A 52,538-nucleotide genomic window follows, 5' to 3' on the forward strand; every position below is an offset into this window, starting at 1 on the left:
CCGATGGCGGAAGGTCAAGATTTTGCTTGGCTGCCTGTTCATAGACGATGACCGGCTTGCAAGAAAGTGCCGTTTTTGGCACGTCTGTCACTTGCGAGGCAGTCTTTGCTGGCTGCCACTGTCCAACGGGTGCGGGCTTCGGTGTAGCGACCCACCAGATGATCGCGCAGAAGATCAGCGACGCGGCAATCTCGAGCTTCGCGCGCAGCGATAGCCCGCTGGCAGCCGCGACGACTTCTTGTTCGGTTGTCATGGCTTCACGCCCTCGCATGTGTAGGTTCCCCAGCCCTCGTAATGCGGCTGGCGGTCAAATATGATCTTTCGCGGGTAGAGCCTAGATGCGGCGAAGTTGGCCGCGCTCTGCCGTGTCTTAACGGTTTCTGCGCCTTGAAACCACTGGCCGCGAATAGTCGCCCGACTTTGCGAATCCTGAACGTAGCCGAGGCCGCCGTTGTAGGCAGTCAGTGCGGCTGCACGCCGGTTGCAGTCATCGACGGCTTGGACACGCTGGCCAAGCCATATGTTGTAGCGGACAAGCGCGCGGATCGCCCATGTCGGGTTCATGGGTGCCGGCTTCCCTAATTCGGGATAAGTGCGCACGATGTCGCCGGCCGTGGCATCCATGAACTGCGCCAATCCCTTGCCACCGTCCCATGCTGTGATGCCAGCTTTCCACCCGGATTCTTGCTCGATCTGTGCGGCGTACATCGGCACAGGTGCAGACAGCCCGTTCACGAAATGTGCCTCGCGCGTCAGGATGCCGCGGTATTGCTTGGCGGCTGCGGGCTGGCCAGCGAAGGCCGGAAACATGCAACTTGCGCAAAATAGCAAACTGCACAGTGCTTGAGCGATGGCCCTGTTCATTTGATTTCGCCGTTGGTGATGAAGCCGTGCCAATTTCCGCTTGCGCTTGCATCAATCGACGGCGTGACCGTCAGCGTGTTGAAGTCATTACCTTCGAATCGCCATGCGCAATCTGGCGTTGTCAGCACGACGCTCTTGCCAACCCATTCGGTTTTTGTTCTTGGGTCCATGTGATCGCCCCACACCAGCCGTTGCTGGTCGCGTGTCGACATCGCTACGCGCTTGCATGTCAGCCAATCCTTGCCACCCGTGGGGTTGCGGAATATGAATACGTCTGGCGTCAACCAGTGCGGCTCAAGATCGACCAGCCTCATAGCCCGAACGCCATACCAATAATCGCAGCTGCAACGATGATTGCCCGAGCCAGTACGCGCGGGACGTATTTGTCGTCGTGGTTGTACCGCCCGAACAGGTGCCGGTCGATCCAGTAGCCCAAGAACGCGCCACTGGTGATGTGGCCCGCTTTCCACAGACCGGTTTCGATCTGTGGTTGTTGGACATACAGCGCACCAGCGTAGAAGCAGGCGGCCAGCAGAAACCACTGGAACATGCGGGAGTAGTCTTTATCGTTCATGGTTTAAGTCCCTAGTTTTTTGCCAACGCCGCCACCGATCAGCAACGACCCAACGCCAAGGCCGTAGGCTTTCAGGTCGAATGCTTTCCCTGTCAGCGTGCAGTAAATCTCCAAGCCAAGCCCAACGATGACGGCGATACACCACCAAACGTATGCAGGCTCCAAGGTGATGTTGTCGTCGCCTGTGATGAGTTCGAGTAGTTTTTTCAGCATGGCTAAACCTGTTCGTGGTGGATGATCTCGACGTCGGAAAACTTGTAGCCTTCCTTGCCGTAGCGCTGCGCCAGCCAAACAGGCTCCGGCAATGCGTGCACACCCTCATCCTTGCCGATGTGGTGCGCCTTACAGAGCAACCGGCCGTTCACGTTCATGTCGTCCACGAAGGTGTAAGGATCCTTCTCATCGAAGCTGCCCCATCCGAAGTTCGGAAAGTCCTTGCGAATCTGCGAACCCTCCGACCAGTCCACCATTTCGGCGAATGAACGTTCGATGGGGTAATGATGTGCCTCGATGGGATGGCCGGTCTCTTCGGCTGTGCAGCCACAGATGTAACAGCGACCACCATCGCGCTCGATCAGGTGCTTGCGGGTCTTTTCGAATAGTGCGGTGGCTTTGCGCGGATCGTGGCCAGGGATGAACACATCGACCGAGAGCGTGTTCTTCTCTTCGTGGGTTTGGGTTACGTCACTCATGGTGCCGCCTTTCCACGCCGACAGCCTGCTCAAGCCTGTCGAATCGCTCATTCAGGTAAAGTTTGAAGTTGTCGAACAGACCCGTTATTTCATGCTTCGGGTTGTAGTTTCGGGCGATGTCTATTTCCAGTGCCGCGAGCTTTTTTGCATCCTCATCGTGCTTGAGGAAGAGTTCCTTGATCATCTCTTCCTGCTTGGCATCCTTGTTCGCCAGAAGCCATCCGATAGCGCCTGTGAGTAGGCCCAGCACAAAAAGCCCAACGATTGTCCATTCTGCAAAGCCCATGCTTTCCCTTTCAGCAATAAAAAACCCGCTCAAGGCGGGTGGATGGTTGGTGATGTTGTTATTGGTTAAGTGTTTGCCGGATAAGGCGGCTTCGTCGGCAGTGATGTCGGGATCGTCTTAGGCTGTGCCTGCGTCAAAATGGCACGCAAATCCTTGCGATACTGCATGAACGCCACAACATCGGCAGTGGTCGCCGTAGTCGCCCCGAGCGAGATGGCCTCGGAGATACGAGCGACAGTTGTGTCGGTGGCAAGCAATGCACCCTTTGCGCCTGCCTGATAGGCAGACCACGCTTGGGCAGATATTTGTGCAGATGTGGGTGCAGGAGCAGCCACCAGCGCGCCATTCTGCACATAAGGCGTATTCAGCCGGTTGTCCCATTGTGCCTGAGTGAGTTGCAGCAGATTTGCTGCTGGAACCAGTTTGCAGGCTGGCGTCATGTCGTCATACCAGCCAGTGACAGGCGTTGGCTGTGTTGCTGTCGAATCAAATGATGCGTACATTTCTTCTCCTTATTTTCCGATAGCAAACCAGTAATAGTTGCCACTAGTCGCCGCTTGCGTACTCGAATTGTATGAGCTACCGGTGTAGGAAGCTGCCGATATTGCCGATACGCCCCCGATGATCGTTCCTGCCTGCCCGGTCAGGTATACGCCATAGCATGCCGTCGGGAATGCTACGGGGAATGTGATAACCGTCGACGTAATTAAGTTAGCCACGCCCCATTTAAGGATTAAGCCACCCGGTAACGTCATTGATCCCGCTGTGCCCAATACAAGATTCGTTGTGAACTGCCCCAGATTGACCGCATGCGCTGCCGCTGTTGCTGCTGCGACGCTGAATAACTGAGTCGACAGACCAGCAAGGGCGGCATAGCGGGCATCTCCCTGTGCCTGCGTCAACAAAGCGCTGACCTGACTAAGTACATTCGTGCCATCGCAGAAAAGCGGCAGACAATACCCCTGCGGAACGACGACGCCAGTTCCTGCGGCGGTCTTGACCGTTACCTGAAATGCGCCGCTGGTCACGTTATTGATGATGCGCTGGCGCGAACTTGCAGGCACGATCAGGTTGATGTTGCCGGTCAGTGCGCCGTTGATCGTGATGATCGGGAACGCTGCCTCTTGTGCCGTCAGCGTTACGTCAGTATTGCCCGCCACGCTCTTGGTGTAGATCGCATGCGCCACGTTACTGGCAAGACCATCGGACGGAACAAGGGAAGCCCCGGTGTATTGGACGATGTTTGCAGCAGTGATGGTTGCCTGACCATTGGCCACGGTGACTACGGCGAGGCCGATATTGCCCGCATCCGGTGCTGGCGTGGTTTGCGATCCTGTAGTGGCAGCAGCGCCAGCCTTGACCGTAACAACGCACGCATCGGTGCGCTGGGTAGCCTGCGGCGTACCGCTGTTGGCTGGGCCAGACCATGCAACGGACGGGTTGCTGCTGTTGTAGTAAGGCAGCGCGACGGCGCCTGTGTCGGTTTCGCTGAATGCCGCCTGAATCAGATAGTTGATCGACTGGCCGACCGTTCCCGGTGCGGGGCAGCTTAACAATGCCACATCGAGCAGAATGCCCTGCTTCAGCACCTGGTGCGTGGTGTCGGCAGCGATCGAACCGTAAGAAGTCGGGTCGATATATTGCAGTTGGTAGATTTCGCCTGGGTTGACGTTCACGTTCAGCGACGCGGGGCCGGTCGGGACGACACCCAGGCCATTGACCACACCATTGACGCCCAACGCAGCAGCGGCCAGCTTGCAGATCGCCACCATCGCGTTCTTGTTGGTGTTCAGCAGGTCAGTGTCTTGCGGAATCTGTCCTGGGTAAACTATCTGTCTGTTCAAAATTGCCCCCAAAATAAAAAGCCACCCGAAGGTGGCTTGTTGAAAAATAGAATCTGTCGGCTGATCTTATGGGCTTGTGCCCACCCATACCGTCGTACCTGCGGGTCTGACGGCTTCTACGGCGTTGTAGATCGCCTGCTGCGCGACGCTTTCCTGTGCATTGGCTAGGCTGGTGTATTCAGCGCGCGACGCCGTGTTGTACGCGCCTGTCGGTATGCCATAGCCTGCCACCAGCGGAATGCCTGCAGTCGATGGCAGGTACGCCTGCACCAACGCTTGATATGGCATCTGCAGCGATCCGTAACCGCCGGCCGTGTTGTAGGCCAGCCCCATCGCCCCAACGCCTGCGCCACCGTATGCGCCCGTGTCGGCCGGTCTGGCCGGTTCGAAAATGACCGGCGCGCGACCTGTCAGTCGCAGCAGCGTGTAATAAATGGCGTTCCGAGTGCCGTGTTCGACAAACAGCGACGACCGGATGCGGGCGCGGTATTGGTCGTCGAATTCATTGGCCAGCCGTGGCAGTCCGGTACCGAAGAAGTCGGAAGCCGCGATGTCCAACCATACCCCGGATGCCGTCGCGATTCGCATCTGCAACTGGACGTACTGATACATCGAATACAGCCACGAAAGCATCGCAGCGAAACCAGACATGACCGCGCCAATCGTTGACGACGTGCCGAACCAACGGGAAGGCAGCGCAGCGTTCAGCCTGCCCAGCATGTCATTTGTATCGCCTGTTGCCATGTTCTTAGCTCACTGTGATGGTGCCAGCGATGATTCGCTGCTTTGCACTTGCCGCAAGGTCAGCCGTTCCGCTGTTCAAGGTGACCGATGTCACGTTGGTAATGGTCGGCGATGCGTCGTAGGCCAATTGGGCAAGTTTGGTATAGGGCAGCGACGCGCCGATGCCCAGCGTGGCGATGTAAGCCGCGATGGCTGCCTGTACCAGCACCGCGTCGGCTGCGTGGTTGGTACTGGTGACAGTCAGCGCGATCGTGGCCGTTTCCAGCACAGGGCCATAGACACCGAACGTCACCGTGAAGGCGCGCACGGCATCGATCGCGTTGTTGATCGAGGTCAGCAGGGCAGAAGGCGGATTGCCGCTGCCGTCATCCACCACGGTGTAAAAGTAGCCAGGCTGCGCGGCGCCGGCATAGTTGAAGTTCTCGGTCAGCGTAAAGGTCAGCCCTTGCTGCACACTGGAAATGGCGTTGGCAATCGCGTTCCGTGTCGCTTTTGACAGGCTACCGATGTAGGAAACAAAGCGCGCCCGGAAGGCAGTGTCAGTTTCGGCATCCAGACCATTCACGAACGGGTTGGCATTCGTCACCGTGTCGATACCGGGAATCGATCCGGTCAGCTGTTTGCACAGACCGGCCAGTACGTTGCCTACTGAACCCAGCGTGGTGCACTGTACTGGCACAGATATTGAAACCGTAAGCGCCGGCACGTTGTAGCCATTTAGCGTGGCGCTGTAATTCGGGTTTGTGGTGTCCACCGTCACGGCGAACACTTCGGGCGATGAATCGCTGGTCTGGATCTGTGTGCCGACCGGGATAAAGGCGGCAAATGTTGAATTGAAGCGCGAGAACGTGACTTGTCCGGTCGCATAGGTCGCGGCCAGCCGGTAGAAGGCATAGTCAGCCGCCCAGCTGTCGAGGTCTGTGCCCGTTGACGTCGCAGCCCGCGTGATAGCCAGAATCTGCAACAGCAGCCCCTGAAACCACAGCGACACCGTGGCGTTGCTTTCCACGATAGACCGCAGAATCGAACCGATGGCGAAGTCAATCAGCTGCTGCACGCGGCTTTGGATTGCCGCTACCTGGTCGCTGACTAGCTGATTGAATGTCTTGGTATTAAGTGTCGCCATGTTATTGGGTCACGTTGAAGGATAGGACTTGCGGGGTATTGGTCGTCGAGTCGACATACTGAATGTTGCAACTGATGCCCTGATCGACCTGCTGCACGTCGATTTGCGGTTCAGGTGTTCTGGCAACGCAGGATTCCATCAACATCTGTCCGCGAATCCGCGCCCGAATCTTGGACGGGTCGTACAGGTCACCGACGTACTGCGGCAAGCCAGCGCCATAGTCGGGGTGCTGGGCATAATCGCCGGGCGTGATTGAACCGTCTGCATTGATCGCCTGCGGGTTCGTCAGCAGCCTGCGCAGGATCCGTTGCTGGTTGCGCACGGTGCCATCGACGGTCGCAAGGTCGCCCGACGATCCGGCGCCGATGTCGTTACCCCAAAGGTGGAAGATGTCCATTATTCAGCCTGTACGATTGAGGTTTGCGTGTTGGCCGCTGGCGTTGATGTTGGAACGCCCGTATTTGCGCCGCCGTTTCCATTCGAGTGCACATGGTTTTGCGCCCAGGTTGAAAAGGCTGAGTTCAGCAGTTTCAACAATGCAGTTCCGGCGTTCTGTAGGTTGATGCCGGGCGCTTTCACGGTCAGCGTGCCATTGCTGGTCAGTTCCGTCGTACCGTCATTGTGGAATTTCAGCAGCGACCCGCTTTTGTGCACCAGCCAGAATTCGCCGGCCGGAACAGACAACGGCCGCGATGCGTCCGTGAACTGGCGCAGCCCGACGATGCCTGCGTTGATGTCGTCCTCTTGAAAATTAACCTGCACCAAGTCGCCAGGCGTGGGCGGCATGAACATCCCCCATCCGTTACCGACCCAAGGCGATGCAACCGGAAGCCATCCGGATTCGTAGCCCTCGGGTTGCAGCATCACCTTGGCGCAGTAGTTGGTCTGGTCATAGCTGCTGACAACCGCAAGCAGCATCGAAACCTTGCTGCCGCTTTCCATCATGGCCTGCAGGCGCATGGCGTTCAACAGCGGCTGCATCATATTGTCACCTGCGTTTGGGGCGATTGATTCTTGGCCGTCACTTCCATGCTGTAGCCGCCATCGAATGACATGCTGCGCCGCACATGGTCGGGGTAATACGTCTGGTCGTATGCGGTGTTGGTTCCGTTAACTTTGATGATATTGCGCGTTGTCAATAAGTTGTCAGCTGGCATTGATGCCGATAGATTGACTTCGTGCCTGACGATTTCGTGATACAGCGCCTGTGCCTTCTGCAGCGCTTTTTCTGGCGTCAGATTGGCGAACCGATAACTGAACTTCTGCGCGTTTGCGCCCGCGGTTTTCGGATAAATCGCCGTGATTGGCTTTCCGTGCTGGTTTAACGATTGCACGGTGACCTGTATTCCCTTGGCCAGCGTCAGCCCGCGTCTGAAACGCAGCGTAGACCCATTAAAGTTCAAAGGCGCATCGCCCCATTGGAATACATAGGGGTCTGAATTCAGATCAGGCATCGGCTCGAAGTGCAATTCGCGCCCCAGCATGTAGACCACGAACTGTTCCTGCTGTGCCAGAAAAGTCAGCAAGTCCCATTCGCTGCGCGCCACATGTAGATGGGCGTGCGCCAGTTCATAGTATTTGCCTGCCTTCATGATTGTTTTCGTCACTACCGGCGTCAGGCCGTATTTTGTGGCCAGCATGATGGCGATGTCAGACGCTGTGCGGTTGACGTACACATTGGTCGTCTTGGCATCGATCATCTTGGCGGTCAGATCGCGGCCGTGCAGATGTATGGTTCTCCCATCCTTTGATTCTTCCACTTCGTCGGCGAAGCCATATATCCAGCTTTGCAATTCCGATGCGTAGAAGTTGTCCGGATCAGCAGGGAAACCACCGAATATCTCGACGCTGATTTCCTGCTGCAGCGCAAACCAATCAATGCCGCGGTCCGCTGGCAATGCGCTGACGGCAAAGCTGACCTCGAAGCGGTCGGCCTGATAAAAGTTGTTGTTGTCGACGTGCCATTCGACCCAACCATCCACGCGCATGGGCGAACTGCCAACATTCACCGAACTGTCGCTATTGAACGTGCTGCCGCCGATCTTGACGACGCCGCGCGGCTGGCGAACTGCCGACGCTTGCCCGGGATCGTTCAGCATTACTTACCCATCCCCAAGTTGCGCCACATGCGGCCAGTGACCGACTGCAAGTTCAGCAGCTGCGATAGCTGGTTGGCTGCGATGGCTGAATTGGTGATTTTTGCCGCCTGCAGGGTGACGTTCGAACCGGGCAGCAAACCGCCCAGCGTGCCGATGTTTCCGGCTGTGCTACCTACCGAACCGATAAGCGTGTTTACGCGGCCCTGCACGGCCAGCACGGGGCCGGTGACGCTGTTGATCGCAGCGGTGCTGGCACTGGCGAAGCTGCTAACCGCCTTGATTGCCGTGTCCAGCGTGGTCAACAGGCCCGTCAGCGGACCGTCGCCAATCTTCTGGCCAGCGGCCAGCGCCTTGGTGATGTCGTCGCGCATCACGTCGTCAAGGCTTGGGGATGGTGTCGCCATGATCGGCTGCGATAAGTCCTGCACCACTAGGCAGCTGATGGTGTAGGGCATCTTGTAGAAGCGTTCAAAGTCGGCGTCGAAGCTCTCGACCACGACCAGATAGGCCAATTCCGACCAGGTAAGCACGCATTGCTTACCCGATTTGCGCAGCCAATCCAGATAGCGGGCGCGTGGCAGCGCACTTTGGCCCAACAGCATCCCCGACCACTGCAGCGGCTTGTCGTCCGGTCCCATCGCATCGACTGAACGACGGCCGCCGACCAGTTTGTGCACGGTCAGCGCCTGTTTTCCGCCGAATGGGATTTTCTGCGGCACTTCGGCGTAAGTGAAATAGAAGTCGTCGCCGCCCTGGACAGCAAGATGAACAACGGTATCGACCATCCTTAACCTCTAAATCCTGCACCGACCGGGCGCTGCATCATGCTGCCGTCAAAGCCAGATGTGCCGCCTGTCGGGCGACCAGCTGCGCGGGCCTGATGGCCTGACACGATTTCCCCGACCTTTTTGCCGTCCATGTAGACGGCGCTGTTGCCGGCGCTTGAAAATGACCTGCCCGACCGGACAGTTTTCGATTCCTGATCGAGCGCGTCCTGTGCTTCCTTGTTGCCAAGCAACGCCAGCAACCACGCGATGTTGTGTCCGCCACGGTCTTTGTGGGCATCCGACAGGTTGTCGTGGATCACTGAACCGACTGCGTATCCTGCCCCCAGCGCAGCGGCAGCCCCGCCCAAATATCGAAGGGCTGCCGCGCTTCTGCCTAGCGATGCGGCAACGCCACCGGCACCGCCAAATTCCAATGCCACACCCAGCAGTTTGATGCCGCTGCCCAAGACCATCAGCGGGCCGCTGACCATCATGGCAACGGACAGGCCGGCGATGCTGTAAACCAGATTCTTCAAGCCGTCCGGATGCTTTCCTATCCATTCGCCCATCTGCTTTACCAGCGGGATGGCTTGCTCGAGTGCGGCCTTCAATAACGGCAGCGCTGCCGTGCCGAATTCCAGTTCCAGCTGGTTGACCTTCGCCTGCAGGTCGATCTGTTGGCCGACCGTCGAACCCTTACCCTGCGCATACAGGGCATTCATGCCCATAGCGTTCTGCGCCTGCGCCATGTAGTTGCCGATCTGGCCGCGCTCAAGGTAAAGCTGCGCCAGAAAGTCGGCGGCGTTCCGGTTGCTGGCCATCTGGTTGATGATCGGCAGCACCTTGTTGGTGTTGTTGATGTCCACGCCCTTGGCTGCCAGCTTCGGCAGCAGCACGGTATTCAGCCACGCCAGCGGGTTGTCGATCATCAGCTGCGACTGCGCCAGCGCGCCAGGTGCCACCTTGGTGATGTGGCCGGTCGTGCCGTATTTGATCTGATGCGGATCCAGCAGGCCATATTTGGCCATCTGTTCGGCGACCTGCTGCGTCGTTCTGCCGGCGACCAAGTTCTGATAAGCCGACATCATCTGTTGGCCGGATCGCTGGCCGCCCTTTTCCTGCATGATGTGGCCCAGCGCGAACATGAAGTCGTCGTTCACGCTCTTGCCGGCGACACCACCTGTTTTCATCATGGCCAGAAAGTCGGACGGCTTGACCATGCCACCGGATGCCGCATAGTTCTTCACGAACAGGTCGGCCATGCGATCTAGCTTTTCGCTGGTGAAGTTGCGCATCAGGCCGCGCATTTCCATCACCTTCACGATGTCGGCGAACTGCTTCTCTGCACCCGCGCCGTGGCCTTCGCCCTTTCCCTGCCCCGACATATAGGCTTCCATGCCGAAGCGCATGCGCGCCAGCACAGGGGCCAATTCTGCCGTGTGTTTCATGTCGCCGGTAATGGCCTGCGTTTCAGTCACCAAGCGCAGCGCTTCCAGCTGGGTCGTGCCGGCCGTGCTTTTGGCGATGGCTTGCGCTTGCGCTGCCAGTGATGCCGTCGAACCGCCCCCGAACTTGTTGTCCAGGTTCAACGCTTTCAGACGGTTCATCTGCTGTTCGTAGCGCACAGCCTCATTCGTGGCCGCTTTCAGCGTCATCGCCAGCCCGAAACCTGCGCCGGTTGTCAGCGCGCCAGCCTTGAAAAGACGGCCGATACGGTCCAGTTTGTTCTGTAATTCGCCTGCCTGGGTGTTGGCTTTGACCAGATGCCTTGTCAAAATGCCCATGACACCGCTAAACTCGTCCTTAATCCTGAGTTTTACGGCTACTTCGTAGGCATCAAACATGGCTCGGTTCTCTTTCTCTTTTAGGCTGCGTGACTGGCTGGCAGATCGTGTCCGCGGTATTCAATATCCGCGCCAACAATACATGCCGCAAAGCACCCAACGGCCGTTTTTCCGCTATCAGATGCCACTGTGGCAGCGCATTGCGGCGTTGCAGCTTGGCCTATTCACCACTTTGGCCGGACTGCTTCTGTCGGCTGCCGGCCTATTTGTGGCTTACGTTTTCGTTAAAGCGCTTTTTTCCATTTCATAGAACGCCTCGATGCTGGGCTGTCCGCCGATCGATGCGGCTGCCGTCTTTCCGATGATCCTGTGCACCTTGTCGCGGCTGTCATAAGCTGCTGGGCCTAAGAATGGCCGCGGCGGGATGTGTTCTGTGCCGAATTCCTGATACTTGGCCACCGGGTCTTTGCTTCCGATGATGGCTTCCAATGCGTTGTGTTCGGTCACGATGGTGTCGCGCATGTCGCCAGTGCGTAGCAAGGGTGCATCCAGCGGGAAGCCTTTGCGCGCCTTGTCTGCTTCGGTGCTGTCGGCAAGTGGTTCCCATGCCGGAAAGGGTCCGGTTTCTGCCTGGTATTCGCCGATCCGGTCTTGTGCGTCTTTCTGCACCACCTTGGCGGCAAAACCCATCGCGGTTTCCAGATTGACAACCAGCCGAACGTTGTCAGCGACCAGCATTTCAGCAAGTCCGCCGAAGCTATCCAGCACCTTATTCATCTTTTTCCCATTTCAGGCGGTCGATGTTGAACTTGTTACCTTCGAAGCGGCTGAAGTTGATAGCCATCGCCTCGCGGAAAATGTCGTCCATTTCAAAGGCCGCATCGAACGGAACGCCATTTTTAACGAGCCAGCAAACTTCGAAAAAAACGTCGTTCCTTAGGATTTTTTTAAGTCTGCCTCGGCCTTTTTCTCGTCCTCGGAGTTTTCGCCGAATTTCTCATCGATGCCGGTCATTATGGCCGCGTAGCCGTGGGCATCCAGGCGCGTCAGTAGTGCATCGACTTCGCGCGGGGTCGTTGGTGTGGTCACTGCGTCATCGTCGATAGCCGCAACAAACAGAAGCGGGCTGACCATTGAAATGTAGGCGGACGGCACGTTGCCCAGCATCTTGACCATGTTGAATTGCGCCAGAAAATGCGGTTTTTTCAGCTTGATCTTGCGGCCTTTGGCATCTTCCACCGTATGTTCAGCGGCTGCCGTCGCTTTCATGGCATCGGATGGTTTGTTAAGTGTGAGGTTTGCCATGTGTTAAACCACCGTCTTTTTGCGGGATGCCTCAAAGCTGACTTTGATTTTCACCGAAGCATCGCCCTTCCAGTCGCCCGCATCATCCAGCGACATAATCACATGCTCGTATCGGTACTGCGACGTGCTGCCATCCGGATTACTGATGGTTTCCAGAATCGTCGCCGGGATCTCGCTGATGCCCGCGAAGTAGTTGGCCTCGAGTTGTACGAAATAATCCTCGACCAAGCTGTCCGCCCGTTCCACTTCGAAGCTGCCAGACCAGCCATCGAAGAAGCGCAGCGTGTCGGTCACGCCGTCCAGGCGTTTGACCTTCTGCTTGCTGGTTTCCTGCTTTGTGTTAAAGCCGGTGATTTTGTTGATCGTGAGCGGCCCGTTCGACGTAGTGACGGCAAGGCTGACGTCGCGGCCAATGGAATATCCGTTTTGTGGCATGTTGCGCCTCCAAATAGAAGCAGCCGCACAAGGCGGCCGCTATGGGGTTAAGGTTGGATTACTGCTTGAGGTTGATTTGAACGGACTGGCCGCCTTCCAGATTGATCAGGAAGTCGAACACCACGGACAGGTATTTCACCTGCACATCGGCCTGCAGATAGCCAAGCGCCACACGGTTCGATGGGTTGTTGTTCGCGTCGATCTGCACGGCAAACGCTGGGCCGCCGTTCACGTCGCCGATCATGCCGGCCTGTTCCAGATTGGACAGGAAGGCATCCATCGAACCTTTGGCAGTCTTGCGCAGATCGGTGGTTTGCAGTGCACCGACCACCCAGCCAAACGATTGCGCCAGCGTCATGCCCAAGTAGTTGGTCATGCGGGTGTAGTTGTCGCCGTTCGTTGCCGAATTGCTGCTGGAGTTGCGTCCGGTCTGTGCGCCGTAGTAATTGCCGCCTGGGCATGGATTGCTAATCAGATCCAGACGGGCTGCGACGACACCTGCGATGTCGGCGTTGCTGTATGGCTGGTTTGCATTCACGCGCTGCGTGCCGGTGATGCCAGCGATGGGTTTGTTCAGGGTCGAAAGGTGCGGGCCTTGGCTGGCACATCTGGCAGCGGCGAAAGTGGCCGGCGCCATCATGCGGGACTGGCCGTTCACGTTGTCCTGCCAGTATTCCCAATCGCCAACCAGAATCTTGCAGCCGTAGCTGTCCACGCCTGCCGTGTTCAGACTGGTCCCAACTGTCGAATACGATGCACCGGCTGGGCCTTGCCCGAAGTAGTACATGCCCTCGCCCAAAACGAAAGTGTTGATTGCCGTCCATTGGGTCTGATCGGTCACGTCGACCAAGTTCAGCACTTGCGCACCTGTTCCGCGCAATGCGTACATGCCGGTGCGTGCGGTGCCATCTGTGCCAACCAAGACCGAATCGGTCAGGGTTGTGGTGCCATCTGTGCCGCTGGCCAGCGTGTAGGTCGTGACAACGTTCGGGGCTGCTGTGCCAACGCCAATGCTGGCGACAACCAACTGGGAAGGTCCGCGCGTGCCGGATTGGCCGTTGTTCACGGCAGAAACCAAGTTCTGCCAGAAGGTCGCGCCAGTTCCTGCGATGTTGTCGAACACCTCTGGCGCATAACCCGGAAGTGTTACGGTCAGCTTGAAGGTGCTTTGTTTTGTGCCGGCTGTGATGCCTGCCGTAATCGTGTTGCCGACCGTGCCGGTATAGATACCCGCTACAGACGCGCCTATGGCTGGCGTGGCGTTGGTGTCCATCAGGTTGACGGTGGCCGCGCTGTCGGTGCCGTCCGTTACGCGAACAACACGCTGGTTGTATGCGCCGACTTGGAAGCCGATGGCGATAGCCGACGCAAGATCATATTTGCGAACCTGCTGCACACCATATAAGCGCTGCGCATCAGAAGGTGAGCCGATGACCATTGGGCTGTTTTTTGGCCCCCAAGAGGCGATGCCTACTTGAGCATAGATGTCTGTCGGCACGCCGTTGATATAGCGATTCTTCGGCGGGACGATCTGCGGATAGACGCCCGGCGCCTGCAGTGCCGTTGCATTGAGTTGCCCTAGCTGGAAAAGCATGTTTTTGCCTCCTGAAAAAGAAAAAGGCCGCGTGCAGCGGCCTTCGTGTGGTTAAGTGAAACGGTTATGCGGCGACTTTGTGGCAGTGATGGGCGTTTTCGCCAGCCAGCACCTTATCGATGGTTGGCTGGTCGGTGATGCGGTCACCGCGCTGGTAGTCGCCGAAGGGCAATACCACCACCAAGACGTAAGCGGGTGTTTGGTCGTTTTTGGCCATGTCTGATGTCCTTTATTGGTTGATTGTGAAAGTGCTGATCGGGGCTGTCGCTCCGGTTGGCTGGATACTGAAGTTTTCCTGTACTGCAATGATTTGCGTGTCGATTTCGGTCTGCGTCGTCGCGTATTCGACGGTGTACAACAGGTCTCTTCGATACAACCCGACCTTCTGGTTGTTATCAGTGATGGGACTGCTTTTATAAATCAGACGCGCAGCGGTGCCATCTGCCAACATAATGAATTGTGTAACGGCAAGAACAGGATCGAACGCAGCAACGATCGCGTCACGATGAACTGACGTATCGCTCCAGGTAACAAGCTGAAAAACACGCTCCTGTCTGCGTATCTCACGGATACTGGTACCTGTCGTCCCCACTCTGGCATGGCTGATATGTGCAGCAGTCGGCAGCGTAATGACTGCGCCTGCGCTGCTTGCCCCGGTGAAATCTACGGCAACCAATGCAGCAAGTGCGGTTGCGATGCTGTTCAACGTATCCGTCGGTTGTACCGAATAGACATAGTTCTTGGTGCCAACTCCCAGCGCCAGGTTGTGTGTCGAGAATGGCGAAGGCATCGCGCCACCTACCGTTACCTGTTGGCCGTTGATTGCCAGTGTCAACGTAGCGGGAACAATCGACAGCGTTTCCCACTTCTTCGGATAGCGTGTTGTGTTGCGCTCGCTGGGGGTCGGGAATACCGACACGTGCGCCTTGCCTATTTTCAGGTCGGCATCCAGCTGAGCTGGAATCGGCCATCCGGCATACACCACGCAAGGAACATTTGCGACCGGGCTCGGCGGATTCACTCCAACTGGGATGCCAGCCGGATAGAGCGTCTGCGCAATCAGTGTAACTAGCGCGTTTTCAACATCTGAAAGATCAGCCATTTGTCACTTTTCCAATCAGTTCGACTTCTGGATTTGGAAATGTGATTTTTGCTTCTGCACCGCCGCAAGCATCAACATGCCATTCGATGGCCGTGATACAACCTGTAATACGGTTGCCGTCCACATCAAATACCTTCATTCCTTGTGGAGTTCCGTCGCTGATTATCTTGATTTGCTTGTTTGACATGCTTAAGTCTCCAGGCGCTCGCACACGCAACTGTGACCCAACGAATTCCAGTAAGGCCCGATTACCTGATACCGCTGCCCTAGATCGTCAGTAATGACATCACGCATCAGAATCGTGCCAAGAGCTACCGCTTGCAGTGGAATAAACACCTTCCAGAGCGTCTTTCCGGCATCAGCTGGCAGATTTGCGTCAGGCTTTCCACGCTCTTTTGCCAATTGAATGTTGGCTGGTACAGGAGTCGCGACAACCGGCGTTTCTGTCGATTGTTGCTCACCGCCATAGGCAACAGCACCAACGCCAGTTGGCTGTGTTGGTCTGGTGACCATCACAGCCCGTGGATATAGAAAACTCATGATTTATGCGAATGCTCGAGCGCGGAACGGCTGCAGCATCGCCTTCACGTCATCTGACAATACCGACGCAGAAAACTGCTCAATGCCGGTGTCGCCAGCCTTCAGGTTCTTGACGTTGCCGATCTGCGGATTTTGTTGAAGTGCGGTGATGATCTGCGCGCAGGCCAGTTTTACATCTGCTGGCAGATTCGAATACAGATACCCGGCGACATAACGCACACGGATCTCGCTGTAGTACGCCAACATGATGCCGGCAGGTACCCAAAGCTGTCCGGTATACGGTTCCACGCCAGCCGCTGTGTTCGCCGGCCAGATTTCCCATGCTGGCGGGCCGCCGAACTTGTTCAAGCTGGCCAAGAGATTGAAGTTGTCGGTATTGGTCGCACCGGCTTCGCCGCGGCGTCCATAACCATAGCGTCCGGTACCGCCGACAATACGCATCACTGGCGTAAAGCCAAGCGTCACTTCGCTGCGATTTTTCGGCAGGTACTTGCGCTCAGTGATGAGCAAGCCAGTCTCAATCTTGCAGCCAGAGTTATGCGCGAATTGCACGCCGCTAGGCACGTTCGCCGAAGTGCTACCCAGCGTAATCTTGCCATTTGGCTGATCAATGCTGGTGACCTGAACAGTTTCAGTGACAGATGTATTCGCCCGATCCAATACGACGCAATCGCCAATCTGAAGTGCGCCAATTGGGCCAGTCACTGGAATAGAGAGTCCATTGCCCGGACCGAACGATGCAGTGGCGGTGAGCGTGAACTCAGGATCCTGCGCGGTCATGAAGCACGGATTGCCAACACTATCTGCGGTGTAAAGCAATCCGGACGAGCGCCGCAGATAAGCGTCGATCAAGACGCTGGCTTGCGCTATTTGTGCCGCAGTCGCTGTGGGAACGCCATAATTCGCCAGATCGCCGCTTTGAAGATAAGCGGATGCTGGCATTTTAGTAAGTCAGGCCGTTCATGTTGGTCGCTGTCGTACCGGTGGCATAAACTTTGGTCACTGCTATTTTTAGCAGCGTCCCAGCGGGAACGGCGGTGAATGTCACGCCAGTTTGACCGTTTGCCATATCAACCTTCACGTTGCCGGCGCCGCCAACCCACAAACCATCGTAAGCCACAGCAGCGGTGTCGCTTGTCGTAACAGCGGCAGCACCTGTGTAGTTCTCGCCAACAGCCTGAAGTTCAGCGGTCTTCGGATAGGTCTTATTCACGCCACTTTCCTTTCAATAACGATGATCGGACTCGATTGCGCCAGTTCTTTGTCGAGCATGTATTGCCCAAGGTTGTCGGCTACTTCTGCGCGCCCATAACGAAATTCGACCGCAAACATCCTCGGTTTGCCGTTTTCATCCATCCAGGCCGAGTTTGGATATTCCCTGCCAGGCTGAACAAATACATTGTGAGTAGGCTTGCCGTCGTAGTGCGGAAGGTAGATTTTCATAGAGACGCGATTGAGATAACGGACATAAAAAAAGCCGCCCCAGAAGGACGGCTTTCAATCTGCCCGCTAATGGATTACGGACGCAGTACTTGCACTACGCTATGAGCGTAGCTCGCACCTTTGAAGATCGCGGTGTCGAACTTCACGCCCACGAACTGGCCAGACAGGTTACCCACCAAGCCCAGTTGGAACAGGCGAGGATTGGGGTTGTACTCAGCACCGGAGATCACGGCGATCTCGACTTCATCCTCGCACATGATCACGGCGTAATAGCCCTTGATATTTGCGGGAGTGGCAGTGAAGCCGTAAGCAGCTGTAGAAGCTGCAGTAGTCGGCATGAACGCATCGGCAATCAGCGGCAACTTACCAGCCTGTGTGCTGATTGCAGCCACAGTCACGCCCGCAACGACTTCCACGCTGTCCAAGGTGATGCGGCTTGCCTTGGCTTCTTGGTCGATGTAGTCGGCCAACAGCGGGTTGAGGTAGATGGCGCTGATCTTGCCAGCCAGCTTGTAAGTCTGGTTCGCCAACATCACAGCTACTTGAGACTTCAGGCCGTCGATGATCGATGCGCCATTGGCGATGGTGGCTTGCTGAGTGATCTGCGCGAGGCCGCCCATCCACTCCAATGTGGTCGGAGCGGACATGCTTGTATCAGTACCAGCCCACAACATCGAGGCGCGCTTCAGTTCCACAGCGGTGATGATGTCGTTGACATCCTTCGCCACCACGGAAGCGAACTGACCTTGCTGCTCAGTCACGTCCTTGTCGAACTGGCTGATGTTGCTTTGTGCAGTCACGGCCTTGATAAAGGCAGGACGCTCAACGCGGGTCGGACCAGTTGCAGTTGCAGAAATGTTGCGCGGATCAACGGCAGCACCAGATGCCAGAGCGGTTTGCTCGAAGTAACGGTGCGGGTGGCCGGTTGCAGGCTTTTGTTCGATACGCTGAAGGGCCACGCTGGAACGACGCAGCACGTCCATGATCTCGCGATCGAACTCGGGAACTTCGATGGCACCGGTGCCCAGGTAATCAGCGGCAGCCGACAAATCCATCAGTTTTGCTTGGATATTACTCATGTATGTCTCCTAATTGTCGGATGGCTGATTACTTGCGGCCAGCAGGCATAACGCCAGCTTCACGCAACTTCAGCTTGGTTTCGATGGCCTTGGTACCTTTGATGCCAGCAGCATCAAGGAACTTGTCGACCATCTCCGTTGTGACCTTGCCTTCTGCAGCGACGTCCTCGCCGATGCCAGCCTTGGCCAACAGAGATTTGATCTCCGGGCTCAGAGTCTTACGTTCGGGAGCGGCTGCATTGGTGAAGGCCTTGGCTTGCAGGTCAGTCAACTTGGTACCGAGATCAGCAACGCTGGCGGTAATTGTTTCCAGCTGCTTGGTCAAACCCGATGTCTCAGCGGCAGACGCGGCACTTGCAGCAGCCGCATCGGTACTGAAGAAATCGTGGTCACGGTAGACGTGTGGCAGCTTGCCCATAGCGGCTTCGGCTTCCATACGTGCGGCCATGTGACGCAATACCTTCACGTGGCCTTGGGTTGCATGCAGACCGATACCGGCAGCTTCCATGCCATCGGCGCAGGCGCGCAGTACATCGGCATGCGGTTTGACGATATGGGTTACGCCAGCAGCATCAACGGATGCGTTGGTTGTTTTTGCTGCCTTCAGCTCGGTTACTTCTTTGCCGATGGCGGCAATGCTTGCGCTCAATGGGTCGAGCAATTTCTTCAGTTCTTCAATAGTCATTACGATCTCCGTATCAGAGGTGTCGGTCTGGGCCGTAGCCTCAAGCGACGTTGTGGTATAGGCCGCCAACTCTTTGTAGAGAAGCGCTGCGCCCGTGAAGATGCAATAGTCAACAACCCAAGGGTCGGCTTCCACGTCGCGAATAGCAGCCTGGCACTCGTAACTCCAGCCCAACCTGCTCTTTTCTGCGCGGATACGCTGACATTCATCGGGAAAGTCGTTTGCGTAAAAAAATCCGGCGATCCAAAGTGCATCGCCTTCAATGTATGCCTCGGTGATGAGGCCAATCTTTGCCTTCTTGTCGTGTCCGTCAAAATCTGGCTTGTAGTCGACGGCCATACCAAGCAGGCTTGGAATCGCTGCTTCTGCCACATCCGTTGGGATGTACGTTTGCTTCCCGCTGCTGCCATGTGGGGGCGCATCGGAAGTCTGGTCAAGGCGGGTCATTACCCCCTTGAATGGCATCTTGTTCGGGTGTTCTCCGGTCGGCATGTCCAGCGCCATGGCTTCGAATGTGAAGCTGGTTGCGTGGACTTCCCACTTTGTGGTGTTGATGTCGAGGTCGTGTGCCCGACGGATAATTCGGCGACGGGCTTCGCTGCGCTCGTCGTCGGTCAGGTCTTGTGTCTTCGGCAACATAGACCACGCCATCTTGACGTGCGCCTCATCATGGATGGGCAATACGCGCTTCCCCGGCACAGCAAAATCGCTGTCCTTGAGTTCTTCGCGCTGCTCTTTGGTGAGTGCCATTCATTGACCCCGAAATAAAAAAGGCCGCCCGGAGACGGCCTAACTCGCACTGGTTTACTTGTGTTACAGGATTGCTTTGATGCGGCTCAGCAACGTGGCGACTTCGCCTTCAACCTCATCTTCCACGGCAACAAGCTTTGCCTTGAATTCGGTCAGGTGAACCAGGAAGTTTTCCAGAGCACCATGCGACGCATGGTTTGCATCAGCCTGTGCAGCTTTAGCCGCGGTGACGATGTGCTCAGACAGTGTGACAACCTTCTCTGTGGCTGCTTTCGCAGAGGTATCGGCGGCCGTATCCAAGGTAACGAGGGCAGCAGGATCCTTGGCTTTGGCCGCAGCAACTTCATCAGCAGTCAGCTCAACATATTTACCATCGCCGTCCAGTTTGAACAGCTTGAGCGAATCCGACGTGTTGGCAATGTCGTTCGCGGTAGCCACATCATAAGAACCGTCCGCGATCTGCACATACAAGGCTTCAGCATTCGTTTGTGGCGCTGTTTTATCTGCGGCACCCGTCTTCTCCTTGTCGCCCGACTGATTGCCAGTCTTTTTTTGATTCTTTGCCATGATGCCTCCTTTACAATGCCGCAAGCAGGTTGGTCAGGTCTGTAGCGACGGTGCTATTCACAATGCCACCAGCCGCGTTGATCTGAGCAACCAGCAACTTCAGCTCGCCGAGCTTCACTTCCAGCTGGTTTAATCTGGCCAGCTGAACGGAATTGGTATACGTCGGTGCCGTCACTGCAGTCTTTTCGGCTGCCACCCGCGCCACTTGGGCGTTAGATTGTTGGGAGGCCATGATTAAGCCAGCGCCGTGAGAGCTGCATTAATCGCCGTCAGATTCGTTCCAGCCGGAACGTTGGCGGCAAGCACAGTGAGCTGCAGCTTGACCTCGGCAATCGTGGCATTGATGGCGGACAGCATGCCTTGCCCGTCTTCATATCCACCAGCTGCTTGAACAGCGGCTTTTTCGGCGGTCAGCAATTGCATTGCGGCAAGCGTAGAGAATGTGGTCATGATCTATTCCTTGTGTGAGGTTGTAGAGAAATTAACCGGTGACAATCACGTCGAACGTACCGGCTGCCAATGTGTTGGCGGCAAGGCGCGGCGTGAGTGTGACGTTGAAACCGGTGGCCGTCTTGCCAGACACGAACCAGGTGGCATCTTGGCCGGGGTTGACGGCAACCGCGTAGTTGGCTGGCAGACCCGCCATCGCGACAGCAACAACAACGGCCAGTCCAGCACCACCGCCTGCTCCGTTGGCAACGCCCATTTGCACGCCGAGAATGACGCGATCCTGTGTATTCGGCGTAGAACCAGCCGGAGTTTCTACCGAGTGAACAACTTTATTTCCCATTTTTTGATACTCCTATGTTGTTAATGGGCTCTTCGCCCGGTGATCTCTTCTCTGCAATTGCCAACTGCACGTCGGCATAGGTCAAACTGCCCCACTTAGATTCAATCGGTGGCAACCCCAAGCGGGCACGTTGTTCATCGGGCGTCATCGCATTGTTCTTGTAATACGTCTCGAATATCTTTGCGGTGGCTTCTTCGTCCTCGCGATCAAGGCCGAGGAACTTCAGTTCGATCTGGCTGAACCCGAGCTTGCCTTCAATGGCTTCGCGCGTCAGGTAAGCCGAGAAGTTAGTTGCCATCGGAATGATGGCTCCGCTCCAGTCGCGGTCATCAGAGACTTCAGCTGTGCTGCGATTTACATCAGCCTCAATGGAAAGGTCTTGCGGGCTGATCTCGAATGCCGTCGCAATCTCGCGAATCAGCATCTCCTGATATTTCAGATACAGCGCATCGTCCTTACCTTCATGCAGCTTGAGAACTTCGGCGCCATCGCCGCCCAGCATGGGAACTTCGCCCTGTCCTTCGACCTCATCACGCCACCAGCCGCGCATTGATTCAAGAGTGGATTTATCCGCGCCCTTGAAAACCAGCATGTTTCTCGGTGCGCCATTGCTGGCAACATTTCCAGCATAGTCGGATACACCCAGCAGGCGGCTGATACTATTGAAGGCAATCTCCAGACAGCCGATACCAAACGGATCATTGGTGTTCGGGTCCTTGCGGATATAGATCAGCTGGTCATTGGTCAGTGGAATGCCTTGCACACCGCCGACGTTGCCGTATCCCAGCGTCTGGGAATATCGCGCCTCGTTCTTGTCGCCAGTCCAGCCTGCATAAACTTGAATTGAGGAAGCGTCGACTGGCCACATCCACAGCGGCCGCATCTTGTCGCCTCCAACTTCCTGCTCGATCGCTGCCGCGCCGAAAGATAGATAGTCCTCCCCCGCCTGTTCGATCATCGTCCGGAACGAGTCGTCATGGTTCGGCTTATTAAAGCAGGATGTGACAATCTCGATCTGGCGCTTGATCTCCGGCGTGAGCTTTACGTTCGCCTTCGGGACAATCTCCCACTTCAGGCTGGCGACAGCTCCTTTAACGCGGTTGATCGCGCGGCGCGCATATACAGTTCGACCAAACTTGCGCAGATTCGACGGCGTTGGCTTGATCAGCGGCCGGTCTTTCTGGAACCGCATGCTGCCCAGGTTCATCAGCCTGGCGAATACCGTTGTTTCGCGCTCCGGCATCTTGCGCGTGCGGCCAGCCCAGATGGCCATTGCCAACCTATCGCCCGCCCAGTTCGATACGCGCTGGACAAGTGAGAGTTTTTTTACGGCCATCGTCATTTCCTAGGGGCTAGATCACCCATTGAGTTTTTTGCGGGAGCACTAGCTCGGTAAATGCACGGGAAAGCCCGTCTATCTGGTCGTCATAGCGCCCATTCGGGAACGTTCGCATCTCGTCAACCAAGGCATCATTCCAGCCAGCGCGAAGCATTAACACGTTGCCCGCGTTCACTTGTGAGGCAAACGGCTCGGCTCGCGTGAGTTTGTCGCCAGATTCCGGCGATGAAACAACGGTGAAGCCAATCAACATCTTGGATAGATACGCGACTTGCGTCTTACCGGCTTGACCAGGATCCTGTGGCAAACTGATTTTTGTCTCGTAGCCATCGCGCTTCGCTGTATTCAGCAGTGCTTCGTCGCGCTCATCCGGTCCATATTGAACGCGCACCATGTCGGAAATCAGCACGCGACCGTCTGGTAGCAATCCCATCCTCGGGCCTGCTGTCCAGTCGCCATCGTCTTTGGTTGCTGCCAAGTCCCAGCCACGCGCCCACTTGATGCCGGAAATCGGCAAGGCGTCAATGATCGCTATCTTGTCCGGCTTGAACAGTGTGCCTTCGAGCGGAGATGGTCGCTGTTGGAACAGCGCATTCCATGTCGTCGGGCTGCTTTCAAATTGTGACCAGTGCTTGCGGTCAAACCACTCTGGCCAGAGATATTCACCCTGCTTGCGTCCCAACGGATCGTTCTCGACCTCGCAACGCGCCTGAATGCACAGGACTTCCCATTCGAACCCATCCTTGCACAGGAATTTACCGCTCTCGCCGCTCCAGTTGTCTGGCAGGATCCGGCCAGCCAGATCATCCTCATGCCAACGAGTCTGAATCAGCACAACCCAGCCACCAGGTATGAGACGGGTCAGCAGGTCATCCTTGTAGGCATCGTAGGTCTTCTGCCTGATCGTCTCGCTATTGGCCTGTTCGCGCCCCTTGATTGGGTCGTCGATAATCAGGCCGTGCGCGCGGTTGCCGGTGATGCCGGACAGAATGCCGCACGCCATATACTCGCTGCCGTTCGTCAGAGCGAATTCCTGTGCGGCCGAGCTTTCAGCTGTAAGCTCGGCATTCCATATCTGCTTGTACCGCTTCTGTTTGATGATCGAGCGAGTTCTGCGCCCCATCTTCCTGGCCAAATCATCACCATAGCTGGCCAGAATCACTCGGCGATCTGACTCGCTGCCAAGATATTCGCTCGGAAATACCACCGACGCATAACTGGACTTCGCCGAACCAGGTGGCATGAACACCATCAACCGGCCATGCGGCTTACCGCTTACCTCTTCCAGTTTCTGCAACAGAATACGATGGTGCAACGCCATCGTGGTTTCGATTGGCTTGAAGAACTCGGTATCTGGGTCTTCAGACACCGGAGCGCCTGGTATTTCTATCGCATTCGCATAATCTTGCAGACTTTCGCGTGCACGCCTTCTAATGAGAAGTTCACGCGCTGCCTCCTGCGGCGATAGCTGCGAGTTCCTCATCAGTCAAGTCCTTGGATTTTCGCGTCTCGATAGGGCCGCCATCCTTACCGGTTAGTTCGTGCTTAAATCGATTTGTGTAGCTCTCTCCGACTTCCTTAGCTGCTTGTTCAAGCAGTTGGGCGGCTAATGCCATATTCCCCTTGTCCTCGGCTTTTGCTGCCATGCGATTCAAGGCGCGCAAACGAACAGCGCGGTGGGAGATGGCAACTTGGCTGGTATCTTCAAGAAACGCCTTGCGGGTCTCTTCAAATATAGTCAGCCAACGCTTACTTAACTTCGCCGCTGCCGTCTTTCCGGGCTGATATGCCTCAACCTGCTGGAGCGGCACAATTAATCCAAATTCGGCCTTGATTGCCTTTGCTACTTGAGAAGGCGTATCGAAACACGCCAAGTCTTGAACAATGCGGCGTTTCACATCATCTGAGAGTGCCGCCATAATGAATGCCTTAACTCAAGGCCCAGTCAAAGTCAGGCCGCTTTCAATAAACAGGTTCCACATGCTCTTGCGATGTCCACATTGGCAATCGCTGGAGCGTTCTTGGATGCTTCTACCAACTTGGCGGTTGCGCCAGCAGAATTACCTGCGCCATACCTGCGCACTATCCCGACAAACTCTTCTACGTCGTGACCACGCATCTGGAATTTAGGCAACCCACTCTGGGTGAATTTGGGAGAACCAAAGGCGTCGCGCTCTTGCCCACAGTGATAAAGCTCATGCTCGACCACGGCAGCCCAGACTGCATCGCTGGCAGTTGCGGCATATAGCGCATCCAGCGTAATAACAAAGTCCGGCACATCGCCAAACCACTCACGGAGCTGCTGCTCTTGTCGCCCCTTTTGCCATGCACCACACCGGAACATCGGCATTTCGGCAGTTCCAACCACCTGGTGCGCCTGTCTGATGTATTGAACATTCGTCCACAAGAAACCGATGCTGGCTTCTCTTAGATGGATATGATCTTCGTTAAACAGGTTTCCATCTTCTTCGAGGATGACCGCTCTTACCCATGCCTCAATCTCTGGCGCCGGCAGGAACTGCCCCCATAGTGCGCCACCCTCGCTGAGCAAAAGACTTTCTGGCGGCATAGGGCGAATGCTTCCAGATCGCTGATTCTTGGCTGCCATGGGATGCTCGATAGGTGGGTGCCCAATTCCGAATATGCCTTGCGGCACATCAGGCAGCGGTATCAAAGGAGAATGAAACGTCATGCAAACGGTATCCCAGCCCATCGATGCTGAGCCACGCCGGGTGATCTTTACCTTTGCGGCTTTTACGCATCTTGCGCGATGTGGGCTGGGTGATGCTCAATCCGAGAGTACTACTGCGCGATAGGACTCGGCTCCATCTTTGCAGGCTGCTCGGTAAAACAGGGATACTGCGTGAATTCTTGCCGGTTACAGCGTCCGGCAGCCGTTTGGCTTTACGGCTGATTGTGGCTTAAAGTGCGCAGCGCTCGCCTGCCTAGATTGTCGCGCTGTATGGTGCAATGCAAAAACGCCCGCCGGAATGTACCGAACGGGCGCTTATGAATTCGCAGGGGGCATTACCCCGCACGAATACTTACACATTCTCTGACACTTTTTCCGGCATCATCTAGCACTTTCCAAGCATAGAGAGCGAAACTACCGCGAGACTTCGGCACAGACATCTTTATTTGCCCCGACTCCACCAGCGCGAGCAATACCAGAGATACAGCTGATCTGATCGCGCATCGCTCATCATGCGATGGCTTGGGATTGATGTAGTTCACGATCTGGCGCATCCGGAATTCTCGCCCAGGGTACGCAGCCAACAGCTCGATCACCTTATCTGCATGCTTCATAGTTTCCCCTCAAGCTGAACCATGACCTTGTAAACCGCATTCGACAGATGTGCCTTGTATTCACTTACCGACATTTGCGGCCGCGGTTGATGCCTTTGTGGGTATTCGGCCCTCAATGCCAACTTCGGGCCATGTGGCAGCGTCTCCCAGACTTCCTGCACAATCACGGCTCTCTCTGCGATGGGCTGGATTGAACGCACATTGTCGCTCGACCCTTCTTCGCTGACGCGACGGTAGAAGCGTTCGATTCCCTTGCAGATCGGCGGGGCTGGGTGCGGATATTCACCCAGCCAACACCACCTGGCCCAGTTGAGTAGTTCGGAATGCACCCAAGACGGATATACCCGAAAGTAAGCTATCTTTTTCATTGTCGCCCCCGGTTGAATTGCTCTCGCCGCACATGATCATCCCGGCAATCTGCATTGCAATACACGCCTTGAGCGATTGGCTCCGAGCAGTTGTAGCAATTTCCAGTCGGTTTAAGTTCGGGGAGTTTGGTAGCAAGTGCCAAATCGCGAAATCGTTGCTCTGCTTGCTCGGCCAGATCGTCGAGGCTCATTGACCCTCCTTATCGTCCAACTGCTTAGCACCCCGCATGAAGAATACGATCAGGATGCCAAAGCACATGCCAACATAGAAACCACCGACGAATATCCAAGTAGGGCTCATGCGTCTTCCTCCCTGATGAAAACTTTCCGGAAATGCTCGCAGCGTCGGCCATATTGCTGATATTTGCGCCCGCAGCTGACAAGTTCTTCTCCATACCAATGCATGCTCACGCGCTCACGGCATTGGCCGCAGGCTTTCTCTTTGCGCAGCATTTCTTCTTCGTTTCGGATGGCGACCTCTTGCGGATCGCGGTAGGCATAGGCGGGAAGGACTCTGGATTCGCTCATGCAGTCACTCCGATTTGCGTAATCTTCACCTCGGCCCGCGCTGTTTCCGAATATCGCTTGTAGCAGGAAAGGTCGATGACTTGCTTATCGTCTTGCCACACGATTTCGTTCATGGCGTCGAATATCCCCTTCACAACGTTATCCATATCGGGCTTCGTTGTCGGGAATATTTCGTGTGCAAGAGCCTGGCGTTGCTTTTTCTGGCTCCAGCTGGCCGGTGGCGTAACCCACAACCAGATGCTTACTTGGGCTGCGCCATCTATGGGCTGACGGCCGTCCATAGCCTTTGCCGCGGCCAATTTAACTAGATTTTCGTAGCTGGCCGTCTTCTCAGGTGTGTAGGTCGTGACGAACTTGCCGCGGCGCGCGAACTTTGGGCGCCCCTTTCCAACCGGTGTACCTGGCACCGTAAATGTGATTGAGGTCATGCTGGCACCTGCAAAACGTTCAGTTTCTCATTCAACGCGATGTTGGCGTCACCGAGCAATCGACATGCAAACTCATGGTTTGCACAGTCATGCTTGAGTTTGGAGATTTCCTTTTCCGCTCCTGCGGTAGCGGCTTGCCATCCAATCCACCGTTGTTGCAGGTCAGTGTTGGAGTACTCCCCTTTATCGTTCAGTTCGGTATGCCCACCATTGGCACAGCACCACTCGAACTTCTCCCTGTCAGTCAAATTGCTTTGTGTCATACCAGCCTCACAATTCCACGTTCGTTGAATACCATGCGCCGCTGAGAGCGTCCCTTTACGCAATGCATTGAACCAAGCGCATACATGCGGCATTCGCGCTGCTCCAAAACATCCATCGGTTGACGATGGCCTTCGGCCTCCTTCCAGCACATGCCGAGCCCTTTGGCGCACCCCTCCATGACGATCCACTTGCAGGTTATGCACTGGACGCTCATGTCATCAACCTCTTAATCGTGACGCCCAGCGCGTCGATCTCGACCATCTTCTTCACTTTCCAGATAAGCCGCTGGCCGTGCCATCCATCCTTTGGGTGCCGGTGGCAGTCAGTGCACAGGGCGACGGCAGTCCACGGGTTATCTTGGCTGATGTGGTGCGCTTCGCTTGGCCCGGGCATATCACAGACGCTGCAAGGCAGACTGCGGACGCGATCTATATGGGCATGCTCATGTTTGGTATAAGATTGGTTCATATGAACCCCATCATGCGATCAACAACCGCATCCAGTTCGGCGCGGTCCTTGTATGTCTTCAGCACCTCGCGCAGCAGGACGGTGGCTACCGCCGAATACAACTGCTCGAACTCCGTGTCGTCCATGTTGGCGAAGGCGATTGACTTCGCCCGGATCCTCATGCGCCCCTTCAGGTCGAATGTCTGCTCGTAGAATCCGGCCAGGATGATGATGTCCTCGCGAAACTGCTCGCGGTTCTTCTCCATCGCGCGGCCCTTGTAGCTCTTGCGCACGCGATTCGGCTCCCAGGCATCGAATCCGACATCGAGCATGGCGAAGAACTTCCGGTGGAATTTCCCGTTGCGCGGGATGATGAATTCGAGGAAGGAAATCTCCCCGGCATCCAGCGCCTTGAGGCGGTGCCAGAAGCGGTGCCACGCCTTATCCTCCTCTGGATTCGTACCCTTGAAGCACTCGAACAGTACGCGGCGGACGCCGGATAGTTCAAGCGCCTCGGAGGGCATGGGCTCGTTTGTGCGAGTAATGGCCAGCTTCATGCCGCCTCCCGATTTTCGATCCGCGACACACCATTCAGGCGATCAGACAGTCGAGTCAATCCAAGCATCTGCGACCCTTGAATTCCTTCCAACATCACGGCATTAGCTTTAGAGGCATCACCGATCAGCATTGGCTGCGCAACCTTGTGTCCCTCTTTCGCGTTGTGCGCCTCGGAGATGCCGATCAGCCTGGATGGATATTCAACGCGCTCGTTGCGAGACTTGAATCCGCGATAGCGGTTCTCGAAGTCACGCGCCACGAACGGCCATTCCTCGTCAGTTTTTTGACTAAGACCAATCCAGCCGCCCATGTCATGCAATACGCGATGGATGAGCGGATCATCAAACACAACCGTCTCATAGGGGCCAACATGCCGAACCGCTTTATCCACTTTCGACCAGGCGGTGAACGCAGCATCTTGGCTTGACCCCTGAAGCATTCGGATGATGTCGGCGATCTTCGGCATGAACTGCCCAGTGTCGGTATTGCGCAAATGACGCCCTAACGCGTCTCGCACCGCAATCAGTTCGAAGTCTTGCAGTCCTTGCCAATACAAGGCGATCACACCATCCGAAAGACGTTTACCATACTGCTCAGATACCACCTGGATGATGTCCACGAAATCATCGAATTCACGCTGTTGCATCTGCGCCTCCAAAAAGTCTGGCCCTGGCTCCCTCACGCGCTTGGTCCTTGTCGCGCTGTGGGTCGACCTTGTTGACCGTTGGCTTTGGTTCAAACAAACCCTGCCATCCAGCGGTTGCAGCGTCTGAGAGAGCTTTGGCATGGTCAAGCCCAGCATCGCGCCATTTCGACAGCTTGTTCACTTGGGCCTGCATTTGCTCCGGGATCATCTTTTTCCCTTTGCGCGTTTTTAACCACAAATCCCAAGTTGGATGATCAATCCAATCCGGCAACGAAAACGCTGACGCGTCAGCGGCTGGTTCCTTTCCTTTCCCTTCCTCTTCCTTTCCCTTCCTTTCCCTTCCTTTCCCCTTGTGCATGCACAAGCCGCGTGGGTCACGCGTCGAGCACGCGTCAAACGGGCTAGGTATATTGCTTTCTGATTCCCTGTTATTTATCACCTGATGCTCAAGGAAAGATGGGACGAAACCGAACAATTCTCCTGACTCGGACTCGTACTGCTCAATGAATCCACGCGCGGCCAACGCGTCAAGCACGCGTGAAAAGTCCAACTCATCGAATGGGAGAACGGCCAATTTGATTGTGTTTGGCTTCCATTTAAAACGTCCCTCACGATCACAAACAGTCCAAAGTCCTGCGAATGCGACACGCAATGGCAACTTTTCCTCAATCTCAGCGACGTACAAATCCTCATGCGTAAAGAACTCAGGCTTTACAGTTCTGATCCGCGCCATGGCTATGCCGCCTCCTTTTCAGTTTCAAGGAAGGAGAACAGGTCAGGCATTCCATATTCACGCTCCGCCGCCTGCAGGTACTGCACTGAGTCGAAGAAGTATGCAGAATTGAGTTCGCTGCCCTGCCCTCGGCGACCCTTCAGGATCGCGCGGTAAGGCACCGTGCCGAGGCCGCAGAATGGGTCGTAGACCAACTCATCCGGATTGCTGTAGCGCTCAATCAGGCGGTCGACGATGTCGAATTGCAGCGGGCAGACGTGCTTCTCGACGTTGCGTTGCGACTGGTTGCCGTTCAGGGTGATCATGCGATTCACGTCATGCCAGACTGCTTCATCATGGCTGCCAGGTGCCAGACTCATGAAGGTTGACGGCAGCGAGCCGCGCGCTTCCAGTTCCTCGCCGATCTTGATGTGGAACTCGTAGTCGTAGACATGTTGCAGGCTGTATTCGGTAAACGCTTTGGCGAGCTTGTCCGGTCCCATGCCAGATAGTTCCTCGGCTGTCAGTTGCCGGTTGCCGGATGAGCGCCAGAACGCATGCGCATCAACCTGCCAGCGCGCCCGGGTGTAATCGTCCTTGCTCTTCTTCACCGGCACATCGGCATAGCCGCGGCTACGGTCAGTCTGGGGCTTACGGAACAGCAGGACATACTCAGGCGAGCCGACGCCCATCTTCGTGCCGTCCTTGCACTGCTCAGACCAGCCAAGGCGGTATGTCTGATTATTCTCGCGCACTACATCGGTGATGATGGTGATCATGCCCATGTAGTCGAAGCCGTGCTTTCGCGCGTGCATGATCGCTTCGCAGTGGAACGGGCTGACGGTCGGAATTCCGGTACCAGTGACATTGCCGAACAGGATCCGGTCCTTGACGTGGCAGCAGTACATTCGCCCGGGTTTGAGGATGCGCAGCAGTTCCGGCGTAAGAAAATCCATCTGCTGCCAGAAGTGGTCGTTGTTCTCGGTATGGCCGAAGTCGTTATAACTCGGCGTGTATTCATAATGGTTTGCGAACGGGATCGAGGTCACCATCAGATCGACATGGTTCTCGGGCTGGCGCTTGGCCTCAATCACGCAGTCATTGTTGGCGACAGTGAAGCGCTCGCCGGATACCTCGATACGCTCGACGCCGATGGTTCTAGCCAGCGTGTCTTGCATGGAGAGATTGTTCAAGCCGTATTTGCGGATGATTTCTGTCACTTTGTTCACCATGTCTTTGTGTTGTTCCCACTTAGCCAACAGCGTGCGCAGGATCTCGCGCTCGGCTTCCGTATGGATGATGTCGATGCGCACCTCGAATTCCTGCTGGAAACGCTGAACGCGGTGGATCGCCTGGATGAAGTCATTAAATTTGAAGCCGATGCCGGAGAAGATTTCACGGTGACAATGACGCTGGAAGTTGCAGCCGCTGCCGGCGATGATTGGTTTGGTGGAGAGGATGCGATACTTGCCATCGCTGAAATCGATAATGCGCTGCTCCCGGGCATCGAGGTCTTGGCTACCCCAGACGGACATCGCTTCGGGCAATACAGTCTGAATCTCGCGGCGTTCGTCCTCGAGGTCATGCCATACAACGAAATGATCATCGGGCGCTTCGTTCACCAATTCGGCAGCTTTGGCGACTCTGGCACTCATGCTGTTGCGCTTCTCGGTAGCTGCAGCCTGCAGGCCAAGCGCTGCATTGTTGAATAGCAGCCCCTGCCCGTCTTTTTCGGTACCGGCGAGGTCGTAATCGCATTTGATTTCATGGAACCTGACATCCAGCGGCGGCAGGTCGTAACCCTCATCCGAGAATCCAAGGTCAGATGGCCTCTGAATGAACAGAGCCCAACTCGATACCCACAGCCAAAATTCTTCTTCCTTGTGCGGATAGAGCGTCAGGTTGTTGGCTTGCGTGCTGTCGCGCTGGAAGAAGCGCGTCAAGGCCTGCCCCGTGTCCATGATCCCGAGGTATCCGGCGTAGTGAATCAGTTCCTTGTACCGGTTCGGGCTGGGCGTGGCTGTGTTGACCAGCTTGAATTCAACTGGCGCGAAAGCGGGCAAGAACTCCTGATAGGTCTTGCTGCCATAGCTGCGCAGGACGCTGGCTTCGTCCAGATTGGACGCGCGGAACTTGCTGACGTCGATCTTTCCCTCACGCACCGACTCGTAGTTGGTCAGGTAGATGGTGCGCTCGTCGTGAATCTCGGAATCGCTTCGGATGAACCGGACGTCGATCGCATAATCGTCTTTGAAATGCTCGATGGCCTGCCCTGTGAATTCGTGGCGAACGCCGAGGGGGCACACATTCAGCCGAAGGCCTGGGCGATAGATACCGATGAGCCTGAACCACTCAAGTGCCGTGACGGTCTTGTGCAGGCCGAATGAGGCGAACACTGCGCGATTGCCGCCCTTCAGCGCCCATTGAACAATGGCGCGCGTGTGCGGTTTCAGGTGCGGATTGATCTGTTCGAGATCAACGTCAAAGCCGTCTAAAGCCGCCAGCTTGATCTTCCCTTTCAGGAATTCCAGATAGTGGTCGTAGGGAGCGTTCATTGGAATAACGCCAGCTGCCCAACCAATGGCAATCCAACCGGCCGAATAGTGATATTGCTGGCGCGTGACTTGCGCCTCGGGCGCTCGACAAGATCATGTGTCTCGTAAAGCAATTCATTTACACGGGCACTCACGATGTTGTCTTTCATCCCGAGCGCGTTGGCCAGTTCGCCTATGCACCAGTCCCCACCACTCTTTTTGATGAATTCCAGAATGCGAGTGCGCTGGGCATGAGCCTTTCCAGAATCCACATGGTTGTGGAACGAATCGATGGCCGTTTCGTGCTGGGCAATTCTCATGCTGCCGCCTTGATGTTGGCGCGCTGGATGCGCTCAAGCTGCTGCATCGCCTTGTTGAGTGTTTCGGACGCTCCCTTGATGGCATCAACCAGACGCACTTCTTCATCCTTTGGCGCTACCCGGATCGGTCTCGCATGTGACAGTTCGTCGCAGGCATACATCAGAGCGTCGTAGGATTCACAGAAAGCCATCACGCGAAGTGTCTGGCCAAAAGTCAGACGCTGATCCCCTGTCGGGCTGCAACATGTTTTGAGTCGCGAGTAAGCCGATTCAGGCTTCATGTCAGGGAAGATAAAGCTCGCCACTTGCTTGAAAGTCTTATTGCTACTGGAGATCGCGAGGGAAATTGCCTCGAACTCATCGTCATAAAACAACTTCATAAAACACCTCCATAAATTTTAGGGGTGGTTAGGGGTGTGCGTTTTGGGCAAAAAAAATAGGATGCAGTCCATGAACAAACAGACGACACAGGCAATAAAAAACCCACCAACGGCACAGGTAAGGGACCGGCAATTGGTGGGAAGGAGGAGATCATTAGGCGGCTTTCTTCCCGATCAGCTCTGGCCAGATTTGTTGCCAGTCATCTGGACGGAGGTCTTTGCGAGTTACTTGGCCGCTGGTGGCTTGCTCAATCTCGACACAGCGTTCCGCAGGAATTGGACGAATGCCAGATTTCCACTGGCTGACAGTAGGGGCAGATACAGAAAGGATGCGTGCCAATACTCCCAGCCCACCTACCGCCTCGCCTGCTTGAATAATTGGGTTCGTTTTCATATGCGACCCAATATAAGGCATTGCCTAATGCCTGTCAATAGGTATTGCCTAATTGCTTATCGAGAGGATTAAATTAGGCTATGCCTAAAAATACAGAACAACACTTGGGAGATAAACTCCGCCTTGCAATGGATGCGAAGGGGGTTAATCAGGCGGATGTCGCTAGGGAATTCGGGGTCAAGCCGCCTTCTGTTTCATCTGATTGGCTTAAATTCGGGCGTATCGATAAAAAGCATTACTCACATCTTGTTGAATACTTCGGTTTGCCATATGAATGGTGGTTTGGTGATGCCGGAGCGGATAAGAAAATTACAGATGTGATGCTTCACATGCTTAAAATGTCTGAGTCAGAGAAGAATCGCATGGTCAAAGAAGCTTTTTCTGATAAGAAACCGGAAGGAAACGGCGCTCATCCACCAAAACGGGCCTCTAAGTAACATTGTGCATGTTCAAGTGCAGCTTAAATTCAATTTTGATTGAGGTTTTCCCTATGATAAAAGAGATGATTGTCGCTGCTTTTCTAATAGCCTGTACATTACCGGCCCTTGCTGACGGTGAAAAAGGGAAAGTCCAAATATGTCGAGACTTGAAAATATCATCAATCACTGACAGATCGCCCGTTGAACTTTTAGCACCAATTTACCTAGAAAAGCGCATCGAAAGCTACGATGGAGATACCGATCAATGGATTGAAATAGCTCAAGATATAAAACTTGGAGCAAAGCCATCATGTGTGACTGTAGAAGGTATAGTTACCAGGAATACTCAGGACAAGCCAGCGCCAAAGAAAGGAAGTATTTGGAAGGCCGACGCAAATGCTAAACCTGGTCAATGGTGGGGCAAGAAGCCAGTCATCAAGAAAATCAAGATCGACGGCAAGTATGAGACTTATGAAGAAAGCGACCCAGCCAAAGGCGGAGAAATTCAAACTGTGGCATTACAAGGGCGCGCACTTGAGAATTTCAAATGACCATAGATAAAGACGATCCGCGCTCCTTATTAATCTCTTTTTTGGAAGGATTGCCTCAGACGATTCGCACCGAAGCGTTTTTATTCATAATCGTTTATGCCATTGGAACTGATGTTCCAGACAACCGTGAAGATTTTGAAAGCGTAGTGCGGGACTATCTGTCGAAATCCGGTATTCGAGGCATTGGCGCTGTTATCTGCGCGATTGCAGTTATAGATCATCATTTCTTTGATGTGGCAGCCAAGTTCGAGGCAGCAGAATCTATGTTAAAAGAACTGAGCTGCTCGAAACCTGATTTTCCTCAAGACTCCCTACTTTCTATACCTCTTCGCCGTCGCCATGCGGACCTGGCTTTGGAAGATTGGCAGAAGCTGCGAGCAACGAAATTAACGGCTCGTAAGCTTCAGGACTTTGAATATAGTCAACTAATGCCACCGCTGGATACATGATTAGATAGCGTTCGTATTTCATAGCACCCTCCAATTAACCCGCCCCATGCGGGCTTTTTTTCGTCCTGAGATTGCATCATACCAAAATATAAGGCATTGCCTATTGACAGGCATTAGGCAATGCCTTACAGTTCACCCATGCCGCAACTGATGCGGCTACCAGCAGAAACCGGAAAGCGCGAGAGGCAAGTCAGATTGCAGCGGTGCGCAAGTGCAGTGGAACGAGGCTGAACCGGGATGAAACCGTAGAGCAGACAGAGCAAAGCGGACTGAGGCGACCAACCAATGCAAAACGCCTTCGAAGCCTGAACAGCGTCACAGGTAGACCGCCAGCAGTGCTTTAGAAACTGGCCCGTAGCGAGACGGTGAACCGATTGTACGTTTCTGATGTGGCGAATTATTAGGGGCTAGCTCCGAACGGTCGAGCCAGAAACGCGGATAGGGGCGACGAAACAGCCCCGCCAAAACTAAATTTTAGGGATTGAACATGGCTTCCAAATCAAAAACGGTAATTCGCAATGCAAAAAGGGTTGGCAACAACTCAAGGAGCTACGACGAAAAGCACCCAGAGAATCCAATCTCTTTGCGTCCCATTGCTGATGTGAAGAAGTTTTGCTTCAAGACTGACAGCAAAGGCTTTGTTTATCTTGATCGCAAGAAATGGAATTCCCTTCTGATGCTTGGAACATTCGCAAAGCCGGATGTGATGGAAAACCGCTTCCGTATTGCGCAGGCGAAGTAATTTTGTAACGGAAACAACCATGCCACTCAAAGAGATTATCGAACAACTACGCGCCGCCACTGAGGAATTGCGCGAATCCAACGACAAAGCGGAGGCGAAATGACCAACTGGCAAGCGGAGTTTGAGAAGCACAAAGCGGCGGAGCGGCGCGAGATTCTGTATTGGACGCTGGCTTGGGGAACGTTCGGCATCGTTCTGGATACCGTTGCTCGCATGTGGTGGCAGCCATGATCTACGGCCTCCTTGTTTCGCTCAAAAACAGACGCCGACGCAATCCGAATTGGCTGGTGCGCTTCGCCCGCTGGATCGGCAGAACGAAGCGTCATTTCTTCCTTTACCGATTCTATCGAGGTCTTGGACATTCGCACAGTGAATCGTGGAGCAAGGCAGAGCGACCGCTGTGAAGTACCTCGCCACCATTCTAGCTCTCCTTTACTCCGCGGTGGCGACACCCGAGCAAGACAAAACAGAGTGGTGGCAAAAAGTCGGCGAGCCATGCAGTACGCCAACAGATCGTGCGGAAGGCACGTGCAACTTGGAAGTTAAACGAATACCTACTTGGAGATAAGAAATGAACGCACCCGATCAACATCAGCTGGGCCTGTATCACAAGTTCAACATCACCCGCACGGATGGCAAAGATGCGCCAGGCGAGAAGCATCACGGTGATGAGCATTTCGTCCTAAATCTGACCACGGACAAGAACGCCATTCTGGCCATCGTTGCGTATGCCGATGCATGTGAGGCTGAATACCCCCTGCTCGCTGCCGATCTGCGCGCCAAGATCAATCAAAGCGTGACTTCTGTAAACGAGTTCATTCAGGTGCCAGCCATCGCGTTGCCGAATGGTGCGGTCGTTCCTTCCTTCCAAATGATGAAATACATCGCCGGTCGTGGCCCAGCAGACATTCCTGTCTCTACATCCGATGCCGAACCGTTCATAAACATCAGCTATTTCGATGCTGATGCGAAAGCAGAAAGCGCAGGCTATAAACAAATTACCGCTCTCCAATCTCTGGCGGTGTCATGGGACATTTACCTGCAACCGGAAAACTGGCTCAGCGGCAAGGTCGGCGTCGGCTCGCTCAAACAAGGCTTGCACAAAGGAACCGTCGATTGTGCGCAGCCTGGCACTTACATCTCACCCGATGCCGAAGAAGATCGCTGGTTCGTTCTCTCTAACGGTGAGCGCATCTGCGACTGGTCGGGGAATCTCTTTCAATGGATGCGCGATGACCTGCATGGCGATGAGCGCGGCCTGACTGGCGTAATCCCCGCCGACTCTCTCCTGCTCACCACATGTCCTGCGCCTTCGATGAAGGACGGCACCGGCTGGCGTCCTGAAGGTGGCGCGAATTGGTCTGGCCGTGCGCTCATCCGGGGCGGCTTCTGGGGTTCCGGGTCGGGTGCGGGCGTCTTCGTTCTCTACAGCGACGGCCCCGGGTACGGGGACGACGTCATCGGCTTTCGCTGCACCAAATAGGTCTCTGAGTCACCGGTCTCAGGTCGCGGCGTAGCCGTGGCCCTCTAAAAACAACAGGAGATAACTGAAATGGAACAACAAGAAAAAGGAAGTAACCCGTTTGGGGTGGCAACGCAATCGGCTAAACAGCCAGGCAATGCCGTCGCTCAATCCGATCAGCAGCGGTCAATCGCGGAGGTGCAAGCGGCAATGATGATCGCCCGCATGAACCCGCGCGACCCGATAGCAGCCATGGACCGCATCTTGAATGCATGCACACGTCCGACTTTAGCCGATGCCGCGGTCTACACCTATTCGAAGGGCGGCAGCGACGTTTCCGGCCCCTCTATTCGACTGGCTGAGGCAATGGCGCAGGCATGGGGAAACATGCAGTTCGGTATTCGCGAACTTGACCAGTCGGGCGGCGAATCCACTGTCCAAACCTACGCATGGGATGTTGAAACCAACACTCGACGCGAAGTGACCTTTCAGGTGCCGCATGTTCGCTACACCAAGAAAGGCAGCTACAAGCTGGAAGACCCGCGCGATGTTTACGAACTGGTAGCCAATCAAGGCAGCCGCCGCCTACGCGCCTGCATTCTTGCCATTCTCCCAGGCGATGTTACAGAAGCCGCAGTAGCTCAGTGTGAGGCGACCATGAAGATCAAGGCTGATACCAGCCCCGAGGCGATGCAGAAGATGGTTGTGGCATATGAAGCGTTCGGCGTCACAAAAGACCAGATCGAGAAGCGCATACAGCGCCGTCTGGATGCAATTCAGCCTGCGCAGGTAGTGAGTCTGAAAAAGATTTACGCCAGCCTCCGCGACGGCATGAGCGCAGCGGCGGATTGGTTCGAAGTTGCTGAAGGTGGCGAAGCTGCACCAAAGCAATCAACTGGCAATAAAGATGAGTTGCCAGTATGCACACCCGAGCAGTTCGCCGACCTCAGTAAAGAATGGGAACCCTTGGTGCGCTCCGGCAAGAAGAAGGCCAAGGCGATCATCGCTACCGCCAAAACCACCATGACCTTCACGGATGAGCAACTGTTCCAGATCGATGCGTGGGAAAAGGAAGGGAGTTAATCATGGAACAACACGACTTCTTGCAAGGTTCGCCCGAATGGCACGCACACCGCGCAACCCATTTCAATGCCAGCGATGCGCCGGCCATGCTCGGCATCAGCCCGTACAAGACGCGCAGCCAGCTGCTTGATGAGTTGGCCACGGGCATCACCCCGGAGGTTGACGAAGCCACGCAGCGCCGCTTTGACGATGGGCACCGCTTCGAGGCGTTGGCTCGCCCGGTAGCCGAGAAGATCATCGGCAGGAAGCTCTATCCGATTGTCGGCACAGAAGGCAAGCTGTCTGCTTCCTTCGATGGCCTGACCATGGACGAAGCAATCTGCTTCGAACACAAGAGCCTGAACGGCGCTATACGTGCTGTCGAAACTGCTGCCGACATCCCAGAATACATTCGCGCCCAGATGGAACAGCAGCTCATGGTGTCGGGTGCCAAAACATGCCTGTTCTTGGCAAGCAACTGGAACGCTGATGGCGAACTGGTTGAAGAAATACACGTCTATTACGACCCAGATCAGGCCATGCGTGATCGATTGCTGCAAGGCTGGACTCAATTCGCAATCGACATTGAGAACTACAAGCCGCGCGTCACTGCTGAAATGCCAAAAGCTGAAGTCTCAATCGAACTGCCTGCCCTGTTCATCAATGCGCATGGCTCGATCACCAGCAGCAACATGGAAGCCTACGGCATTGCGCTCAAGAGCAAGTTGGCCGAGGTGCGCAAGATCAAGCTGATCACCGATCAAGACTTCTCCAACGCCAAGGAAGCGGCCAAGATGTTCCGCGAGCAGTGCCAGAAGCTGAAGCTGGCGAAGGAAGCCATGCTCGCCCAGACCGTTTCCATCGGTGAGGCTGCGCAGATGATGGATGCATGGGGCGAAGACCTTCGCACTACTGCGCTGCAGCTTGAAAAGGATGTCGAGAAGGAAGACTTGGCGAAGAAGCGCCTGATGGTCACCGAGGCCGCTCTCGCTTTTGCTGCTCACGTCGAAGCGCTGGAAACCGAGACTCGCCCGATCCAATTGAACTTGCAAAAGCCCGACTTTGCAGCGGTCATCAAGGGCAAGCGCAACTACACCAGCATGCAGGACGCCATCGATACCGAACTGGCGAGCGCCAAGATCGTTTCCGATGCCGTTGCCAAAGATGTACGAACCAAATTGGCATGGTGCAAGGAAACGTCTGCCGGGTTCGGTTTTCTGTTTGCCGACCTGTCGCAGATCATCACAAAGCCGCTGGATGACTTCAAGCTGGTGGTGACAACGCGCATCACTGAGCACAAAGCTGCCGAGGCAGCGAAGCTGGAAGCTGAACGTATGCGCATCCAGGCGGAAGAGGAAGTGAAGGCCCGCGCCAAGGTCGAAGCAGAACAGCGCGCAGCAGCAGAGGCTGAAGCCATTGAAGGACGCCGCAAGGCAGTCGCTCTGGCCGAGCAGGAACGTGCTCTTGCAACGAAACACCATACCCCCCCAGAGAGCCAAGCCGTCACGCTAGACGGGGCGCAGCCTTCATTAGTGAAGACGGAACCTGCTGCGCCAGTTACCGCAAAGGTAATTCCAATTCTCGAATCGGCTCCGATCCGTCCGCTTGACATTGAAATCATCGATGCTGTTGCCGAGCATTTTGGTGTCGAGTACCAGACAGCAAAAGATTGGGTTCTCGAAGTTGCAGAGAATCTTGCAGTCGCGGCCTAATTTTCCAACCACACGAAAGGCAGAAACCATGAACACTGAAACCAAAGAACGTCCAGTCATCGCGATGGACAAGGTGGAATCCTCGCAGATCGCCGCCATTGGTCACCATCCGGAAACCAACACGCTCGCCATTCAATTCGCGGCCAGGTCCGGTACCGGCAGCATCTACCACTACTCGAACTTCACAGCCGAGGACTTCGCGGCCTTCAAGGGTGCTGAGTCCATTGGCAGTCACTTCGGGAAGGTCATCAAGCCGAATCCCGAGAAATATCCGTTCGTGAAGGTCTGGCCAGCTTTGCCGGAGGCAGTGTAATGGCCCTCGAACTCGAAGACAGCATCTGCTCCCTCAAGCACATCAACGCACGGAAAGAAGGCTCAGAGGACGACAAGGAACTGGCCGTCGACCTCAAGATTGAAATCGACGAAGCCGCCGTTGATGTCCTGCCGCAATTCGCCCCCAGCCTGCGCGGCTTCATGTTCGATAAAGACGCCGTGCGCTTTCCGCAGATGGGCGCCGTCAAGTGGAGCGGAGAACACGTCAACATGGAAATCGAGTTGTGCGGGTTCATCTTCAAGGAAGCACGTCTCTCTAAGTTCGAGATCGAGCCTTACATCGAACCGCGCGGCCAAGACTGGGAGGATTACGCCGACTTCCAGCGCATCAAGCTCACGCTGAGCTGTTCCTTCAAGCCTCAAGGTTCCGAGATTGCCTCTATGGCAGAACTGTTGGGCGAAGACACGAAGATCAGCATCCGTGCCCGTCAGCAAGAACTCGCAATCTAACCGGAGACATTATCCATGTGCAATCGCCACAGCTTCATCCTCACCCGCGCCGGCAAAGTTCTAGACGGACTCGGCCTTACTGACCATCACACAGAAATTCTTGAACTACACGGATTTAAAAATACCGACGACACTGTAAACAAAGGTGAGTGGCAGCCACCAAAAGGATGGCCCGATGCAGATTGGGAAGACGGATGGACAAAAGACACGACTGTATTTGAATACAAGAAATCACATCTTGATGCCATTGGGCGCCATTTGAAAAAACTCTATCCAACCATGGCCGAGTGGGATGCGGGCGATAAGCTGCGCGAACTGTCCAAGGCGGAATGCGACGAAGCCAAACATCTAATGGCAGACAGTGAATTCATCGTTGTGCCGCAAGTCACGCTGCCGGACGGCCTGGTCGTTCCATCCTTCAAAGTCGCGAAATATCCGATGTCTCGCCGCGCCAATGCCATTCCGGTCAGCGTTGCATCCGACAAACCATGGAGCAGAGTTTCGTATCACTCAGCTTGCGCTGTCAGCGCCCGTGTCGGCCTGCAACTGATTCGTGAGACGCAAGCGCTGGCAATCGCTTACGACATTTACCTCCAGCCGGAAAACTGGACAGGCGGCAAGGTCGGTGAAGGGCAACTGTTTCAAGGCATCCGCAAAGGCAACGTTGGCAGCGCACAGGCAGGAGATTGCGAGTCAAAAGACCCAACAGAACGCTCCTGGCATCAACTGAGCAACGGCGAGCGCATTTATCACTTCGCCGGAAACATCTTCACATGGGTGCATGACGATGTGCAAGGCGACGACAAAGGATTGAGCGGCAAGATCACTGCTGACTCCATATCGCTCACCACCTCCCCGCATAAATCCTGCGAGAAGGGTGTCGGCTATATCCCTGATGGTGCCCGAGATTGGTCTGGCCGTGCGCTCATCCGGGGCGGCTTCTGGGGTTCCGGGTCGGGTGCGGGCGTCTTCCATCTCGGCGGCGACGACCCCGAGTACGGGGGCGGCGGCGTCGGCTTTCGCTGCACCTTCGGTCTCTGATCACTGGTCTCCGGTCGCGGCGCAGCCGTGACCTAGCCAAATAGGATAAACATGAACGAAACACAACCCACCGCCGAAGAGCTGTCCCAGCATAGTCTCCGCACCTTCAAAGGTATTGAAGTCGGGCTTGGACAAGCCGATCCGATTGCAACCATCGCAGCCAAGCTGGAAGAACAATATCCGGGTCATCTCATCCTGGTGCAAGCTGGCAAGTTCCTCCATGGCTACGACAGATCGGCCTATGCCCTCGCCATTCTGAAGAAGTACCAGCTCAAGTTGGTCGGAACTGCGGCCGAGCCGCATATTCGCGTCGGTTTTCCGGTTGGTAACTTCAAGCGCCGATTGTGGACCGTTGTAGAAGAGTTCGGCATTCCCTATGCGGTGGCGCTCGGCACCTTGGCCATCGGTCGCACGATCTATGTGTCCAGTCAGCCCACCGGCAACAGTCAGGTGCTGGAATCGGTATTACCTAATGTCATCGCGGACGTGATTGATGACCTCAAGCAGCGTGGCGAAGTGAACAAAGCCGCTGCCCAGCAACTGTTAACCAATCCAGACAACACCAGCTTCCAACTCAAGACGAAGGCCAAGGAACTAGACCTGCAGTTGCTTCAAGACATCATCAAGATGCCGCGCGATCTGCGCGCAACCTATGGGGAAAATCTCCGCGTATGTATCGGCAGGATCCTGCGCGGTGCAATGGCTTACGGTCTGGAAGATAACAAACCCCAGTTGCTCAAGTCCATTTCCGCCGATGTGGACATGCTCAAGCACTATCTGGCACAGGCTCCACGGTTAAACGGACTCAAGCTCGCATTCGAGCATCGAGCCGGTTTAGCCGTTGAGCTTGGCAAGCTTGTTGGCGGTCTCATTCGCTTGCAAGGAGTTCAGCCATGACTCAGCAAAGGGGATTCTCTGAAAGTCTGGCCATGCGCTCATCCGGGGCGGCTACTGGAGTTCCGGGTCGGGTGCGGGCGTCTTCAATCTCAACAACGACAACCCCGAGTACGAGGACGACGACATCGGCTTTCGCTGACCCAAGAAATAAAAGCTTAGACGTTGGGCACGCCCTCGGAAAGCAAACTCTTGGTCGAGAATCTCCTGGTGCACAAGCACCAAAAGCACGGCAACACGCCCAACCGAGAACCGCTGCGCTGCCTACGGGTGGTGTGGTGGAATGCGGTGCGGAATTCTATCGCCTGACCACTCTAGATAATCTCTGGAACTGCTGGATGCATGCCCGCTGCAACAAGGGCGGTCGCTTGCGCATCCAGCGTTTTGGCGAAGACCCGCTGCGGCACCTGATCACCATTCAGAAGCAGCTACGCGAGCGCCGGTACCAGTTCGGCCCATATAAGACGTTCACCGTTCGCGAGAAGAAATTCCGCGACGTGGTTGATGCGCCAATGAAGGACCGTATCGTGCACTGGATGCTATACCAGTATCTGCTGCCGATCTGGCAGCCTCGCTTCATCCATGACACCTTTGGCAACCTGCCCGGGCGTGGCACGCATGCTGCCCTCCGTCGCCTGGCACAGTTCGCCCGCAGCGAGCGCGCCGAATGGGTACTTCAGCTCGACATCAGTAAGTATTTTTACTCGGTCAATCACGCCCTGCTGAAAGAGCGCGTCTTGCGCCACATCGGCGATCACGAGTTGCGCGCACTGATCATCAATCTGATCGATTCCTTCCGGACTGATGGCAGCTATGACCATCTGTTCGCCGAATCCACGCTGTACCGGCAGACACCAGCGAAGGGTATGCCGATCGGCAATCTATCCTCGCAACTGTTTGCCAACATCTTTCTGAATGACTTCGATCATTGGGTGAAAGAAACGCTGCGCGTGAAGCGCTATGTCCGCTACGTGGACGATATGGCGATCCTGGGCGAATCACGCGAAGAGCTGCAGGAAGTCTGCGAACAGATCACCAGCAATCTGGCCAGCGAAGGCCTGACGATTCATCCACACAAGATACGCATCGCGCCAACGCGCGCCGGAGTGCCTTTCTTGGGTTCAATCGTCTGGCCAAATCATATCAGCGCAGGTCGTTATATTAGGAGTCGTTACCTACACAGGATCCGTCAGCACGAGTCCGGCGCACGGGACAGAACCGAAGCGCTGCGCTCATACCGAGCAATGTTCAAGCACACAGGGGTGACACGATGAGCGAATCCACGCTCTTGCTCGGTTCCTGCTGCAAGAAACCCGCAATCCACAACATGGACTACAAAGCCTTTGCCAATCCAGAAGGTCATCTGTTCTTTTGGGATGTGCAGGATTTCACGCGACCGGTTCAGATCACCAATCAATGCTGCACCAAATGCGGAACGCACTGGTACGGCTGGGATGGGAAAGTTAATCAGTACACCGCCAAGGAATGGCAAGAAAGGATGAACGAATGCTGACCCCGCAATACATCATGGACCTGAACGACGAGATCATCATCGATAACTTTGCCGGCGGTGGCGGGGCTTCAACTGGTTTCGAATTGGCGCTTGGGCGACATGTGGACGTGGCGATCAACCACGATCCGGAGGCGGTCTCCATGCACCAGGCAAACCATCCGCAGACGCGACATTATTGCGAATCAGTTTGGGAAGTTGACCCGCGTACCGTTCATCCCGGCCGGAAGATCGGCGCGCTATGGCTTTCTCCTGACTGCAAGCACTTCAGCAAAGCCAAGGGCGGCAAACCAGTCGAAAAGAAGATTCGCGGTCTCGCCTGGGTGGCATTGCGCTGGGTAGCCATCCGCAAGCCCCGCCGCCTGTTTCTGGAAAATGTCGAAGAATTCATTACTTGGGGGCCGCTAGTATCCGATGCCAACGGCAACATGCGGCCATGCCCAAAGAACAAGGGGCGCGAGTTCAATGCATTCGTCAATGCCCTGCGCCGTCACGGTTATGTTGTGGATTGGAAAGAATTGCGTGCCAGCGACTATGACACTCCGACCATTCGCAAACGCCTATTTCTTGTTGCGCGCTGCGATGGTCAGCCGATTGTCTGGCCAGAAGCAACCCACGGCGCGCCGGATAGTGAAAAGGTTAAGAGTGGATGGCTGCTGCCATGGCGCACCGCTGCTGAGTGTATCGACTGGTCTCTACCATGCCCGTCTATCTTTCTGACCAAAGAGGAAGGCCGCGCTATCGGCGTAAACCGGCCTTTGGCGGACAACACATTGCGCCGAGTAGCCAAGGGCATCATGCGTTACGTGGTCAATGCCGCCGAGCCGTTCATTGTGCCGCTCACCCACCACGGCGCCGACCGCCGCACTGGCATGGAACAGCCGCTGCCGACCGTTACTGCCGCTCATCGTGGCGAAATGGCGCTGATACAACCGTTCATCACCGAACACGCCAACGGCTCCAATCAGCGGAACATGCCAGCAGACGAACCGCTGCGCACGCAATGCGCCCAGGTCAAGGGCGGACACTTCGCGGTCGTTCAGCCTTTTATCTCGACTTATTACGGTGACAAGCGCCCGGGCGATGTGCGCGGTATCAGCATGGATGAACCTCTGCATACGCAAACCACCGAGAATCGACATGCGCTGGTATCCGCCTTCATGGCAAAGCACTACGGCGGCGTGGTCGGTCACAGCCTTAACGACGAACCGCTGCATACCATCACCAGTAGCGATCACAATTCTCTGGTGACGGCCCACATCGTTGGCGCTGGCGGCCCCGTCTACAGCGGAAAACCAAAAGCTATTGATGAGCCGTTCGGTACCATGACGGCCGAGAACCATCGCGCTCTGGTCACCAGCAACATCGTCAAGATGCGCGGCACCAATGTCGGACAGGATAACCGCGAGCCGTTGCATACCATCAGCGCGCAGGGAACTCACTTCGCCGAGGTTCGCTCGTTCCTGATCAAGTATTACGGCACCGATCAGGATCCTCAATTGCGCGAACCACTCCACACGGTCACCACCAAGGACCGCTATGGCCTCGTGACCGTCCACGGTGAGGAATATGCCATCGTAGACATCGGCATGCGCATGCTGGCACCGCGCGAGCTCTTCCGGGCGCAGGGATTTCCCGAGAAATACATCATCGACCGCGGCCTGCACATCGACGCGGATGGTAATCATCATTGGAAGCCACTCACAAAGAGCGCCCAGGTGCGCATGTGCGGTAACAGCGTCTGCCCGCCGCTGGCGGCTGCGCTGATTCGGGCTAATTGCGCGGACATGATCGTCAGCAAAGAAGTGAAACGGAGGTCAGCATGACCATTCGCGACCTCTCTCTCTTTGAAGGTAGCGCCCGCCTTCAGATGACTGAATCAATCGAACTGACTATCCAGAGCTTGCAAGCTTATGGCCATGAGCACGATCACTGGGTAATTGCGTGGTCTGGTGGGAAGGACAGCACAGCGACACTCACCCTGATTGTCTGGCTGATCACGTCAGGAAAGATCAAAGGTCCGAAACGATTGACTGTCTTGTATGCCGATACCCGCATGGAATTACCGCCTCTCGCAATCGCGGCGAGCGAAATCATGGATGAACTGGCGGATCGCGATATTGAATTCAGGGCAGTTCGCGCGCCTCTGGATAAGCGCTTCCTTGTCTACATGCTTGGCCGCGGTGTCCCGCCGCCGAATAACAACACACTGCGTTGGTGCACTAGACAGATCAAGGTCGATCCAATGGCGGCCGCTATCGCCGAATCGCTTGGCGACGGCACCGCATTGACTATTACCGGCGTTCGGCAGGGAGAAAGTGCTATCCGCGACCGTCGCATTGAGATGAGTTGCGGCAAGGACGGCGCCGAGTGCGGCCAAGGCTGGTATCAACAGGTCCTTCCGGAGAGTAAAGGTGTGCGCGGCCGCATCGCCACGCTGGCACCACTGTTGCACTGGCGCGTCTGCCACGTCTGGGAATGGCTACGTAACTGGGCACCCAAGGAAGAGTTCGGAGGCTGGCCAACCGAGATCATTGCCGATGCCTATGGCGGCGATGAGGCCGAAGAGTTAAACGCCAGAACAGGCTGCATTGCATGTCCGCTTGCCCAGGAAGAAAAAGCGCTGGAAAGCATCATCGCGCTGCCACGTTGGGGGCATTTAACACCGTTGCGTGACTTGAAGCCGATCTATCGCTGGCTTCGTGAACCGGCTCAGCGCCTGCGCAAGTCGGGCGTCGAACGCCTGAAGGACGGATCAATCGGGAAGAACCCGCAACGTATGGGGCCATTGACATTGGAAGCCAGATTGAAAGCTCTGGAAGACATCCTCTCCATTCAAAAACGCATCAATGCAGCCGATGGCCGTCTGACCTTAAACCTGATTGACGAAGAGGAAGAATCTCGCATTCGTGAGCTGATAGCAGCAGAAACTTGGCCGAATGGTTGGGATGGCGATGAACCGCACGCTGATCAATTCTTGCCGGTTATTTTCTATGAAAACGGTGCCGAACAACATGACCTATTTGGATTGGAGGAAACAGTATGAGTGAACACACGCAAGGACCATATTACGTCGGTGCACAGAACGACATGCTCTATATAACTGTGGGAAAGCCGCCCGCAATGAGCAACGACTATCCAGATCATGAGGCTGATCGTACGCCGATTGCAAAGGCATATAGCCCGGATGATGCCCGTCGCATTGCGGCATGTTTGAATGCTTGCTCATCGATACCGACCGAAGACCTCGAAGATTCTTCCATGAACATCATCGAGTACATGGAAGATCAGTACACAGATCGGGTTGACAATCTGATGCGCATCAGCAACCAGCTACGGAACGGCAACACCGAACTGATTGAGGCTCTGATGGGAATGGTCAATCAGTTTTTTATTCGCGACAGCGATACTCACGACCAAAATGACGTCCTGCGGCATTCATTCATGTCGGCCGAGGAAGATGCAATCCGCGTGCTGATCGATGCGGGCTTCGCCGAAGAACTTGAACTCGGCGGCTACCGCCTGCTGTGGGAAAAGCTGGAACAACGCAAAAAGCCGATGACATGGCAGGACGCAGTCAATCTTTATGTCACAGACCCCGCGCAGCGTGACAAATTGCTGAGGATGGATCAGGAATGAGCGCTTTAGACATCCCTGAGATAGTTAGAGCACAGATGATGAATCCGCTATTCATCCCGCTCAAGACTGAGTATTTCGATTCCTTTGCCGATGGCAGCAAGCGCGAAGAGCTGCGTGTCTATGGACCGCGCTGGAATGAAAAGACCTGCCCAGTCGGTCGCAAAGTGACTCTCAGCAAAGGGTATGGAAAGCGGCACCGGATGGCCGGAATCGTCACGAAATTCAAACGCCAGCACGGCGAAACGTTTGGAAGCACCTACCAGGCTGCAATTCTAGAATGCTACGGCACACTGGACATCTGGATTGCTTGCATCCAAGTAAAGCTCGAAAAACAGGGGAACATCAATGGCTGATCAACGTGACGGCGGTATTGTCTGGTGCAACGAAACATGGAACCCATTACGCGGCTGCTCGCGCGTCTCCGAAGGCTGCCGCAACTGCTACGCCGAGAGCATGGCCGCACGCTTCTGCGGTGCCGGGATGCCATACGAGGGCACGATCAATCCAGAGACGAAGCGTTGGAGCGGCACGATCAAGCTGGTACCGGAGCATCTGACAGACCCGTTGCGCTGGACTCGCCCGCGCATGATCTTCGTCAACAGCATGTCCGATCTGTTCCATGAGGACGTGCCGTTCCAGTTCATCGCCGATGTATTTGCTGTAATGGCCTGCACTACGCGGCATACCTATCAGGTTCTGACCAAGCGCCCGGCCAGGATGCTGGAATTCTTCGCATGGCTTAATGAAGAACTCGATGGCTTCGGACACCCTACTCGCATTGATTCTTTGCGCGTGTGGCCGCAATGGATTCCATCTAAAGGCAATCGCGGAGGATATGACAACTGCGGGCCGCTATGGCCGCTTGAAAACGTCTGGCTCGGCGTCACCGTCGAGAATCAGGAAGCTGCCGACGAACGCATCCCACTGCTGCTGCAAACACCGGCCGCGGTGCGCTGGGTGAGCATTGAGCCGCTGCTGGAGGCGGTCAATATTGCTCTGTGGCTTGACCAACTGCCAGCAACTGTCGACCAACGACCGCGCCTTGATTGGTGCGTGGTCGGTGGAGAGAGCGGTCCGAACGCGCGCCCGATGCATCCTGACTGGGCGAGAAGTCTGCGTGATCAATGCTCGGCAGCAGATGTGCCGTTCCTGTTTAAGCAATGGGGCGAGTGGTTACCAGATTGGCATGGTGAATACCTTGAGCCATTGATTGTGACGCAAGATCGACACCATTGGGACGGTCTCGGCAAGGAATCATATAGCTTTAAGGTGGGGAAAAAGCGTGCCGGTCGCATGCTCGACGGCGTGCTGCATGACGGTTATCCGGTGGTGAATCCATGAGCTTATTCGACCAAACCGGAGCCGTATTTTCACCCTGCAAGAAGTACCGCTATCTGCTGTGGCGCGATTGGGATGTGACCAAGCTTGTGTTGACATTCGTAATGCTAAACCCTAGCACTGCCGACGAAGTTACCAACGATCCAACCGTGGAACATTGTCAGCGCCGTGCTGTATCGGGTGGATTCGGTCGCCTGCAGGTCGTTAACATCTTCGCGCTGCGTTCGACCGATCCACAGGCGTTGTATTCTTCAGATGATCCGGCAGGCCCTGACAATGACGCGACAATCCTTGAAGCGGTGAAGGCATGCGGCGTTGTGATCTGCGCCTGGGGAACGCACGGAAACTTGAATGGACGCGGCGCAGATGTGTTGAAGCTGCTGCGCGGCGCTGGCATACAGCCGCATTACTTGGTGCTGAACAAAGATGGAACACCAAAGCACCCGCTGTATGTTGGGTACGACGTGAATCCAACACCTTGGGAGCATCCATGAGCCGCGCTAATGAAATTCACCAAGCCCGCGTCTACCTGACTGAATCCAAGCGGCGCGGGCGCTGTCAGTTCGCGTTCCTGCTTTTGACCTGGGCGGCAAATGCTCGGCGTCGGGCGATGGCTGCGAAACCTGAACCAGCCCAGCATGACCTATTCGGAAGTGCGGCATGACCATCAAATGCGACTACTGCCACCGCGACGCCAAGTTCGTCACAGGCGCGAAACTTTACCCGCACCGCCCGGACCTGCTGCATAAGAAATTCTGGCATTGCGAACCGTGCGACGCTTATGTCGGATGCCACGACCGGAACAAGCGGCTGGGCTTCAATGGCGACGAACCGAAGGGAAGGCTGGCGAACGCCCAACTGCGCAAGATTCGGATCGCCGCGCATGCGGCCTTTGATCCGCTGTGGAAGTCGGGCGAAATGACGCGCACCGATGCTTACGTCTGGCTGGCGGGTGCGATTGGCCTGTCGATGGTGAATATGCACATCGGCATGCTGGATGTGGACGGATGCCGGGCGGTGATTGTGGCGGTTAAGGGGAGGAAGGCGACATGAAATGGACAGAGAGGAAAATCGCCGCATCGCTTGCCCGTCAGGTATTCGAGCGCAAACACTTGGTGCTGGTGCCGAACTGCACATGGACAGGCGACGAGTGCGACCTGCTGGTTGTGACGCGCGACCTGCGCATCATCGACGTGGAAGTGAAGATCAGCCGTGCCGACTTCAAAGCCGACGCCAAAAAAGACAAGTGGTTCCAGAATTGGGATTGGCGCCTCGACGGGCCATTTCGCAGCTATGAAGAACGGGATGAACGCCGACGCCCCTTGATGTGGCCGCGCAAGGTCTGGAAGCACTATTACGCCATGCCAAAGGAAATTTGGAAACCGGAACTGGCCGAGTTTCTGCCGTCCTCGACCAGCGGCGTCATCCTGTTGACCGAGGACAAGCACGGAAGCACGAGAAGCGGGGTTATCGCTCAGGTCCAGCGCCGAGCTACGCCATGCCGTGACGCCGACCGCATTAGCCCATCTGATGCCGTCGACATCAGCAGGCTGGCCAGCCTGCGCATGTGGGATGCGTTTGATAAGCTGGACAATATGAAGGAGGCAGCATGACAGTCTACGTCGACGACATGCGCGCACCCTACGGCCGGATGATTATGTGCCACATGATCGCAGACACCGCGGAAGAACTGCACGCGATGGCCGACAAGATCGGTGTCGCGCGCCGCTGGTATCAGGGCGACCACTACGACATTTGCAGGGCGAAACGCGCCCAGGCTGTGCAGCTTGGCGCAAAGGAAGTCAGCAGCAGGGAAATAGTCGGGATCAGAAAACAGAATAGGAGGCCGCATGACATCAAAGCAAATTAAGAAACAGAAATACGCAGCGATTCGCAAGGCGGCGGCAAAACATTTTGTCGGACTCAATTACCTGTCTCGCGGCAAGCTGTTGCGCTTGGAGTTTAACTTGCGGTTTGTGCAGAAGATGATACGCATCAAACTGCAAAAATTTGTTGGTATGCATATCTCACCAGAACTTCGGAAGCAGATGCACGCGGAATCGTGTCGCTCTCTAGAGTCTATGTTTTCGCCTCCAATTTTTACCATCAACATTCCGAAGATGGAATTTATATTAGAAGGAGCGAAGAAATGAGCGACCAGGACGACATCAAGCAGGCCGAGAAGCCCGGATATTGAGAATATAAATCTGACTCTGAGATTATTTTAGAAAGGAACGACATGAGCGTGAACAAAGTTATTTTGATTGGACGTACCGGCAAGGATCCTGAAATCCGTTACATGACCAACGGTGAAGCCGTGGCGAACTTCTCGCTGGCAACCTCTGAAAACTGGAAGGACAAGAGCGGCGAGAAACAAGAACGGACTGAATGGCATAACTGCGTAGCCTACCGTCGCCTCGCTGAGGTGATCGGCGAGTACATCAAGAAAGGCGCTCTGCTCTACATCGAGGGGAAAATCCAGACGCGCAAATGGCAGGACAAGGAAACCGGAAAAGACCGCTACACCACTGAGATCATCGTCAACGAGATGCAGATGCTGGGCAGCAAGCAAAGTGGTGAGCATCACGATGGCGCAGAACCAGCAGCGCGCCCTGCTCCGGCGGCAAAACCTGCGGCACCAGCAGGCAAGGGAAATTTCGATAACTTCGACGATGACATCCCGTTCTTTGAGTCCTGCCGTCACTATGGGCTGTGGAGGTCGATGTAATGCTATCCCTCGCCTCCATGTTACTTGGAAATGTGCCGCTCAATCGCGCCAAATTCATTCCAGAACAGAAAGACTTCAAGGTTAAGTCGAGTAAGACAGTTAAACCCGAATCGGCCAAGGCAATGAAGTCCTATCAGATCAACGCGAGCAAACCATGCGCGCACCCTGGATGTGACCAGCCCCGACACAAGTCGAAAAGCGGGAAATGTCACACCACGCTTTGTACACATCATTATTCTTTGCAACAAGAAAGGTTCAGGGTCCGTAGATGAACCCCAGCCAGCATGCAATTATCAGCCTTCTCGCCCGTCAAGCCGTGAAGGCCTATGTGACACACAATACCCAACAACAGCGCGGGATTGAGCCAATCCGTTCAAATCCCCCTGTACAAAACGGGGCTGGGCAGAAGTAAACTGCAACTATGAGAACAGCCGCCTATTGTCGATTTTCGTCTGATGCCCAGCGCGAGGCCAGTATTCGTGACCAACTGCGCAACATCGAGACGTACTGCACCCGCATGGGATGGGCTACGCCCGCGCTTTATCAGGACCAGGCTGTATCTGGCTCACGCAATGATCGTATCGGCTACCAAGCGATGCTGGATGCGGCTGAACTTGGCGTTTTTGACGTGCTCCTGCTGGATGATCTCTCCCGGCTAACCCGCGACCACATCGAGAGCGCCACGACGATCCGGCGCCTCAAGTTCGCCGGTATCCGTGTCATCGGGGTTTCAGATGGTATCGACACCGCCCGGGATGGCTACAAGCTTGAAACAGGGTTGCGCGGCCTGATGTCCGAGTTCTATCTAGATGATCTTGCCAAAAAGACGCACCGCGGACTGATGGGGCAAGCGCTCGACGGGTATAGCGCGGGCGGCCTTCCCTACGGATACACCAGCGACTTTGATGGAAACG

77 protein-coding genes (2 of these 77 running past the window's edge) are annotated in these 52,538 nt (G+C 55.5%); 27 read left to right on the plus strand and 50 right to left on the minus strand.

The annotated features are described in order from the left end of the window. The 16 genes from SLIT_RS15265 to SLIT_RS09545 all read right to left on the minus strand — a co-directional run. Positions 1-253: the start of a hypothetical protein gene (locus tag SLIT_RS15265; RefSeq protein WP_013030015.1), read on the minus strand. Its footprint begins 323 nt before the window's first position; 253 of the gene's 576 nt are visible here — the first part of the coding sequence; it begins with the start codon at positions 251-253; its stop codon lies beyond the left edge, outside the window. Then, a complete protein-coding gene (locus SLIT_RS09475; protein ID WP_190272126.1) occupies positions 250-810 on the minus strand; it encodes a transglycosylase SLT domain-containing protein in 561 nt (186 codons plus the stop codon). Before SLIT_RS09475 ends, SLIT_RS15265 begins: the two co-directional genes overlap by 4 nt. Positions 811-860: 50 nt before the next feature. Continuing rightward, a complete protein-coding gene (locus SLIT_RS09480) occupies positions 861-1,178 on the minus strand; it encodes a ubiquitination-like system serine protease family protein (RefSeq protein WP_013030017.1) in 318 nt (105 codons plus the stop codon). Then, positions 1,175-1,438 carry a putative holin gene (locus tag SLIT_RS09485; RefSeq protein WP_013030018.1) on the minus strand — a complete coding sequence of 88 codons (264 nt, stop codon included), beginning with the start codon at positions 1,436-1,438 and terminating at the stop codon, positions 1,175-1,177. Before SLIT_RS09485 ends, SLIT_RS09480 begins: the two co-directional genes overlap by 4 nt. A gap of 3 nt (positions 1,439-1,441) precedes the next feature. After that, the gene (locus SLIT_RS09490; protein ID WP_013030019.1) at positions 1,442-1,651 is read right to left on the minus strand and encodes a hypothetical protein; all 210 of its coding nucleotides are present in this window, start codon (positions 1,649-1,651) and stop codon (positions 1,442-1,444) included. Positions 1,652-1,653: 2 nt separating this feature from the next. Then, the gene (locus tag SLIT_RS09495; RefSeq protein ID WP_013030020.1) at positions 1,654-2,130 is read right to left on the minus strand and encodes a hypothetical protein; all 477 of its coding nucleotides are present in this window, start codon (positions 2,128-2,130) and stop codon (positions 1,654-1,656) included. Beyond that, entirely contained in the window at positions 2,123-2,416 is a 294-nt protein-coding gene (locus SLIT_RS09500; protein WP_013030021.1) for a hypothetical protein, read from the minus strand. Before SLIT_RS09500 ends, SLIT_RS09495 begins: the two co-directional genes overlap by 8 nt. A 65-nt stretch (positions 2,417-2,481) precedes the next feature. After that, a complete protein-coding gene (locus tag SLIT_RS15270; RefSeq protein WP_013030022.1) occupies positions 2,482-2,919 on the minus strand; it encodes a hypothetical protein in 438 nt (145 codons plus the stop codon). Between the two features lie 9 nt (positions 2,920-2,928). Next, complete coding sequence (locus tag SLIT_RS15275; protein WP_049870983.1) at positions 2,929-4,260, minus strand: gp53-like domain-containing protein; 1,332 nt, start codon at positions 4,258-4,260, stop codon at positions 2,929-2,931. Positions 4,261-4,326: 66 nt separating this feature from the next. Then, positions 4,327-5,004 (minus strand): UCP028438 family phage-derived protein, encoded by a 678-nt coding sequence (locus SLIT_RS09515; protein WP_013030024.1) that lies wholly within the window; start codon positions 5,002-5,004, stop codon positions 4,327-4,329. Positions 5,005-5,008: 4 nt separating this feature from the next. Continuing rightward, a complete protein-coding gene (locus SLIT_RS09520) occupies positions 5,009-6,130 on the minus strand; it encodes a baseplate J/gp47 family protein (RefSeq protein ID WP_013030025.1) in 1,122 nt (373 codons plus the stop codon). A 1-nt stretch (position 6,131) separates the two neighbouring features. Next, the gene (locus SLIT_RS09525; protein ID WP_013030026.1) at positions 6,132-6,527 is read right to left on the minus strand and encodes a hypothetical protein; all 396 of its coding nucleotides are present in this window, start codon (positions 6,525-6,527) and stop codon (positions 6,132-6,134) included. Then, the gene (locus SLIT_RS09530; protein ID WP_013030027.1) at positions 6,527-7,114 is read right to left on the minus strand and encodes a phage baseplate assembly protein V; all 588 of its coding nucleotides are present in this window, start codon (positions 7,112-7,114) and stop codon (positions 6,527-6,529) included. The genes SLIT_RS09525 and SLIT_RS09530 overlap by 1 nt, the downstream gene beginning before the upstream one ends. Then, positions 7,111-8,118: a hypothetical protein gene (locus SLIT_RS09535; protein WP_150102987.1), complete on the minus strand. Its 1,008-nt coding sequence runs from the start codon at positions 8,116-8,118 to the stop codon at positions 7,111-7,113. The genes SLIT_RS09530 and SLIT_RS09535 overlap by 4 nt, the downstream gene beginning before the upstream one ends. A 110-nt stretch (positions 8,119-8,228) precedes the next feature. Then, positions 8,229-9,014: a hypothetical protein gene (locus tag SLIT_RS09540; protein ID WP_013030029.1), complete on the minus strand. Its 786-nt coding sequence runs from the start codon at positions 9,012-9,014 to the stop codon at positions 8,229-8,231. Between the two features lie 2 nt (positions 9,015-9,016). Further along, the gene (locus tag SLIT_RS09545; RefSeq protein ID WP_041420836.1) at positions 9,017-10,780 is read right to left on the minus strand and encodes a phage tail tape measure protein; all 1,764 of its coding nucleotides are present in this window, start codon (positions 10,778-10,780) and stop codon (positions 9,017-9,019) included. 58 nt (positions 10,781-10,838) lie between these two features. Here SLIT_RS09545 and SLIT_RS15960 point away from each other — a divergent pair, with 58 nt between their 5' ends. After that, positions 10,839-11,090 (plus strand): hypothetical protein, encoded by a 252-nt coding sequence (locus SLIT_RS15960; protein ID WP_150102988.1) that lies wholly within the window; start codon positions 10,839-10,841, stop codon positions 11,088-11,090. On the opposite strand, the gene SLIT_RS09550 is transcribed toward SLIT_RS15960, so the two are convergent. The 34 genes from SLIT_RS09550 to SLIT_RS09715 form a co-directional block, all read right to left on the minus strand. After that, positions 11,054-11,557: an HK97-gp10 family putative phage morphogenesis protein gene (locus SLIT_RS09550; RefSeq protein ID WP_013030031.1), complete on the minus strand. Its 504-nt coding sequence runs from the start codon at positions 11,555-11,557 to the stop codon at positions 11,054-11,056. The two genes, SLIT_RS15960 and SLIT_RS09550, sit on opposite strands and share 37 nt — an antisense overlap. A gap of 159 nt (positions 11,558-11,716) precedes the next feature. Beyond that, positions 11,717-12,085: a hypothetical protein gene (locus tag SLIT_RS09555; RefSeq protein WP_013030033.1), complete on the minus strand. Its 369-nt coding sequence runs from the start codon at positions 12,083-12,085 to the stop codon at positions 11,717-11,719. 3 nt (positions 12,086-12,088) lie between these two features. Then, on the minus strand, positions 12,089-12,520 hold the full coding sequence (locus tag SLIT_RS09560) for a hypothetical protein (protein WP_013030034.1): 432 nt from the start codon (positions 12,518-12,520) through the stop codon (positions 12,089-12,091). Between the two features lie 58 nt (positions 12,521-12,578). Further along, positions 12,579-14,114: a phage tail protein gene (locus SLIT_RS09565; protein ID WP_013030035.1), complete on the minus strand. Its 1,536-nt coding sequence runs from the start codon at positions 14,112-14,114 to the stop codon at positions 12,579-12,581. Between the two features lie 64 nt (positions 14,115-14,178). Next, positions 14,179-14,331, minus strand: coding sequence for a hypothetical protein (locus SLIT_RS16110; protein ID WP_013030036.1), 153 nt, complete (start codon positions 14,329-14,331; stop codon positions 14,179-14,181). 12 nt (positions 14,332-14,343) lie between these two features. Further along, positions 14,344-15,216, minus strand: coding sequence for a hypothetical protein (locus SLIT_RS09570; protein WP_013030037.1), 873 nt, complete (start codon positions 15,214-15,216; stop codon positions 14,344-14,346). Continuing rightward, positions 15,209-15,403: a hypothetical protein gene (locus SLIT_RS09575; protein WP_041420837.1), complete on the minus strand. Its 195-nt coding sequence runs from the start codon at positions 15,401-15,403 to the stop codon at positions 15,209-15,211. Before SLIT_RS09575 ends, SLIT_RS09570 begins: the two co-directional genes overlap by 8 nt. Positions 15,404-15,405: 2 nt before the next feature. Beyond that, positions 15,406-15,756 carry a hypothetical protein gene (locus tag SLIT_RS09580; RefSeq protein WP_013030038.1) on the minus strand — a complete coding sequence of 117 codons (351 nt, stop codon included), beginning with the start codon at positions 15,754-15,756 and terminating at the stop codon, positions 15,406-15,408. A 3-nt stretch (positions 15,757-15,759) separates the two neighbouring features. Continuing rightward, positions 15,760-16,608: a hypothetical protein gene (locus tag SLIT_RS09585; protein WP_150102989.1), complete on the minus strand. Its 849-nt coding sequence runs from the start codon at positions 16,606-16,608 to the stop codon at positions 15,760-15,762. Positions 16,609-16,699: 91 nt separating this feature from the next. Next, positions 16,700-16,969: a spike base protein, RCAP_Rcc01079 family gene (locus tag SLIT_RS09590; RefSeq protein ID WP_013030040.1), complete on the minus strand. Its 270-nt coding sequence runs from the start codon at positions 16,967-16,969 to the stop codon at positions 16,700-16,702. After that, a complete protein-coding gene (locus SLIT_RS15965) occupies positions 16,966-17,199 on the minus strand; it encodes a hypothetical protein (RefSeq protein WP_013030041.1) in 234 nt (77 codons plus the stop codon). Before SLIT_RS15965 ends, SLIT_RS09590 begins: the two co-directional genes overlap by 4 nt. 74 nt (positions 17,200-17,273) lie before the next feature. Beyond that, positions 17,274-18,278: an SU10 major capsid protein gene (locus tag SLIT_RS09595; RefSeq protein ID WP_013030042.1), complete on the minus strand. Its 1,005-nt coding sequence runs from the start codon at positions 18,276-18,278 to the stop codon at positions 17,274-17,276. A 28-nt stretch (positions 18,279-18,306) separates the two neighbouring features. Continuing rightward, entirely contained in the window at positions 18,307-19,713 is a 1,407-nt protein-coding gene (locus SLIT_RS09600) for a DUF6582 domain-containing protein (RefSeq protein WP_013030043.1), read from the minus strand. A gap of 63 nt (positions 19,714-19,776) precedes the next feature. Further along, positions 19,777-20,280 (minus strand): hypothetical protein, encoded by a 504-nt coding sequence (locus SLIT_RS09605; protein ID WP_013030044.1) that lies wholly within the window; start codon positions 20,278-20,280, stop codon positions 19,777-19,779. Positions 20,281-20,290: 10 nt separating this feature from the next. After that, a complete protein-coding gene (locus SLIT_RS09610) occupies positions 20,291-20,512 on the minus strand; it encodes a hypothetical protein (protein WP_013030045.1) in 222 nt (73 codons plus the stop codon). 2 nt (positions 20,513-20,514) lie between these two features. Beyond that, the gene (locus tag SLIT_RS09615) at positions 20,515-20,730 is read right to left on the minus strand and encodes a hypothetical protein (protein ID WP_013030046.1); all 216 of its coding nucleotides are present in this window, start codon (positions 20,728-20,730) and stop codon (positions 20,515-20,517) included. A 31-nt stretch (positions 20,731-20,761) separates the two neighbouring features. Then, positions 20,762-21,070 (minus strand): hypothetical protein, encoded by a 309-nt coding sequence (locus SLIT_RS09620; protein ID WP_013030047.1) that lies wholly within the window; start codon positions 21,068-21,070, stop codon positions 20,762-20,764. Further along, positions 21,060-22,406: a phage portal protein gene (locus SLIT_RS09625; RefSeq protein ID WP_013030048.1), complete on the minus strand. Its 1,347-nt coding sequence runs from the start codon at positions 22,404-22,406 to the stop codon at positions 21,060-21,062. The genes SLIT_RS09620 and SLIT_RS09625 overlap by 11 nt, the downstream gene beginning before the upstream one ends. Positions 22,407-22,422: 16 nt before the next feature. Then, on the minus strand, positions 22,423-23,778 hold the full coding sequence (gene terL / locus SLIT_RS09630; protein ID WP_190272127.1) for a phage terminase large subunit: 1,356 nt from the start codon (positions 23,776-23,778) through the stop codon (positions 22,423-22,425). A gap of 73 nt (positions 23,779-23,851) precedes the next feature. Continuing rightward, a complete protein-coding gene (locus tag SLIT_RS09635) occupies positions 23,852-24,328 on the minus strand; it encodes a DUF2280 domain-containing protein (protein ID WP_013030050.1) in 477 nt (158 codons plus the stop codon). A 32-nt stretch (positions 24,329-24,360) separates the two neighbouring features. After that, complete coding sequence (locus SLIT_RS09640) at positions 24,361-25,017, minus strand: putative metallopeptidase (RefSeq protein WP_041420838.1); 657 nt, start codon at positions 25,015-25,017, stop codon at positions 24,361-24,363. Between the two features lie 419 nt (positions 25,018-25,436). Further along, positions 25,437-25,715, minus strand: a complete 279-nt coding sequence (locus SLIT_RS09645; RefSeq protein ID WP_013030052.1) for a hypothetical protein — start codon at positions 25,713-25,715, stop codon at positions 25,437-25,439. After that, positions 25,712-26,083, minus strand: a complete 372-nt coding sequence (locus tag SLIT_RS09650) for a hypothetical protein (protein WP_013030053.1) — start codon at positions 26,081-26,083, stop codon at positions 25,712-25,714. Before SLIT_RS09650 ends, SLIT_RS09645 begins: the two co-directional genes overlap by 4 nt. Beyond that, complete coding sequence (locus SLIT_RS15970; protein WP_013030054.1) at positions 26,080-26,274, minus strand: hypothetical protein; 195 nt, start codon at positions 26,272-26,274, stop codon at positions 26,080-26,082. The genes SLIT_RS09650 and SLIT_RS15970 overlap by 4 nt, the downstream gene beginning before the upstream one ends. Positions 26,275-26,380: 106 nt before the next feature. After that, the gene (locus SLIT_RS09660; RefSeq protein ID WP_013030056.1) at positions 26,381-26,611 is read right to left on the minus strand and encodes a hypothetical protein; all 231 of its coding nucleotides are present in this window, start codon (positions 26,609-26,611) and stop codon (positions 26,381-26,383) included. Next, positions 26,608-27,039 carry a RusA family crossover junction endodeoxyribonuclease gene (locus SLIT_RS09665; protein ID WP_013030057.1) on the minus strand — a complete coding sequence of 144 codons (432 nt, stop codon included), beginning with the start codon at positions 27,037-27,039 and terminating at the stop codon, positions 26,608-26,610. The genes SLIT_RS09660 and SLIT_RS09665 overlap by 4 nt, the downstream gene beginning before the upstream one ends. After that, positions 27,036-27,395 (minus strand): phiTE_015 family protein, encoded by a 360-nt coding sequence (locus SLIT_RS09670; RefSeq protein ID WP_150102990.1) that lies wholly within the window; start codon positions 27,393-27,395, stop codon positions 27,036-27,038. The genes SLIT_RS09665 and SLIT_RS09670 overlap by 4 nt, the downstream gene beginning before the upstream one ends. Positions 27,396-27,767: 372 nt before the next feature. Then, positions 27,768-28,307: a DUF1367 family protein gene (locus SLIT_RS09685; protein WP_013030061.1), complete on the minus strand. Its 540-nt coding sequence runs from the start codon at positions 28,305-28,307 to the stop codon at positions 27,768-27,770. Beyond that, positions 28,304-28,954: a DUF6475 domain-containing protein gene (locus tag SLIT_RS09690; RefSeq protein ID WP_013030062.1), complete on the minus strand. Its 651-nt coding sequence runs from the start codon at positions 28,952-28,954 to the stop codon at positions 28,304-28,306. Before SLIT_RS09690 ends, SLIT_RS09685 begins: the two co-directional genes overlap by 4 nt. After that, entirely contained in the window at positions 28,941-29,687 is a 747-nt protein-coding gene (locus SLIT_RS15280) for a phage replication initiator YdaU family protein (RefSeq protein ID WP_013030063.1), read from the minus strand. Before SLIT_RS15280 ends, SLIT_RS09690 begins: the two co-directional genes overlap by 14 nt. A gap of 2 nt (positions 29,688-29,689) precedes the next feature. After that, complete coding sequence (locus tag SLIT_RS09700) at positions 29,690-32,221, minus strand: DNA methyltransferase (protein ID WP_013030064.1); 2,532 nt, start codon at positions 32,219-32,221, stop codon at positions 29,690-29,692. Continuing rightward, positions 32,218-32,520: a LexA family transcriptional regulator gene (locus tag SLIT_RS09705; RefSeq protein ID WP_013030065.1), complete on the minus strand. Its 303-nt coding sequence runs from the start codon at positions 32,518-32,520 to the stop codon at positions 32,218-32,220. Before SLIT_RS09705 ends, SLIT_RS09700 begins: the two co-directional genes overlap by 4 nt. Next, positions 32,517-32,900 carry a hypothetical protein gene (locus SLIT_RS09710; protein ID WP_013030066.1) on the minus strand — a complete coding sequence of 128 codons (384 nt, stop codon included), beginning with the start codon at positions 32,898-32,900 and terminating at the stop codon, positions 32,517-32,519. Before SLIT_RS09710 ends, SLIT_RS09705 begins: the two co-directional genes overlap by 4 nt. 154 nt (positions 32,901-33,054) lie before the next feature. Then, complete coding sequence (locus SLIT_RS09715; RefSeq protein ID WP_041421213.1) at positions 33,055-33,294, minus strand: transcriptional regulator; 240 nt, start codon at positions 33,292-33,294, stop codon at positions 33,055-33,057. A gap of 80 nt (positions 33,295-33,374) precedes the next feature. Between SLIT_RS09715 and SLIT_RS09720 the strand changes: the two genes are divergently transcribed. The 26 genes from SLIT_RS09720 to SLIT_RS16390 form a co-directional block, all read left to right on the plus strand. Continuing rightward, a complete protein-coding gene (locus SLIT_RS09720; protein ID WP_150102991.1) occupies positions 33,375-33,731 on the plus strand; it encodes a helix-turn-helix domain-containing protein in 357 nt (118 codons plus the stop codon). Between the two features lie 53 nt (positions 33,732-33,784). After that, positions 33,785-34,264 carry a hypothetical protein gene (locus tag SLIT_RS09725; RefSeq protein ID WP_041420839.1) on the plus strand — a complete coding sequence of 160 codons (480 nt, stop codon included), beginning with the start codon at positions 33,785-33,787 and terminating at the stop codon, positions 34,262-34,264. Next, positions 34,261-34,713 carry a hypothetical protein gene (locus tag SLIT_RS09730; RefSeq protein WP_013030070.1) on the plus strand — a complete coding sequence of 151 codons (453 nt, stop codon included), beginning with the start codon at positions 34,261-34,263 and terminating at the stop codon, positions 34,711-34,713. The genes SLIT_RS09725 and SLIT_RS09730 overlap by 4 nt, the downstream gene beginning before the upstream one ends. Before the next feature lie 487 nt (positions 34,714-35,200). Then, on the plus strand, positions 35,201-35,455 hold the full coding sequence (locus SLIT_RS15975) for a hypothetical protein (RefSeq protein WP_013030071.1): 255 nt from the start codon (positions 35,201-35,203) through the stop codon (positions 35,453-35,455). Positions 35,456-35,554: 99 nt separating this feature from the next. Then, a complete protein-coding gene (locus SLIT_RS16290; RefSeq protein ID WP_013030072.1) occupies positions 35,555-35,686 on the plus strand; it encodes a hypothetical protein in 132 nt (43 codons plus the stop codon). Between the two features lie 340 nt (positions 35,687-36,026). Next, on the plus strand, positions 36,027-36,938 hold the full coding sequence (locus SLIT_RS09735) for a hypothetical protein (protein WP_013030073.1): 912 nt from the start codon (positions 36,027-36,029) through the stop codon (positions 36,936-36,938). A 69-nt stretch (positions 36,939-37,007) separates the two neighbouring features. Continuing rightward, a complete protein-coding gene (locus SLIT_RS09740; RefSeq protein ID WP_013030074.1) occupies positions 37,008-38,000 on the plus strand; it encodes a hypothetical protein in 993 nt (330 codons plus the stop codon). A gap of 2 nt (positions 38,001-38,002) precedes the next feature. Further along, the gene (locus tag SLIT_RS09745) at positions 38,003-39,691 is read left to right on the plus strand and encodes a lambda-exonuclease family protein (RefSeq protein ID WP_013030075.1); all 1,689 of its coding nucleotides are present in this window, start codon (positions 38,003-38,005) and stop codon (positions 39,689-39,691) included. A 28-nt stretch (positions 39,692-39,719) separates the two neighbouring features. Next, the gene (locus SLIT_RS09750) at positions 39,720-40,004 is read left to right on the plus strand and encodes a KTSC domain-containing protein (RefSeq protein WP_013030076.1); all 285 of its coding nucleotides are present in this window, start codon (positions 39,720-39,722) and stop codon (positions 40,002-40,004) included. Then, positions 40,004-40,474: a hypothetical protein gene (locus SLIT_RS09755; RefSeq protein ID WP_013030077.1), complete on the plus strand. Its 471-nt coding sequence runs from the start codon at positions 40,004-40,006 to the stop codon at positions 40,472-40,474. Before SLIT_RS09750 ends, SLIT_RS09755 begins: the two co-directional genes overlap by 1 nt. Before the next feature lie 15 nt (positions 40,475-40,489). Beyond that, positions 40,490-41,515: a hypothetical protein gene (locus tag SLIT_RS09760; protein ID WP_013030078.1), complete on the plus strand. Its 1,026-nt coding sequence runs from the start codon at positions 40,490-40,492 to the stop codon at positions 41,513-41,515. Between the two features lie 51 nt (positions 41,516-41,566). Further along, positions 41,567-42,412: a four helix bundle protein gene (locus SLIT_RS09765; RefSeq protein WP_013030079.1), complete on the plus strand. Its 846-nt coding sequence runs from the start codon at positions 41,567-41,569 to the stop codon at positions 42,410-42,412. A 335-nt stretch (positions 42,413-42,747) separates the two neighbouring features. Continuing rightward, positions 42,748-43,683: an RNA-directed DNA polymerase gene (locus tag SLIT_RS09770; RefSeq protein ID WP_013030080.1), complete on the plus strand. Its 936-nt coding sequence runs from the start codon at positions 42,748-42,750 to the stop codon at positions 43,681-43,683. A gap of 53 nt (positions 43,684-43,736) precedes the next feature. Beyond that, positions 43,737-43,922, plus strand: a complete 186-nt coding sequence (locus tag SLIT_RS09775; protein WP_150102992.1) for a hypothetical protein — start codon at positions 43,737-43,739, stop codon at positions 43,920-43,922. Then, positions 43,916-45,745, plus strand: a complete 1,830-nt coding sequence (locus tag SLIT_RS09780) for a DNA cytosine methyltransferase (RefSeq protein ID WP_013030082.1) — start codon at positions 43,916-43,918, stop codon at positions 45,743-45,745. The genes SLIT_RS09775 and SLIT_RS09780 overlap by 7 nt, the downstream gene beginning before the upstream one ends. After that, positions 45,742-46,965, plus strand: coding sequence for a phosphoadenosine phosphosulfate reductase domain-containing protein (locus SLIT_RS09785; protein WP_013030083.1), 1,224 nt, complete (start codon positions 45,742-45,744; stop codon positions 46,963-46,965). Before SLIT_RS09780 ends, SLIT_RS09785 begins: the two co-directional genes overlap by 4 nt. Continuing rightward, on the plus strand, positions 46,962-47,558 hold the full coding sequence (locus tag SLIT_RS09790; protein WP_013030084.1) for a hypothetical protein: 597 nt from the start codon (positions 46,962-46,964) through the stop codon (positions 47,556-47,558). Before SLIT_RS09785 ends, SLIT_RS09790 begins: the two co-directional genes overlap by 4 nt. Further along, positions 47,555-47,911, plus strand: coding sequence for a hypothetical protein (locus tag SLIT_RS09795; RefSeq protein WP_013030085.1), 357 nt, complete (start codon positions 47,555-47,557; stop codon positions 47,909-47,911). The genes SLIT_RS09790 and SLIT_RS09795 overlap by 4 nt, the downstream gene beginning before the upstream one ends. Then, the gene (locus SLIT_RS09800) at positions 47,904-48,899 is read left to right on the plus strand and encodes a phage Gp37/Gp68 family protein (RefSeq protein ID WP_013030086.1); all 996 of its coding nucleotides are present in this window, start codon (positions 47,904-47,906) and stop codon (positions 48,897-48,899) included. The genes SLIT_RS09795 and SLIT_RS09800 overlap by 8 nt, the downstream gene beginning before the upstream one ends. Beyond that, complete coding sequence (locus SLIT_RS09805; protein WP_013030087.1) at positions 48,896-49,390, plus strand: DUF1643 domain-containing protein; 495 nt, start codon at positions 48,896-48,898, stop codon at positions 49,388-49,390. The genes SLIT_RS09800 and SLIT_RS09805 overlap by 4 nt, the downstream gene beginning before the upstream one ends. A 166-nt stretch (positions 49,391-49,556) precedes the next feature. Continuing rightward, positions 49,557-49,949, plus strand: coding sequence for a zinc-finger-containing protein (locus SLIT_RS09810; protein ID WP_013030088.1), 393 nt, complete (start codon positions 49,557-49,559; stop codon positions 49,947-49,949). Then, positions 49,946-50,509 (plus strand): hypothetical protein, encoded by a 564-nt coding sequence (locus SLIT_RS09815; protein WP_013030089.1) that lies wholly within the window; start codon positions 49,946-49,948, stop codon positions 50,507-50,509. The genes SLIT_RS09810 and SLIT_RS09815 overlap by 4 nt, the downstream gene beginning before the upstream one ends. Next, on the plus strand, positions 50,506-50,766 hold the full coding sequence (locus SLIT_RS09820; protein ID WP_013030090.1) for a DUF4031 domain-containing protein: 261 nt from the start codon (positions 50,506-50,508) through the stop codon (positions 50,764-50,766). Before SLIT_RS09815 ends, SLIT_RS09820 begins: the two co-directional genes overlap by 4 nt. Beyond that, a complete protein-coding gene (locus tag SLIT_RS09825; protein WP_013030091.1) occupies positions 50,747-51,049 on the plus strand; it encodes a hypothetical protein in 303 nt (100 codons plus the stop codon). Before SLIT_RS09820 ends, SLIT_RS09825 begins: the two co-directional genes overlap by 20 nt. Positions 51,050-51,135: 86 nt before the next feature. Then, complete coding sequence (locus SLIT_RS09830; RefSeq protein WP_013030092.1) at positions 51,136-51,624, plus strand: single-stranded DNA-binding protein; 489 nt, start codon at positions 51,136-51,138, stop codon at positions 51,622-51,624. 421 nt (positions 51,625-52,045) lie between these two features. Beyond that, positions 52,046-52,538, plus strand: the 5' portion of a protein-coding gene (locus SLIT_RS16390) for a recombinase family protein (RefSeq protein ID WP_013030095.1). The gene runs 1,082 nt beyond the window's last position; only the first 493 of its 1,575 coding nucleotides appear in the window; its start codon is at positions 52,046-52,048; its stop codon lies off the right edge, out of view.

Origin of the sequence: Sideroxydans lithotrophicus ES-1 (assembly GCF_000025705.1) — a bacterium.
Taxonomy (GTDB): Bacteria; Pseudomonadota; Gammaproteobacteria; order Burkholderiales; family Gallionellaceae; genus Sideroxyarcus; species Sideroxyarcus lithotrophicus.

Bases quoted from the DNA above. Each gene is read 5' to 3' on its own strand.
- SLIT_RS09475 (WP_190272126.1), bottom strand. From the start codon at position 810: ATGTTTCCGGCCTTCGCTGGCCAGCCCGCAGCCGCCAAGCAATACCGC.
- SLIT_RS09480 (WP_013030017.1), bottom strand. From the start codon at position 1,178: ATGAGGCTGGTCGATCTTGAGCCGCACTGGTTGACGCCAGACGTATTC.
- SLIT_RS09485 (WP_013030018.1), bottom strand. From the start codon at position 1,438: ATGAACGATAAAGACTACTCCCGCATGTTCCAGTGGTTTCTGCTGGCC.
- SLIT_RS09490 (WP_013030019.1), bottom strand. From the start codon at position 1,651: ATGCTGAAAAAACTACTCGAACTCATCACAGGCGACGACAACATCACC.
- SLIT_RS09495 (WP_013030020.1), bottom strand. From the start codon at position 2,130: ATGAGTGACGTAACCCAAACCCACGAAGAGAAGAACACGCTCTCGGTC.
- SLIT_RS09500 (WP_013030021.1), bottom strand. From the start codon at position 2,416: ATGGGCTTTGCAGAATGGACAATCGTTGGGCTTTTTGTGCTGGGCCTA.
- SLIT_RS15270 (WP_013030022.1), bottom strand. From the start codon at position 2,919: ATGTACGCATCATTTGATTCGACAGCAACACAGCCAACGCCTGTCACT.
- SLIT_RS09515 (WP_013030024.1), bottom strand. From the start codon at position 5,004: ATGGCAACAGGCGATACAAATGACATGCTGGGCAGGCTGAACGCTGCG.
- SLIT_RS09520 (WP_013030025.1), bottom strand. From the start codon at position 6,130: ATGGCGACACTTAATACCAAGACATTCAATCAGCTAGTCAGCGACCAG.
- SLIT_RS09525 (WP_013030026.1), bottom strand. From the start codon at position 6,527: ATGGACATCTTCCACCTTTGGGGTAACGACATCGGCGCCGGATCGTCG.
- SLIT_RS09530 (WP_013030027.1), bottom strand. From the start codon at position 7,114: ATGATGCAGCCGCTGTTGAACGCCATGCGCCTGCAGGCCATGATGGAA.
- SLIT_RS09535 (WP_150102987.1), bottom strand. From the start codon at position 8,118: ATGCGCGTGGATGGTTGGGTCGAATGGCACGTCGACAACAACAACTTT.
- SLIT_RS09540 (WP_013030029.1), bottom strand. From the start codon at position 9,014: ATGGTCGATACCGTTGTTCATCTTGCTGTCCAGGGCGGCGACGACTTC.
- SLIT_RS09545 (WP_041420836.1), bottom strand. From the start codon at position 10,780: ATGGGCATTTTGACAAGGCATCTGGTCAAAGCCAACACCCAGGCAGGC.
- SLIT_RS15960 (WP_150102988.1), top strand. From the start codon at position 10,839: ATGGCTCGGTTCTCTTTCTCTTTTAGGCTGCGTGACTGGCTGGCAGAT.
- SLIT_RS09550 (WP_013030031.1), bottom strand. From the start codon at position 11,557: ATGAATAAGGTGCTGGATAGCTTCGGCGGACTTGCTGAAATGCTGGTC.
- SLIT_RS09555 (WP_013030033.1), bottom strand. From the start codon at position 12,085: ATGGCAAACCTCACACTTAACAAACCATCCGATGCCATGAAAGCGACG.
- SLIT_RS09560 (WP_013030034.1), bottom strand. From the start codon at position 12,520: ATGCCACAAAACGGATATTCCATTGGCCGCGACGTCAGCCTTGCCGTC.
- SLIT_RS09565 (WP_013030035.1), bottom strand. From the start codon at position 14,114: ATGCTTTTCCAGCTAGGGCAACTCAATGCAACGGCACTGCAGGCGCCG.
- SLIT_RS16110 (WP_013030036.1), bottom strand. From the start codon at position 14,331: ATGGCCAAAAACGACCAAACACCCGCTTACGTCTTGGTGGTGGTATTG.
- SLIT_RS09570 (WP_013030037.1), bottom strand. From the start codon at position 15,216: ATGGCTGATCTTTCAGATGTTGAAAACGCGCTAGTTACACTGATTGCG.
- SLIT_RS09575 (WP_041420837.1), bottom strand. From the start codon at position 15,403: ATGTCAAACAAGCAAATCAAGATAATCAGCGACGGAACTCCACAAGGA.
- SLIT_RS09580 (WP_013030038.1), bottom strand. From the start codon at position 15,756: ATGAGTTTTCTATATCCACGGGCTGTGATGGTCACCAGACCAACACAG.
- SLIT_RS15965 (WP_013030041.1), bottom strand. From the start codon at position 17,199: ATGAAAATCTACCTTCCGCACTACGACGGCAAGCCTACTCACAATGTA.
- SLIT_RS09595 (WP_013030042.1), bottom strand. From the start codon at position 18,278: ATGAGTAATATCCAAGCAAAACTGATGGATTTGTCGGCTGCCGCTGAT.
- SLIT_RS09600 (WP_013030043.1), bottom strand. From the start codon at position 19,713: ATGGCACTCACCAAAGAGCAGCGCGAAGAACTCAAGGACAGCGATTTT.
- SLIT_RS09605 (WP_013030044.1), bottom strand. From the start codon at position 20,280: ATGGCAAAGAATCAAAAAAAGACTGGCAATCAGTCGGGCGACAAGGAG.
- SLIT_RS09610 (WP_013030045.1), bottom strand. From the start codon at position 20,512: ATGGCCTCCCAACAATCTAACGCCCAAGTGGCGCGGGTGGCAGCCGAA.
- SLIT_RS09615 (WP_013030046.1), bottom strand. From the start codon at position 20,730: ATGACCACATTCTCTACGCTTGCCGCAATGCAATTGCTGACCGCCGAA.
- SLIT_RS09620 (WP_013030047.1), bottom strand. From the start codon at position 21,070: ATGGGAAATAAAGTTGTTCACTCGGTAGAAACTCCGGCTGGTTCTACG.
- SLIT_RS09625 (WP_013030048.1), bottom strand. From the start codon at position 22,406: ATGGCCGTAAAAAAACTCTCACTTGTCCAGCGCGTATCGAACTGGGCG.
- SLIT_RS09635 (WP_013030050.1), bottom strand. From the start codon at position 24,328: ATGGCGGCACTCTCAGATGATGTGAAACGCCGCATTGTTCAAGACTTG.
- SLIT_RS09640 (WP_041420838.1), bottom strand. From the start codon at position 25,017: ATGGCAGCCAAGAATCAGCGATCTGGAAGCATTCGCCCTATGCCGCCA.
- SLIT_RS09645 (WP_013030052.1), bottom strand. From the start codon at position 25,715: ATGAAGCATGCAGATAAGGTGATCGAGCTGTTGGCTGCGTACCCTGGG.
- SLIT_RS09650 (WP_013030053.1), bottom strand. From the start codon at position 26,083: ATGAAAAAGATAGCTTACTTTCGGGTATATCCGTCTTGGGTGCATTCC.
- SLIT_RS15970 (WP_013030054.1), bottom strand. From the start codon at position 26,274: ATGAGCCTCGACGATCTGGCCGAGCAAGCAGAGCAACGATTTCGCGAT.
- SLIT_RS09660 (WP_013030056.1), bottom strand. From the start codon at position 26,611: ATGAGCGAATCCAGAGTCCTTCCCGCCTATGCCTACCGCGATCCGCAA.
- SLIT_RS09665 (WP_013030057.1), bottom strand. From the start codon at position 27,039: ATGACCTCAATCACATTTACGGTGCCAGGTACACCGGTTGGAAAGGGG.
- SLIT_RS09670 (WP_150102990.1), bottom strand. From the start codon at position 27,395: ATGCCGCATGTATGCGCTTGGTTCAATGCATTGCGTAAAGGGACGCTC.
- SLIT_RS09685 (WP_013030061.1), bottom strand. From the start codon at position 28,307: ATGAAGCTGGCCATTACTCGCACAAACGAGCCCATGCCCTCCGAGGCG.
- SLIT_RS09690 (WP_013030062.1), bottom strand. From the start codon at position 28,954: ATGCAACAGCGTGAATTCGATGATTTCGTGGACATCATCCAGGTGGTA.
- SLIT_RS15280 (WP_013030063.1), bottom strand. From the start codon at position 29,687: ATGGCGCGGATCAGAACTGTAAAGCCTGAGTTCTTTACGCATGAGGAT.
- SLIT_RS09700 (WP_013030064.1), bottom strand. From the start codon at position 32,221: ATGAACGCTCCCTACGACCACTATCTGGAATTCCTGAAAGGGAAGATC.
- SLIT_RS09705 (WP_013030065.1), bottom strand. From the start codon at position 32,520: ATGAGAATTGCCCAGCACGAAACGGCCATCGATTCGTTCCACAACCAT.
- SLIT_RS09710 (WP_013030066.1), bottom strand. From the start codon at position 32,900: ATGAAGTTGTTTTATGACGATGAGTTCGAGGCAATTTCCCTCGCGATC.
- SLIT_RS09715 (WP_041421213.1), bottom strand. From the start codon at position 33,294: ATGAAAACGAACCCAATTATTCAAGCAGGCGAGGCGGTAGGTGGGCTG.
- SLIT_RS09720 (WP_150102991.1), top strand. From the start codon at position 33,375: ATGCCTAAAAATACAGAACAACACTTGGGAGATAAACTCCGCCTTGCA.
- SLIT_RS09725 (WP_041420839.1), top strand. From the start codon at position 33,785: ATGATAAAAGAGATGATTGTCGCTGCTTTTCTAATAGCCTGTACATTA.
- SLIT_RS09730 (WP_013030070.1), top strand. From the start codon at position 34,261: ATGACCATAGATAAAGACGATCCGCGCTCCTTATTAATCTCTTTTTTG.
- SLIT_RS15975 (WP_013030071.1), top strand. From the start codon at position 35,201: ATGGCTTCCAAATCAAAAACGGTAATTCGCAATGCAAAAAGGGTTGGC.
- SLIT_RS16290 (WP_013030072.1), top strand. From the start codon at position 35,555: ATGACCAACTGGCAAGCGGAGTTTGAGAAGCACAAAGCGGCGGAGCGG.
- SLIT_RS09735 (WP_013030073.1), top strand. From the start codon at position 36,027: ATGAACGCACCCGATCAACATCAGCTGGGCCTGTATCACAAGTTCAAC.
- SLIT_RS09740 (WP_013030074.1), top strand. From the start codon at position 37,008: ATGGAACAACAAGAAAAAGGAAGTAACCCGTTTGGGGTGGCAACGCAA.
- SLIT_RS09745 (WP_013030075.1), top strand. From the start codon at position 38,003: ATGGAACAACACGACTTCTTGCAAGGTTCGCCCGAATGGCACGCACAC.
- SLIT_RS09750 (WP_013030076.1), top strand. From the start codon at position 39,720: ATGAACACTGAAACCAAAGAACGTCCAGTCATCGCGATGGACAAGGTG.
- SLIT_RS09755 (WP_013030077.1), top strand. From the start codon at position 40,004: ATGGCCCTCGAACTCGAAGACAGCATCTGCTCCCTCAAGCACATCAAC.
- SLIT_RS09760 (WP_013030078.1), top strand. From the start codon at position 40,490: ATGTGCAATCGCCACAGCTTCATCCTCACCCGCGCCGGCAAAGTTCTA.
- SLIT_RS09765 (WP_013030079.1), top strand. From the start codon at position 41,567: ATGAACGAAACACAACCCACCGCCGAAGAGCTGTCCCAGCATAGTCTC.
- SLIT_RS09770 (WP_013030080.1), top strand. From the start codon at position 42,748: ATGCATGCCCGCTGCAACAAGGGCGGTCGCTTGCGCATCCAGCGTTTT.
- SLIT_RS09775 (WP_150102992.1), top strand. From the start codon at position 43,737: ATGGACTACAAAGCCTTTGCCAATCCAGAAGGTCATCTGTTCTTTTGG.
- SLIT_RS09780 (WP_013030082.1), top strand. From the start codon at position 43,916: ATGCTGACCCCGCAATACATCATGGACCTGAACGACGAGATCATCATC.
- SLIT_RS09785 (WP_013030083.1), top strand. From the start codon at position 45,742: ATGACCATTCGCGACCTCTCTCTCTTTGAAGGTAGCGCCCGCCTTCAG.
- SLIT_RS09790 (WP_013030084.1), top strand. From the start codon at position 46,962: ATGAGTGAACACACGCAAGGACCATATTACGTCGGTGCACAGAACGAC.
- SLIT_RS09795 (WP_013030085.1), top strand. From the start codon at position 47,555: ATGAGCGCTTTAGACATCCCTGAGATAGTTAGAGCACAGATGATGAAT.
- SLIT_RS09800 (WP_013030086.1), top strand. From the start codon at position 47,904: ATGGCTGATCAACGTGACGGCGGTATTGTCTGGTGCAACGAAACATGG.
- SLIT_RS09805 (WP_013030087.1), top strand. From the start codon at position 48,896: ATGAGCTTATTCGACCAAACCGGAGCCGTATTTTCACCCTGCAAGAAG.
- SLIT_RS09810 (WP_013030088.1), top strand. From the start codon at position 49,557: ATGACCATCAAATGCGACTACTGCCACCGCGACGCCAAGTTCGTCACA.
- SLIT_RS09815 (WP_013030089.1), top strand. From the start codon at position 49,946: ATGAAATGGACAGAGAGGAAAATCGCCGCATCGCTTGCCCGTCAGGTA.
- SLIT_RS09820 (WP_013030090.1), top strand. From the start codon at position 50,506: ATGACAGTCTACGTCGACGACATGCGCGCACCCTACGGCCGGATGATT.
- SLIT_RS09825 (WP_013030091.1), top strand. From the start codon at position 50,747: ATGACATCAAAGCAAATTAAGAAACAGAAATACGCAGCGATTCGCAAG.
- SLIT_RS09830 (WP_013030092.1), top strand. From the start codon at position 51,136: ATGAGCGTGAACAAAGTTATTTTGATTGGACGTACCGGCAAGGATCCT.